Source organism: Streptococcus suis, from assembly GCF_002964575.1.
Lineage (GTDB): Bacteria > Bacillota > Bacilli > Lactobacillales > Streptococcaceae > Streptococcus > Streptococcus suis_R.
This window is the reverse complement of sequence record NZ_POQQ01000076.1, coordinates 1-57,671: the sequence shown is the minus strand read 5'-3', so window position 1 is coordinate 57,671 and position 57,671 is coordinate 1. Positions and strand designations below refer to the sequence as shown.

The window sequence follows — 57,671 nt, the reverse complement described above, 5'->3', positions numbered from 1 at the left end:
TAACTTCGCCCTTAACAAGAAATTAGTCTTTAAGAATAAAGAAAGCGTCACTCGGACAGGTGCTGGCTACTTCACCCTGGCCCTCATCCTCTTCCTATCTGACACAACTCTGCTTTATCTCTTCCACCAAGTCCTCGGTCTAAACATCTACCTTGTCAAACTTGCCGTTGGTCTCTTCCTCTTCCTAGCTTCTTGGTTTATTCAAAAAAACATCATCTTTAAAGAAAGGAAATCATTTTCCCATGAAATTGCTTAAAAAACCCTTTGCCTATGCCTCAATCTTCGGAATGCTCTTAACCAGCGGATTTTCCTATTCTATGTTAAAAACCTTTGTCATTTCCGAAGCGATTTCCACCGTCGCTGCAAGTAGTACGACCACATCAAGCAGTCAAGATACTACCGACACAACTGCCTCATCATCCAACGCTGCTTCAACAGCAACCAATGTGTCTACTACAGATACCAACTATAGGGATGACAATATCCAAATCAACTTAGAAACCATCACAACCAACAATACCACTGTCTATGTAGCAGATATCCAAGTTAGCTCGCCAGAGTATTTAAAAACAGCCTTAGCCCAAAACACTTATGGTACAAACGTAACAGCCAAAACTTCTGAAACGGCTGCTGCAAACAATGCCATTCTAGCGGTTAATGGTGATTACTACGGAGCCAATTCAACTGGTTATGTTATTAAGAATGGCGTTCTCTACCGTGACACAGTCCGTGACAATGCTTCCTATGGTGACTTGGCTATCTACGCAGACGGTTCCTTCAAGGTCATTTATGAAAACGAAGTAACTGCTCAAGAATTGATTGACCAAGGTGTTGTCAACCTCTTAGCCTTCGGACCAACCTTGGTCGAAAATGGTGAGATTGTTGTCGATACATCTACAGAGGTTGGACGTGCCATGGCATCAAACCCACGCTCTGCTATCGGTATCATTGACGAAAACCACTACATTATCGTCGTCGCAGATGGACGTACATCAGAAAGTGAGGGACTCTCACTCTACCAAATGGCTGAAGTCATGAAACAGTATGGTGCACAAACAGCCTATAACCTTGACGGTGGCGGTTCATCTACTCTTTACTTCAACGGTCAAGTTATTAACAATCCAACAACAAACGGAAATACTATCTCAGAAAGGGCGGTGAGTGACATTGTCTACATCGGTTACTAATCAAACATCAGGGCGTACTGCACGCACCTTCATCACCTACTTAGCTACAACAGCCTTCCTCTTCATCTTCAGTCGTATCTATGAAAGTTTAAGTTATGGCGAAGTATCAGTCTTCATGCACTACATGTTCTGCGTGACCCTGATTGGTGGTGGGCTACTCCTTGGCTTGCTCACTATCAAGCCAAACCTATCACGTCTGACCTTCAATCTCTGGAATTCAGGTGTGGCAACCATCACAGCAGGCTTCCTGCTCCGAGGTATTATTAACCTGTCCGGTCGTTCGACCACCTTGGACCAACCCTATTGGTTTGTCGGTGCAGGTTTCCTAATTCTTGCCTTGATAAGCCTCCTCTTTACTGGAAACAAGAAAACACAGGGCCGAGCAAGCGCTCAGTAACAAGAACAAAATCAGAGCAGCCTTTGGACAATCCAGGGCTGCCTTAAATTATTTTTGCAAAATTCAGAAATTTCACATTATTTAACTAATCCTTTTTCATTTCCCTCAGAACTATGGTATAATAAATAAAATAACTTTCAAAAGGATAGGGAGAAGAGAAATGACCGAAAAAGATACACTAAAAAACCTCCGTCACCGTAGTTCTGTCTACGATTCGATGGTCAAATCACCTAACCGTGCCATGCTCCGTGCTACTGGTATGCAGGATGAAAACTTTGAAGCACCCATTGTCGGAGTGATTTCCACTTGGGCTGAAAATACTCCTTGTAACATCCACCTTCACGACTTTGGAAAATTAGCCAAGGAAGGTGTCAAATCTGCTGGTGCTTGGCCAGTCCAATACGGCACCATTACAGTTGCGGATGGTATTGCCATGGGAACTCCTGGCATGCGCTTCTCACTGACTTCTCGTGATATCATTGCTGATTCTATCGAGGCAGCTATGGGAGGGCATAACGTAGATGCCTTTGTCGCTATCGGTGGCTGCGATAAAAACATGCCCGGTTCGATGATTGCCATTGCCAATATGGACATTCCTGCTATCTTTGCCTACGGTGGCACCATTGCCCCTGGTAATTTGGATGGAAAAGACATTGACTTGGTATCGGTCTTTGAAGGGATTGGTAAATGGAATCACGGTGATATGACTGCTGAAGAAGTCCGACGCTTGGAGTGTAATGCCTGCCCTGGTCCTGGTGGTTGTGGCGGTATGTACACTGCCAACACTATGGCCTCTGCTATCGAAGCCCTCGGCATGAGTTTGCCAGGCTCCTCATCACACCCAGCTGAGTCAGCAGAGAAAAAGGCCGACATCGAAGAAGCTGGTCGTGCAGTCGTTCGTATGTTGGAACTCGGTCTGAAACCGTCTGACATCATGACCCGTAAGGCCTTTGAAAATGCCATTACCGTTGTCATGGCGCTTGGTGGCTCCACCAATGCAACCCTGCATTTGCTGGCCATGGCTCATGCTGCCAATGTAGAATTGACCCTGGACGACTTCAACACCTTCCAGGAAAAAGTTCCTCACCTTGCTGACCTGAAACCGTCTGGCCGCTATGTCTTCCAAGACCTCTACAATGTCGGCGGGGTCCAAGCTGTCATGAAATATCTCTACCAAAACGGATTCCTACATGGTGACTGTATGACCTGTACAGGTAAAACGGTCGCTGAAAACTTGGCCGATGCACCAGATTTGACACCAGGTCAGGATGTCATCATGCCACTTGAAAATCCAAAACGAGCTGACGGTCCACTGATCGTTCTCCATGGCAATCTCGCACCTGAAGGCTCAGTTGCCAAGGTTTCAGGTGTAAAAGTCCGTCGCCACGTTGGACCAGCCCGTGTCTTCGATTCAGAAGAGGCTGCTGTTGAAGCAGTTTTGGCTGACGAAATCGTTGATGGCGATGTTGTCGTTGTCCGCTACGTTGGACCAAAAGGTGGACCTGGTATGCCTGAAATGCTCTCCCTTTCGTCCATCTTAGTCGGTAAGGGACAGGGCGAATCGGTTGCCCTTCTAACAGACGGCCGCTTCTCCGGTGGTACCTATGGCTTGGTCGTAGGACACATCGCACCTGAAGCTCAAGACGGCGGTCCAATCGCCTATCTCCGTGATGGTGATACGGTTATCGTCGACCAAGATACCAAGGAATTGACCATGGAAGTTTCTGAAGAAGAAATCGAACGCCGAAAAGCAGAAACTGTTATCCCACCACTCTACTCTCGTGGTGTTCTCGGAAAATATGCCCACATCGTATCGTCTGCCTCAAAAGGAGCCGTTACCGACTTCTGGAGACCAGAACGTACTGGCAAAAAATAAGGAACTCAATGACCCTGTCCTCGCGGCAGGGTTTTCCAAAAGGAGACAAAAATGAAACTAACTGTCAAACTCTCCCGCTTTCGTGTTAAAGAAGGGAAAACCACTCAAGTTGATGAATGGATGAGCTTCCTCAACGAACACATGGCAGACACCCTTCTCATCTTAGAGGGAGAAAAAATGTATGTCGAAACCATCTTCCGTGAAGTATTGGACGGACGCGAATACCTCTATTGGTACTCCGTTCAAGCTGACGGAGGTATTGAGGTAGAAAATTCTGAATCCTACATCGATAAAAAGCACTTGGAATACTGGGAAGAATGCATCGACCCAAGCTATGGTATGGTAGACCTAACCCCTCAAGTTGTCATGATTCCGAAACCTATCTATGAAACCATGGAAGAATTGGATAGGCAGTACGATAAGACATATAAAAAATGAGTTGCTCCATGCAACTCATTTTCTTTTTATTTTGGACTGATACCTAGCGTAATGCGTCCAAGACGGCTGATCCGGGTCATTTTCCAAGCAGGAGACCAGACGATTTCGACCTGGGCATCCTCAATGCCCTCAATGGTTTTCAAGGCTGCAACCAACTCTCCTGGCATGGTATCCGCGCAAGAACAGCCTGCATCTGTAAAGGTCATGATGACCTTACAAAAACCAGCTTCATCCACATCAATCTCATAGACCAGACCCAGATTATAAATATCCAGCTCAATCTCTGGATCATAAATGGTTTCAAGCACTTGAACCAGCTGGTCTGATAGAGCAGCCGCTCGGTCGTTTAATTTTATATCTTCTCGCATCAATCACACCACTTTCTATTAGAGCCTACCTAGAAAAGTACGCTCAGTTGACTCAACAGTGAAAATAGAACTGCCAGTGTCATTACCAAAATCAAGAGAATATAAAGAATAGGTTTTCGTTTCTTCTCCTTCGTAGGTTCCACGTAACGCGCTCTTTGGATACGCTCATCAATGTCATTCTTGAGTAATTGATTCTCTTTTGCCATTTCTGTTATTCCTCCAACAATGCTTTTCTATAAGCGACAGGAGTCTCTTGCCCCAATCCATTACGCTGACGCTCAATAAAGGCTTCCGGAGACTTGCTAAATTCTTTGATAGCTTCCACCATACGCTTGAATTGGCTGAACAGGACAATATTTTCCGGTAATGTCAGTTGACGATTGTGCGCTGTATTCTCAAAGGCAAAAATTGCATGATTGTACTCAAAGGCCTTCCGAACAATTCCTTCCACTTCACTACCATGGTTAACATCTAGATAAATATCACATTTCTGGAGCAAGTCTTCCAAAACCATTGGGCGAACATTAGGATAAAGGGTTACTTGCTGACGACTTCCGTAATCCATCAAGCGCGAAGACATTTCTGTCAAAGCTGCAACATGAAAATGATAATCTGGTAAGAAGGCTAATAATTCATCAAAATGTTGAATCTGATCCGAATTAGTCACAATCAGAATATCTTTTCCGGCCTTATTTTGTCTTCTTTCTGGGTAAATCATTCCCAGATAAGAAACGACTGACCGATGTTCTTCTGGCAATAAAGGCAACATTTGAGAATAGGTAGCCTTATCTTGCACTATAATGCGCTGTTTTCTAGACTGTTTCCCCAAGGCCACTAGCATATTACCTGGAATGGCATCGTAAATTTTTTCCTGCCAAAACAAAATATCTTCTCCTGGACCTGACAGAGAATAGGTAATAAAGAACGGATAAGAGAGTGAGTTGTAGATAACCTTCTCCGTTGACAAACCTGACAGTTCAATAAAATATCTGAAAAAAGATGGTTTGTCTGTGAAAATATGTGTACCATTCTGCCAATTTAAGAGAATGGAATTTGTCAAAAGATTTTCTACAATAACTTCTTGACCGTCTCTGTTATAGTAAGAGCGGGTATTAGCAATCTGCTGCTCATCGAAAGCAGTTCGAGAGAATAGAATACCGTAACGGTTATAATGATCAGTAAAACGAACCTTCCCATTCCGATCATACCAATCGACTGCTTTCACCAACCGTTTGTAACCGGGCTCGATATAATAGATTTTCCCTCTTAATACATCGTAATCCCAAATTTCCGCTTCCTTACTGTTTCCAGTAATTTCCCAAAAGTTTTGAACAGGAACTTGGTTAAAATACAAGGGACTACCTGATCCGTCGTAATAGCCACAAAAATAGGAGTAGGCCGACATGACCCCCTCAGGTAAAAAACCATCATCCTGAACAACAATCGCTGGATGGTCTATACCTGACACTTTTAATGAATGATGCAAATCTTTTGCATTCGTATCATATCTATCAAAGATATATATCACTGACTAACCTCCTTGATAAAATCCAACCACTTTTCTTCCAGTCGTACCGTCAAAAAGTCCTCTGCTCGTTTGTAAGAGGCTTGATAAAACTCTTCCTTATCAGCCGACTGATAAAAGGCAAGAATCTTTTCAGCAAATACCTTCGCGTAAGAATCCCCATCATCTGGTTGAGAACGAGTGAAGCGGTAGCCGTTCTTACCATCCTCAATAAAGGTCTGGTTTCCATAAGGGACATCCAAACCAATCATAGCCAATCCAGAGCCAATCGCCTCCATCAAAGTCAGACCAAATCCTTCACTTGTAGAAGCCGAAAGGTAAACTTGGTAGTCTTTGTAGATATTTGTCAAATCTTGATGGCCCTTTAAACGAATAAAATCGTTAGCCCTATGTTCATCAATCATTTTTTGAAGAAGCGAGCGTTGACCGCCTTCCCCGTAAATATCAAACTCCAATTCAGGCAGACTTTCACGAGCAAGAAGCACTCCTTTTACTAACCAATCAATATGCTTTTCAGGCGCCAAACGCGAACAGGTCAGCATAGAGAAAGGCTTTCTCTGACCAGCAGGGTATTGAAGACTGTCCAAACTACCGACTGGTAGCGTTACAACTTTCGGAACATAGCCTTGGTATTTTTCAAACTGTTCTTCTAAAACCCTGGTTTGAGCATCTGTTGAGGTAATAAAGGCATCAACCACTCTTCCATTCGTAAATTGATAGTCATAGAAATTGTTCCAAAGGATAGTATCCTCAGTAATCAAGCTATCACTGTAATGCTCTGCATGGACTACGACAGCTACTTTTGCTGCACCTCGATGTCTCAGAACTGCTTGACCAATTCCAGTAGCGCGGTCCACTAGGATAAGGTCTTGACCAGTCAAGTTTAGCTCTTTAAGCATCCGTTCAATGAGTTCTTCCTTCGAGTACAAGAGTGCATCAGGAAAACGAAAGAGACTCTTATCATCTGAACAATTTTCCTCGTAGGCAAAACTGCCATCTTCGTTATAAAATACCCGTCGATAGAGTTTTGGACTGGATTGATTTGGTGCATAGTACTCAGAAAACATCCGCGTGTAGCTATAATAATCTTTACGAAGTAATTTTCCTTGGCTTAAATACTCAACGCGTTGCACTACCGACTGCGAGTCTTTCTTAAAGAAAGCAACCACATGACCAGCATTGTTTGGATAAGCATAGCGGATGGCCGTATCCGATTTTGTTTCCAATTGAGCACCTGGTACTAAGGTTTTTTGAAACTCCTCCAGACTGTATGTCGTCGGTGCAGTTTTCAAGTCTGTGAAAAAACTATATAACCAAATTACTTCACTATCTTCAAATCCGATATTCTCAGTGAAATGGGCAAGGTTTTCATTTTGAAACATATCCGTAAAAATAAACTTAGCGTCTATCCCTAACTTACGGAAGATACTGGCATGATAGGCTTGGGCGTATTCAACGCCACTACTTGCCCAGCCGATACCCTTGTTTATATTATAAATCGTCATATTACATCCTTTTACACATAATAAACAGATCGTTTGCCATTTGGCATGGTTTCAATACTACTCAAAAGAATATTTCTTACGATCTGCTCCTGAACCTCCTTGGTCATATTGCCATAGGCATTCAAGGCTTCCTTATAATACTCATACATGTTATTGCGCTGAGCAAGGGCTCGAGAATGAACAATCCCTTTCAACTGTTGTAAACTATCTACCTCTTCAACCCAACATTCATCAATCGCCTTCAAAATAGAAATACGGTAAAACTCCGACAATTCTTCCTCATTATCAAAAATATCCTTCTTGACCTGTAGTTCTTTGTCAACGAGATTGAGTAAGAAACGACTCACTTGCTTATGGTCATGAACATTGAAATTAGAAGGAAAGGATTTGAAAGAATAGGTAATGTTATCTAAAATAAACCGTCGAACTTGATGGGTTGTACAATCTGGCGTCTCTGCGATAAACCGTTTCACAACCTTTTCAAAAATCTTACGAATCTTCTCTTCATAACCGCCACCTTCCTGCATCAGGCGATTACGCAAATCATAAATCATATTCCGCTGAACACGCATACTCTCATCAAACTGAACTGTCGAATGACGCGATTGAATAGCCACATCCTCTGAACGAGTCTGGGCTGTTTTAATCATATTACGGAAACGTCCGCTTCGCAAAGGCTTACCATAGCCTCTTCTCTCAGGATTATTGTGCTTGCGCAAAAAGCGTTTAGCCCACTCTGGTCCAAAATTGACCAACAATTCATCTTCTAGGGAAACAAAAAATTGAGACATCCCTGGCTCACCTTGTCGACCTGCACGACCTCTTAGCTGACCATCCATTCGGCTATTGGCCATCCGTTCTGTACCAATAACAGCTAGACCGCCTAATTCTGCTACACCCTCACCTAACTTAATATCCGTACCACGACCAGCCAAAACAGTTGCACAAGTCACCGCACCATAACGACCAGCTTCCTTGATAATCAAGGCTTCTTTCGCCACATTATTAGCAGTCAAAGTGTTGTGGGCAATCCCTTCTTGCAAGAGCAATTGTGAATAAATCTTCGTTACATCAACCGACCCTGAAATCAACAAAATTGGTCGTCCTTGTTCATGTAATTCCTTGACCAAGGCCATTGTAGCCACAATCTTTTCAGGTAAGGTAGCATAAACCTTATCTGGATGGTCAATTCGCTGAATAGGCAGATTGGTAGGGATTGAAATAACCGGAACCTTGTAAGTACGGATGAGTTCATCTTCCGCATCACGACCTGTACCAGTCATACCTGATAGGGTCGGAAACATATTAAACAAGCTTTGGTAGGTGACAGACCCCATCGCACGATTTTCAGTGGTCTTGGTCACACCTTCTTTCGCTTCAATAGCTTGATGGATACCCGACTGCAGACGAGTCCCTTCTAAAATACGTCCCGAACGGTTATCCAAGAGCTTGACTTCATCATCATGAACGATGTAATCATAATCTTTGCGATAGATATAGTGAGCTCGTAGTGCCAAGTTAATCTGGCGATTTAACTCCCAAGACTGACGATCATATAGGTCCTCAACACCAAAATAACGCTCAGCTTCAGTCATCCCCTGTTCCGTCAAATACACTTCTCGCTTATCAAAGTCAAAGTAAAATTCTTCGGTTTCTTTCAATCCTAAGACAAACTGATTGCAGGCATCAAATAAATTAGACTGGACACGAGGTGTGCCTGAAATGATCAATGGCGTCTGAGCAATATCCAACAAGACTGCATCTGCCTCATCCACAATAACAAAATTGAAGTCACGCATAAACTTGTGATGAACGGAAGCAGCCAAGTTTTCTGCCAAATAATCAAATCCTAAACCAGAACCAGTTGTATAGGTAATGTCCGCTGCATAAACTGCACGCTTTTCCTCGATGCTCGGATCGTAGCCTTCCTCAAAAACACCAATACCGACAGAGAGCCCCAGGAATTGATAAACCTCTCCCATCTCCTCTGCATCACGCTTGGCTAAGTAATCATTTGTCGTCACAAGGATGGCTCCTTTTCCTGACAATCCATTCAAGTACAAAGGCATAGTCGCTGTAAGAGTCTTCCCCTCACCAGTCTTCATCTCAGCGATGCTGCCTTGATGAAGAGCAATGGCCCCCATTACCTGAACATCATAAGGAAACTTCCCTAAAATACGGAAACAAGCCTCCCTACATACAGCAAAGGCTTCCACCATTAAGTCGTTCAAGGTCTCTCCGTCTGACAGACGTTGTTTAAAAATAGTTGTTTGTTCTTGCAATTCTATATCCGTCATCTCTGCATAGCGAGATCGCAACTGATTGATTTTCTTCATCTGTCGCTTAATAGCTGCCAACCTCACCGCATTCAGAATTGTTGAAGTGGATATTGTTTTCATTGAACTCCTTCATCATCTACAATTTGGATTATATTTCTTACTAAATCAAGTTCAGGGGGAAGAGTGCTCGTCTTATACAGGTGCTTGCTTTTCACCGATAAATGAATGGTAGTACTGTTTTCTACCCCATAAAGTGCAAGAGAATGGAAGGTCAGCTGATGACAACCCGCCCCCACTAACTTTATCATATAGGTGTAGGCATCTTTCGGATAGGTAAAGGAATGATCATCATTCCTCAAAATATCCGTTCCAATCACTTCCTCTTGCCGATTGAAGTATTGTATTTGTAAATAACAAGTATTCTCCGGAACCGAACTAAAATCCTTCTCCACACGATAACGTGCTCCCGGAACTAGGATTGGTAAACTCGGTGACACACGTTGGGATTGGTAATTTGTCTTAGAACGCCAAGTCTTGATCGCTTTTCCAGCAGCAAAATAGGAATTTTCAAAGAAGACACTAGAACCTGAATACTTGATTGTTGAACCGTAAAGATAATTGGAATGACTAGTCATGTCTCCCCAATAGATTCTATCTATCAACTGATTTTCCAAACCTAACTCCTTCCAAAATCATGGGACAATATACGGTTGTACTGGGTCAAGAACCACTTGTTAATAGAAAAACTATTGTCATTGTGGCGCCCCTCATACCCCTTTGTGAAAATATGGACCTCATCTTCCGCCAAAAAGTCAATTAAGCGGATGGTCGCTAAGGGATCATAGTCATCTTGCTCCATATAAGCAATCGCATAGCGTGTATCTTTCAAATCAGCTAGTGCAATCTTCTCCCAGAAACGAAGGTTAAATTCCTTAATCGATTCCTTAGAAGAATGACCAACAACATTTCGGAGCATGTCTATACTCGTCTCAAATTCATCTGGACGTCTCAACTTTAAATTCGTCACTACGTCACCTAAGTCTGTGAAAGGTTTCCCTACAATAACAGCGTGAGGTTCCAAGACAGCAGAATAATAAAGCCCTCCATAAGCCCCCATGGACAAGCCTGATAAGATCAAATCTTGCTTAGAAAAACCAAGGTAATCCAAAGTTGTTCTAATTTTTTCTACAATCTGCTCCTCTAACTCTTTGGTTCCAGAATAGAAGCACCCTCCCTCAAGCCTTGGATCTGCCAAAAGCAGGAAAGGACAACCTAGATTTTTCATCATGTAGAAGCCCTCAAAACCTTCCGCAGAACGATAACCAGAGAAATAAACATTCAGTGGTGGCTTCAAGTCACCTGGATAGAAATAGGAAAAAATTTCCTGCCTTCTACTATCTACCATCCTTTTTCCACCTAAAATGAAGCGTCCAAGTCCGCTCCGTGAGAAACGCCAGTGACAAGGACCGAATTTTACCTTGCCTTTTCCCTTAACATAGAATGAAATTGTATAGTAACCTGCATCGTCTAAGTCCGGCAATTGAACAGGCTCGGCAAATTCCTGCTCCTCAAGATATCGACGATCCATGACATCTGAGATACTTCCTTTTCGAATAGTCGAAATCTCTAAACGAAGAGAGATATTCGCTTGTTTTTCATACTCAGGCCAAATCTCAATCAGTTTCTCGGCCGCCATGATATTATAACGGAAAGTGAAGAGTTGGGTAAAATCTTGACCAAAGTCCCCTTCAAACTCGACACCGACATTCCCGTCATATTCCATTCTTCCTGTAAATTGAGGATGGATATCAATATCTGCCACTTTCAACTTCTCACCATATTGTCCATTAAACAAATTCTTAACCAAGAACAAGGCTTTATCTCCCGCTTGGGCCATTTGAGGCAACATCTGTGGACACATGGAACGAACAAGTCCATCTCCTTGCTGGTCTGTAATTTCTACACCTTGATCAAGAAAGATAGAGTAGGGATCTAGCCACTGTTTAAAGACCTCAAGAGTTGCTTCAGAAACAGATTCGCTAACAACCAAAGCAGCCAATTGAAAGGGTTTCTTCGGTTTTGGCAATTCACTGGCCTCATCCCAGATCAAGCCTTGAACTTGCCAATCTTCTAGAAGAAATTCTATCGAGGACTGGTCAGTGAAAAACCATTCGACATCCGCAGGCAATTCGACAGCATCCGCCCAATTTTGCTTTCCAACTTGTACAATTCTAACTTTTGCCATCAGTTCTCAAAAAATTCCTTCCATTGTTTTATCAAGTTCCCACCAGTGTAGTCTGTCATCAACTCAACAGACTTAACCAAGGAACGATTCCAATTCGCCAGACCATCACAGAAATACTGAACGGCTGCTTCTAAATCTCCAGCATGCTTCAGCACCCAACCATTTTCCTTATGTTCAACATAAGCTGTCTGAACACGGTTAATCTGCGGTACCCCAGCACTAATGGCCGCAATCTGCGTATAGAGGTCTGGTTGTGGTGACAAGTCCAAGACCAGACGGGCAGTATCCAGCTGCTGAATAATCTGATTTTCATTTGTTAAACACCCAAACTGAATCGATTTCAGAACGAAATCATCTTCTCCTTCATCAATTTGGTTTTCGCCCATCAATGACTTAGCAGTGAAAAAACGATTGACATCCCGTGCTTCATAAATATGACTAACAATTTGATTTTCCAAGTATTGTAATGGGTAATCCTTTTGATAGGTCACAAAGTGCAAATGAATGGTCGGATATTTCTCCATGATATCTAGTAAGATTGGAAAAAGCTTAGGCATATCCTCTACACCATCGACCAAGCAATACAGAATGATCTCCCGTAAGAGCTGACTCTGTCCCAGACGCAAGCGGGTATCAAAGGGAGTAATTCTATGCAAAGAGACATCTGTTAAACCTTGATAAGCGATAAATTGCAAGATTTCTTCTTCCTTTGAACTCGTATCAACCAAAATATGTTTAGAAAAGAGTAGGATAGACGAAAGCAATTCCTTATCTTCCATATCAAACCGCTGACCGAAGAAGGAGAACATCTTATGATGAAGAGGAAAAACATTCAAGAACATAGAAGCATGCTGCTGGTCAGCTGTAATGACTAGAACATCCTTCTCTTTAACATGCATTTTTTTGAAAACTTCCAATCTTTCTAACATCAACGCTTCCCATGATTGATAGAAGGAATGTGCCATAGGCTTATCAGAAACGGGATTAATCTCTAACAGATAATCTTTTTCTGCGAACCATTCACGGACTTGCCAAACTCCATTGGTATTTAAATAGTCTTGATAATAAGGCTGATTATCTCTGAAATAAATTAAACTAGACAAAAAACCTCTATCATCAAAAACGTACTTTTTATCAAACAAGTCACCTTGAAAGAATTGAATATGGAGTAAGTTTCCATTCTCTGCAAAATGGATTTCAGCCAATTTTCCTGCATCACTTTGTGCAATGACTGCAAATGGCGAATAAATAAATTGGACGCCTTCTGGCCAGTTCAAATCCTTGAAATGAATGGCTACCTGGTTGGAAACAGCAATGTTTTGAATATCATCAAAGAAAGACCAATAGGATACACGATGCAGACCATGCTTATGGAAAAAATAGTGTAGTTGCGGCTGGTAACCCAATAAAATCAAGCCTGCCTTTTCATCAGCATGATCAAACATTTTGACCTGGTTTACAGTATCATCAAAACTCATTTGTTCAAATGTTCTATACCAAACAGGTGTCTCTGCGCTCCACTTTCTCTCCTTACTATACCAAGACGGTACAAAATAATACATGATTTCTCCTTTTAAATGATATGGTCATATTTTTTCCAAGACTGAATAATATCAACCTGTTCAACAATCGTCAACATCAAAGTCGTAATAATATAGATATTGTTCACCATCATGCCCAGACCAGTATCTGCTTTAAAGTACCAAGTCAAAAGAAGTGGCAAGCCACCCATGAAACAGGTATAAATCGCACCGATAAAGGCCAATCGATTTAGCTTTATTGTCAAAAATACCTGCGTGGCTTTTCCTGGACGAACGCCTTCAATATAGTCACCGTTCTTTTGCATGTTTTCCGCCACATCCGTCGGATCCATGTTAAAATATGCGAACCCATAAGAGAGTAAAAAGAGAATGACATTATACAAAAGAATCCCCGCTAATGATGCGATTGATAACTGATTTTCAACTCCTCTCAGCACTTCTAGTTGCGGAAAAAGAGCCATCAACCCCTGTAAAAGCAAAACTGGCAGAGTCATCAAGGTCATTCCGTACATAAAAGGCATTCCTCCTGCAGGAGTCAATCGAATTGGAATATAGGACGATTTGAGCAAATCACTATTAATCATAATCCTTCTGATTGGGATACGGTATTCCGCCTTGTAAATGTAGATAGTCAACCAAACTAAAGACAAAGCTATAAGAGACAGTCCCACCAAGACTAACGGATGAGAGAACTTCGCTGTATCAAGAGCAGTAATACTCATGATAAAACTGAGTACCATCCCCGTCACAATGATTGCTGATGAACCACCCAAGCCCTTCTCATTATTGAGATTTCCAAGCCACATTAATACGAAAGAACCAGCAAGCAAAATCAAAATCGTTGCTAGCTGACGATAAGGTGAGGCGGTGAATTCCGATTGGACTGCAATAAAACCAAAGGACTGAATCAAGCCAACTAAAAGCATAATAAACATCTGACTGATATGATTTTGAACCTGAGTGAAGCCATCATTTACCTTCAAGACAGTCGCAAAGCGCCATAAAATCATACTGGTCATCCACGGACTCAAGCCAAGTGAAAACAAATTGAGTCTAGAAAATTCCCCACCAGTAACCAAGGCAAAACTATTCAAGGTTTGCGCCAAAGCCGACTGATGCTGACTCAGGTTTTGAGGATAGGTCGACAATGGTATGTACTTACCTAACATATAAATAAAGAGAACAAGCACAGTCCAAAGAATACGTTGCGTAAGACTGGAAAACAATATTTTTTTCATGAAACTCCGATATTTTTTCTTTCTATTTTATCATAATACATGATAAATAGCACTTACTATCTATTATAACCGTCGCTTGGCGGGATATGTCACTTCAACAATTTACGAAAAAGCGAATCCAAACAACCCCGTTGGTTGAAACTGGAGTGGGAGTGAGAAAGAACTCTATTTTTCAAAAATGAGTTCGTCTTCTCACCCCCGCATAGTTGATTAGGTCAGATTTGGAGTGTGAAACACGAACAAATCTGCCAATCAACCACTGCGCTGAGATGTTGACACGAACTATGAGAAGCGAGGCTGGACTTTTTGCCCAGCCTCGGTTCGATGACAACAAGAAGAAATGTCGGCTGAGAGTCTTAAAATGCATGATTCTAAAATTGTTTGAATAGACTGAACCTTGGGAAAACTCCTTTTTGATTTTCATTGAGTATTAGCCTATCATTTTATTGAAAATCATGACCACCCGTCAAACGGGTGGTTTGAACAAGGGCTATAAGCCCACATCACCAGCCAGCGCCTAAAGACGCTGGCTTTCACTTTGTTCAAGCCTCACTGCTTTTGACTCGTCACTAGCCTCTTAAAGAGGCATTCGTACTACTTGCCATTATCCCTAAAGGGATCTTCATACTCTTTTACACTCAATTTATCAAGTGCTATATCATGCTTTTCCTGCTCTTGTATATATTTCTTAATTGTGGCTTCATTAAGTCCAACTGTACTTACATAATAGCCCTCTGCCCAGAAATGGCGATTGCCAAATTTATATTTGAGATTGGCGTGTTTATCAAACATCATAAGAGCACTCTTACCTTTTAAATAACCCATAAAGCTTGATACACTTAATCTCGAAGGAATACTGACTAACATATGAACATGATCCGGCATCAGATGTCCTTCGATAATTTCTACGCCTTTATAACTACACAAACGTCGGAATATTTCTCCCAAGCTACTTCGATATTGATTATAGATGATTTTTCGTCTATACTTAGGTGTGAAGACAATGTGGTACTTACACAACCACTTTGTATGTGATAAACTATGTGCCTTTTGTGCCATACTTTTCTCCTCTCGCTTTACAATAGGCTTGAACACCTTTATTGTATCGCGTTTGGAGTTTTTTTGGTATAACCTTCGTCGCACACCCGCATAGCGGGTGGTTTATTTGTCACGCACCTTACGGAGCGTGACGGACTAAAAGTCACATAAATAAAAGACCCTATCCAATAATAAATATTGGAATAGGATCCTTAACTTAATGCCGTTGCCTATAGGACCACTTTTTCAAAAAGTCGATACTTTTCTTATCTATTTCATCTTATATAGTGGAGGCAAATACCTTTTACTACTAAAACTAATTAGTCTTCCTTGCGACGACGTTTACCTGCAAGAGCAAGTGCTGCAACAAGCATACCGACACCAAGAACTGCTGCTGATGATGAAGCTTCACCTGTATTTGGCAATTGAGCTGCACCAGCCTTAGCAGGAGTTGCTGGAGCTGATGGTTTAGCAGGCGCTGAAGGAGCCTGTGGGTTTGGTGCAGCAGGGTTGCTTACCTTGCGGTAGATGTGAGTTGTGTTACCGTTTGGATCTGTTACAGTCTTACCTGTGAACTCATAGCCTGGGATTGACTTGTTAGGTGTTGTACCATCTTCTTGCGGTGCAATTGGGTTACCATTTTCGTCAACGTGGTTTGTCACAACCTTAGTTACCTTGCGGTAGATGTGAGTTGTGTTACCATCTGGATCTGTTACAGTCTTACCTGTGAACTCGTATCCTGGGATTGACTTGTTAGGTGTTGTACCATCTTCTTGCGGTGCAATTGGGTTACCATTTTCGTCAACGTGGTTTGTCACAACCTTAGTTACCTTGCGGTAGATGTGAGTTGTGTTACCATCTGGATCTGTTACAGTCTTACCTGTGAACTCGTATCCTGGGATTGACTTGTTAGGTGTTGTTCCTTCTTCTTGCGGTGCAATTGGGTTACCATTTTCGTCAACGTGGTTTGTCACAACCTTAGTTACCTTGCGGTAGATGTGAGTTGTGTTACCGTTTGGATCTGTTACAGTCTTACCTGTGAACTCATATCCTGGGATTGACTTGTTAGGCGTTGTACCATCTTCTTGCGGTGCAATCGGGTTACCATTTTCGTCAACGTGATTTGTCACAACCTTAGTTACCTTGCGGTAGATGTGAGTTGTGTTACCGTTTGGATCTGTTACAGTCTTACCTGTGAACTCATATCCTGGGATTGACTTGTTAGGTGTTGTTCCTTCTTCTTGCGGTGCAATTGGGTTACCATTTTCGTCAACGTGATTTGTCACAACCTTAGTTACCTTGCGGTAGATGTGAGTTGTGTTACCGTTTGGATCTGTTACAGTCTTACCTGTGAACTCGTAGCCTGGGATTGACTTGTTAGGTCTTGTACCTTCTTCTTGCAGTGCAATTGGAAGACCTGTTTCTTCGTCAACGTGGTTGGTTACAACTTTCTTAGTAGGTGTTTCTACTTTACGGTAAACGTAAGTTACTTCAGTAGTCTTACCACCTACAACAGTACCAGTTTCAGGACCATCAACACGGACAAGCTCATAAGTTGTACCATCTTCTGTAGTGATAGTGTTTGGCTTGTTATCAGTTGTGTCATAAGACTTACCTGCTGGAGCGTTTGTTTCATCGTTTACAGGTCTCTTAATAGGCGTACCGTCTTCCGTCACATAGTTCACTACAACATTACCAGTTTGAACGTAAGGGATTGGTGTATCCTTACCTGACTCATCTGGAGTTGGTGGTACATAACCCTTGCTTGGATCTGTTGGATCAACTGGTTTCAATGGCTCATTTGTCTTAGGATCAACTGGTGTGAAGCCTGGTACATGTGGGATTGATGGAACATTACCGTCTGGGTAAGGTGTCGTTGGATCGATTGGCTTATCTGGGTCCTTTGGATCGAATGGATAAGGGATTACTGGGTTAACTGGAGTTGGATTCTCTGGTGTAGCAGGAATTTCAGGGATCCAGTTAGCGACTTTCTTATACACATAAGTGATTTCAGTTGTCTTACCACCTTCAACAGAACCTGTTTCAGGACCAATTGTCTTAGATGGGATCAAGACATAACGTGAACCATCTTCACCAGTAATCTCAGTTGGTTTGTTATCAGTTGTGTTGTAATCAGAACCTGGTTTAGCGTTTGTTTCATCGTTTACAGGTGTCTTAATAGGCGTACCGTCTTCAGTCACATAGTTAACAACAACATTACCAGCTTTTTCATAAACATAGGTAACTTCTGTTGTACCCTCTGTAACTTTTCCAGTTTCAGGAGCTGAACCAGCTTTCACTTCATCCTTCGGCAAGATATAGTAAACTTCACCAGTTGTATCGTCAATGATTTTCTCTGGTTTGTTATCAGTTGTATCATATGCCGTACCAGTATCTGTTACTTTTGTATCTGTAACATCTTTAGCGATTGGGTTGCCTTCTTTATCTTCATAATGAACAACAACATCACCTTGTACCAACTCGTACACATAGGTTACTTCTGTTGTACCTGGTGTAACAGTACCTGTTTCATTTGAAGGAACTGCAGATGGAACAAGTTTGTAGATTTTACCGTCTGCTGTTGTGATTGTGTTTGGACGGAGGTCAGTTGTATCGTACTTAGTACCTGTAGATGTTTCTGGAGTGTCTTCTACTGTGCTTGCTGTTTCTTTACCAGCATCAGTTACACCTGAAATTGGGTTACCATTTTCATCCACATAGTTAACAATAACGTTACCTTTCACTTCTTTGTAGACGTAAGTTACTTCTGTTGTCTTACCAGCTTCAACCTTACCAGCCTCAGTTCCTTTTGTAGATGCTGGTACTAACTCGTAAACTTTCCCGTCTGCTGTTGTGATGGTGGTTGGTTTCAAGTCTTTTGTATCGTACTCCGTGCCAGGCTTACCATCCACAGTATCATTAACCGTACTTGCTGTTGGTGCACCTGTGTTGGTTGTACCTGATAGTGGGTTACCATTTTCATCTACATAGTTCACAACGACGTTACCAGCTTTTTCATAGACGTAAGTAACTTCCGTTGTACCTTCTACAACCTTACCAGTTTCTTTGGCTGCATCTTCAGGTTTGATTTCTTTGTAGTAGTAAACATCGCCAGTAGCATCTTCAATGATTTTCTTTGGTACACGGTCAGCAGTAGAGTACTCTGTACCTACAAGAGCTTCGTTTGTATCAATAACAGGAGAGGCAATCACTTTACCGTCTGTGTTTACATAGTTAACGACAACATCGCCATACTTAGGATTTTCTTTGTAGTAAACTACTTCGTTGATGTCTGCGTCAGTTGCAGTTACAGTCTTATCCTTGACTGTTTCTGTCATTGGCGCATCAGCACCTTCAAGAGTAGTACTGCTTGCTGTATAACCTGGAACTTGTGGAAGGACATTACCTTTAAGAGTATCTGTCGTATCAGCTACCCACTCACCGTAAGTCACTTCACCAGTTACAAGGTTGACTTGAGCTGGACGAGTGAAGGTTACAGTTTCAGTCTTAACAAGTGGTGTACCTTCTGTAGAGTCTTTTGGCAAGACATTACCTGCAGCATCTACACGAACTGGTGTACCATCTTCATACTTGTACTCAACTGTACGGGTTACTTCTTGAGTTGTTTCCAAGTTTTCAACAGTTGCTGGCCATACTGGTGAGTTTGGATCTGTTGGATCTACTGGGTCACCTGGTACAGCACCTTTAGGAACCTCAACGACACGTGGCTTAATAACAACAAGGAATTCTTGCTTAACAGCTGTATCGTAGTCGTAGTCTTGACCTGCGTCTGCTGTGAAGTTGTCAGATACAAGCTCATAACCAAGTTTTTTGTACTTGTTAATGGTAGCTTCTGTTGAGTAAGTGATGTCTGTACCTGGGTTACCTGTCAAAGTACCTGAATCTTCTAAGAAGTCTGCCGCACCTTGAACTTGGTAGCGGATGATCGCTTCTTGGATAACTGGTTTATAAACATGAGTCGTTTCTGTCATATTTACACCAGCATATCTTAATGTAACTGGCAATGTAATACCTAGCATAGTATCTGGTGTGTCACCAGGACGACGGTCACGTCCAAAGTGGAGTTGGAGATAGTTCACTCCTCCGCTACCATTATTTGTAATACCTAGATGCGATAATCCTGAAGCTTCATTTCTAAAGCGAATATCTATCCACTCATTATTTCCAAGTGTAGAAAGGTTCAACTGACTAGCATCTGTCAACTCTCTGAGAGTTCCACCAGCCTGAGTTGTAACTTTGTAAGTGCCGATAAGCCCAGGATCCAACATAAATTCTGTATTGGATTGTCCAATCCCCATCTTAGAAGTCGTTATTATCTTAATGAAACCATCTTCTGAAGTGGTTGAATAATCATGGGTACCTGTGTAGTTTGGATCAGCAATCCAAATTTCTTTAACAACAGCTTTTTCACCAGCAACAGGACGAACAATGGTCTTGTATTGGAAATACGGTCCGCCATCAGCCCAATTTAAAGGATAGCCTTGACGAACTTGCTCTACATAAGGTGCACCCGCAACAGGAGATACTTCTACAGTACTCGTCGTAGTTTTAACAAATTCATAACCAGAAAATTCACGAACACCTGATGGAGTATTTGTTAAACCAGGCATTGTTACCATTGTATACGTGCCTAGTGTCTCTCCATTCTCAGTAACATACGAAGTCGTATTTGTAATAAGTTTTGGGATTAAACTATTTGGAGAAATAGTATTCTTATCAAATGTTACAAGAAGCGTACCAAATGCTGAATCCGAAATAGAATCAGCAGAATATGAAGCTATGATTGGAATATTCGCTGATTGAGCTTGAAAATGAGTAAATTCTGCAGTTTGCGTCGGACTCATTATATGAGTCTCTAGAACATTACCATTTTTATCTACTAATTCAACTAAAATTTCATCAGAGGCATCTTTTGCAACTGATGCTCTTAAATAAGCACCATCAGTTGATTTTCCTCCATATCCACGAGGTACACCAACCGTATTGTCATACCATACCGTACCATTACCACCTAATGGGAAAAACTTAAATGTAGTATAGCCTGCAGTTTCAGTCGGTTTTAATGTCCCTGAAGTGGTTGATGTTACAGCTGCACCATTTGGATCATCCATTGACGGGCCTACGGTTGGACCAGCAAGTACCTGAACACCTGTTCCTTTTCCACCAAGACTTGCACCAGTTACAACAGCAAGCGATACTTGGATATCTTCAGTTCCCAAGAATTTACGCAATTCCAAGGCCAAGGCTTCTACGTTTGAACGAACCGCATTGATTTGTGCATTAACAGTTTCAAGAGTTGCTACTGAGTCTTTCAAGACTTTAGTTGCTTCACTCGCAGCTAATTTTGTTGCGTTAGCGGCTGTTTTCAAAGCAGAATTATCGCTATCAGATGTAGCAACAAGGCGGTCAGCTTCGTTTGACAAAACTTGTGCTTCTGAGATATTTTGCTCAAGAACAACTTTTGCTTCTTCAGCAGTTGCAGGTGTTGTCGCTGCTGGTGCTGCTGGTGCAGTAGCTGTAGTAGTTGCTGCTGGAGCCTCAGTTGTCGTTGAAGCTACTTCTGCTTTCTTAACAACTTTGATCGTAACAAGGTTTTCAGCACCCTCTGTTATTTCATGTGAACTTATTTCTTCCTGACCTTCGGCCAAAATATAACCTTCTGGTAGTTCTGCTGTTACGTCAACAGTTGTTTTAGCAGTACTATCAGTTGTTTTAACTGTTGCTGACTTCACAACTGCCTCAACAAGAGTACCATCTTCAAGAAGGTACTGAACGATATAGTTGATAGTTGCTGTACGTTCTGTAGCGGCTACCTCTGTTGTTGTAGCTGCTGGTGCTGCTGTTTCAGTAGCTGTAGTAGTTGTTGCCTCAACACTTGTAGCTGGCGCAACTTCTGAGCTAGCCTGTGTTGAAGATGTCGCTGTTGTAGAAGCTAACGCTTCTGATGAAGCAGCTGTTTCTTCCGCTTTTACTGCTTGTCCGCCTGCACCGAGTGCCAAGGACATACCAAGCAAGACGCTAGCTGCTCCAAAATGGTATTTACGAATCGAGAAATGTTGTCTCATTCCATACCAGTTAAATGTTTTTTTCTTTGCCTTACGCATCGAAACCTCCCTATAAATGTTATTTTTTATAGACAGAAAAGAAAACGCGTGTTCAAAACGTACTCTTAATGATGTCCTTTTAGTCTTGTTCTAAATTACTTAATTTCCTTTTTAACCAGCGATGGTTTATCTAGGGTGAACTTTCTGCATTGAAGACTGAACCCAAGCAGTTATAAGCCCTTACATTTGAAGCCAAGCAAATTAGAACAAGACTAACAGAATCGTACCCTGTCCAGTTAGTCTTCTGATAGACTACGTCGCTAGCATATCATAAATATATACAAAATATCAAGTATTTTATTTAGATTCGCTCTATTTTTGTCATTTTAATAATTTTAATAATTTTTAACCTGTTCTTTTCCTACTTCCTTTTTTTAGTCTCTGACCCTGGACTACAAGGTCCACAATAAGTCTGTCTAACAGTTTATCATTTTTCACGTTTTTTTCAAGTATTTTGCATATATTTTTATTTATTTTCATCAGAAGATAGGCGAAATCGACCAATAATAAGAATTTTCGTTTTTTACCCCCCCCCCAGACTATTTTATCGGTATAATCCGAACATTTATCCGAACTTTTTTTGAATTTTTTATCCAGAACGATACGTTTACAAGAACGTTATAGATTGGTGCTAAAATTTTGCTCAGCCCCAAACAGTCCTTGGAATCCTGTATAATATGCATGTTTGTTCATAAAATGTCAATTTTATCCATAAGAAAAAATGAATGCTAATTTGGTTTTCAGAAAAAAACTCCAACCTTCAAGTTTCCTTGAGGTTGGAGTTTTTTGCTTTATAGATTAGTCTGCAACTCGGTTGGAGCCTAGGGCTTCAAAGACAGCATTAACCAAGAGTTTCTTAGTAAAGTATCCCTTACGCACCAGAGGACTGTAGTTTCGGACCTGCTTCACTAATTTTTGGTAGGTCGCTTCATCCATCGCTAGAATTTTTTCAATTGCTTCGTCCAGACTTTCAACGACTAGGCCCAACCCGTGTCGCTCAATTAGGTCTTGGTTGGCAATACCCTTTTGGACAATGACTGGTATGCCCGCAGCTATAAAGGCTCCTAGTTTATAGGGACAGTAAATCTTCTGATAGCCTTTGTCATGATCGTCCATCCATACCAAGCCAAAGCCACCTCTGGACATTTCGATGAGTAGCTGTTGGTCAGGGCGGTAGTTGAGCCTGTTCACCTGCTCCGGATAATCCAGCAATTCATTGGTATAGACATTGAGCTTGACAGGGTAATCCCACTCCTTGATGAAACCAAAGCGTTTTGGCGAACCAGGGAAATGGATCAGGTGCTGGAAGGTTGCTGGGAGTTGAGGAGAATCGGTTGGATGATCCCACATGCCTTGTACAATCGTTTTTTCGACCGTCAACCCTTCTTCTCTGAGCAAGTCAAGCATCTCCTGGCTCGGCGCAATAATGACATCTGCTTTATTATAGTAGTCAATGACCCGCTGCATTAAATAATAATTACTTTCAAACATGAGCGGAACTACGTCATGAATGAAGATGACCAGTTTGACTTGATAGGCTTTGATTTTGGCTATCAGGCGGTCATCAAATTCGGTGGCATTCCAAGTCGGGGTCTGAAAAATGACCACATCCCCATGGCTCAAACCCGCTATGATTCCATCCATCCGTCTGCTCAATTCAGCAGGATTGTCCACGGACATGTCATAGGAGTATATCCCCATTTCACGATAACCCAAGCTTACTGCAATATCGGTCACCATATTTTGTCCGATTTGGGCGGTAGATGATGCCGCATGTCCGTTTAGATTCGTAATATATACTCTCACTCATTCCCTCTTTCTCTGATTCTTACTGTTGATTTGCTTAGACGCTTCCTTATTAGATGGTTCTTACGGCTCCTGATGGGCTGTTGAGCTCAAAGACATACTTGTGCCCCTGGGTCAAACTATGATAGAAGCCTTTTCCTTCATAGATCTGGAAAATTTGCATGGTCTTGCGGCTTTCTTCATCCTTATAGACATGTTGGACATAGGGATTATCTGCAAAAACCTTTTCCAAGAGTTCTTGGCTAGCTGGTCTGGCCTTACCTTCAATCCGAATGACTTGAATCAGGTAGTCTTCCTCCGATAAGGCTGTGACGGCTAGGCGCTCATCTCCCATCAATTGGTGGTAAAAATGAGTTTCTGATCCTGTCATAAAGAATACTCCTTCTTCCGTAGCAGCCGTGATATGAATCGGTCTGGCATGAGGAGCTCCCGTCTGATCAACTGTCGCAAAGATTCCAACCTTCATTCCCTCTAGAATTTCCATAATCTGTTTAAATTCCATAATGCGCCTCCTAGGCATATTTCTCTCTTGATTATAGCAAATTCCACAGTGAAAGTTAAGAAAAAGCTTTTCTATTTTATCAAACTGGAAATCTGCAGGTATTAAAAAAAGATTGAAGAAAATTTCCTCCAATCTCAATCTTAATAGGTTGCCAGGCTTTTTTCAAGATGCACCTGTCCGACAGCATAGAGGGTACAAATAACCCAATAAATGAGAGCTACGCAGATATAGACTGTCATGTAGTCAGATTTAGCTCCGCCGACGATCTTGGCCTTATTGAAAATCTCTGGCACTGTAATCATGGCTGTCAACGAGGTACTTTTGACCATATCCAAGAGAACATTGCTAAGGGGCGGAAGGGCAATGCGGAAAGCTTGGGGAATGATGATTTTCCGATAAATCACATTGGTCCGCAAACCCAGGGAACGTGCCGCCTCCCATTGTCCCCTGTCAATAGCTGAAAGGGAAGCCCGAATAATCTCAGAAATATAGGCGCTGGACATAGAAGTGAATGCAATAATGGAAGCCGAAATAGCATCTAACTGCAGACCCATGAAGGGCAAGCCAAAATAGATGAAAAAGAGGAGAACCATAAGAGGAATGCCCCTCATGAGAGAAATATGTGTCATGGCGAGCCAGCGCAGCGGCGCTAACTTGGACATGCGAAGTAGGGCAACAAAGAAGCCAAGGAAGGTCCCTAGAGCAAATCCGACTAAGGACAAGGATAAGGTATAGGGGAGTCCTTCTAAAATAAGAGGAATTGCTTCTGCAGCTAAGTTCGGATCAAATATAGCATCCCAATTGATGTTCATTTTTTCGCCTTTCTACTCAATTGAAAGAAAAGATTGCTCTGCAATCTTTTCCTCATAGTTTAATCAACTTCTACTACTGGCAATTCATCTGCACCTTCGACAGGTTTTGTTAAATCTTGACCAGCATAGTGTTTTTCAGAGATGGCTTTCAAGCTACCATCTTCCTTCATTTCTTTGATTACTTTGTCAAGTTCTTGTTTCAAGCTGTCATCTTCTTTGCTCATTACAATCACAGATTCATTTGGATTGTATTTTACGTCACCCATTTTTACTTTAATATCAGGGAATTTTGCAGTAATCACTTTAACAGCGATAACCTGTGTATAGTAGTCATTAGGGATAAAGTCTGTACGTCCAGTTGAAACATCACGGAGATAGACATCGTTTGTAACGTTATCATAAATAACTGGTTCTGCCCCTTGCTTTTCAGCAATTTTCATAAAGGTAGTCCCAGCACCACCACCCGCTTTTTTACCTTTCCAGTCTGAAAGATCTGCTGCAGTGATATTTGAAGAGCCGTCCTCACGGACAATCATACCGCTAACAGAATATTTGTAGGCTTCTGATAAGTTATATTTTTCTTTACGATCAGCTGTTGGTTGCAAGTTGTTTACAGATACATCAACCTTTCCTGAATCAACTGATGTCAAGGCTTCTGCTACCCCAACTTCTTGAAACTCAATTTTCACACCCAATCGCTTACCGATTTCATTCATCATGTCGACTTCATATCCGACCAATTCTTTATTATCGTTGTAGTATGAAGTTGGAAAGAGGGTTCCTGGCGTAGCAACTTTCAAGACTCCAGCTTCCTTGATTTTTTCCCACTGGGTTTGGCTTGCTGAGGAAGAGCTTTCCGTGGTTGTGCTATTATTGCTTGAGCAAGCTGCAAGCGTAACGGATGAAACAAGAAGGGCTGTTGCCAACAATTTTTTCAACATAAGGTCTAATCTCCTTTAGAAGTTTGAACTTCTCTTATTCTTTTTCTTGGTGTTAACCCACCAACTTTTACAGGGTAACATTTTGCAAACCTTTTGGCAAATAATTGAACCGAAAAATGGAGACATTATTTGTGAAGCAGACCTGCTTGCTCCAACTGGTCTGCCAATTGTAAGAGCAAATCCTCTCGCCCCTTGGCTGCTGTGAATTGAACGCCGATTGGCAGGCCTTGTGGAGTCTGATAAGTTGGCAAGCTGATAGCCGGTTGGCCGGTGATGTTTGCCTGTTGGGTAAAGGGTGTCCAGGCTAGACTTTCTGCAAACATCTCCCAAATTAAGCTCTGTTGCTCTGCCATTGTCAACTCCTGTGTGTACAACAAGCGGTCCAGCATCTCTTGCGAGTGAGTGAACTGGTCTAGCTTGGGAGCTACATCCGATACGGTCGGCGTCAGAAGGAGATCATAGTGTTGATGGAAATCCGCCATGATGGCACTGTAGCGGTCCCAATCCTGCAAGACCTTAGAATAGAGCTTAGCCGGAACAGTCTGCCCACTCTGGTAAATGGCCCAAGTCATCAGTTCCATATCATCAACCGTCATGGACCGACCCAGCCCCGCTTCAATCTCGTCAAACATCTGGGCTGTTTCAACACTGTTCATCAGGTAATAGGCCTGCATGACTTCTATCCCGTCCAAAATAGGGCTTGTTAGCTCGATAATCTGGTGTCCCAGTGCTTCTAAGTGTGGCAGAAGGGATAGAACAGCCTGTTTGGCATCAGCGGAAACCGGACTGCCAATCGGCGATTCCAGACTGTAGGCAATTTTCATAGCTTTATGCTGTGGTGCAAAGAGACTCTGCTCAGAGAGGAGAGCCAGTGGAAAAGGAGCCTCTACCTGATAGGCTTGCAAATGATAGAGCAGACGCTGGGTATCTCGAACCGACTTGGTCAGTGCGAAGTTGCTGGAAGCTCCTTGCCAGCCACGATAGGAAGTTGGGCCAACAGGAATGCGGCCCCGACTAGGCTTGAGACCGATCAAACCATTGAAGGAGGCGGGAATACGGATAGAGCCGCCACCATCTGAAGCTGCCGCTAAGGGTATCATGCCAGAAGCCACCGCAGCTGCTGCTCCTCCACTGGATCCACCTGCGTTGCGGCTCAAATCTAGGGGTAGCTTGACCGGCCCATGTAGGCTGGAGTCTGATATGTTCTTAAAACCAAACTCTGGCGTATTGGTCCGACCCAAGATGATAAAACCCAGATCCTTGAAAGCCTGTACCAATTTGTCTGTATGGCCTGCTCGATAATTTTGGAACAAACGGGAGCCTGCCGTTGATATTTGACCTGCTTCATTTTGCCCCAAATCTTTCAACAAAAGAGGAACACCACCAAAGGGCTTATCTTGAAAGTTCCCTCTTTCTGCTTCTTGCAGGGCTTGTTCGTATTGCTTGCTGACGACTGCATTGAGGGTGGGATTGAGATTTTCTATTCTGTCAATGGTTTCTTGTACCAATTCCTTGGCAGAAACCTGTTTTTGATTGACAGCCTGAGCCATGGCTGTCGCATCTTTCCATTCCATAGGCTTCTCCTTGTATTTTTTTATTAGCTTATCATGAAAGTAAAAAATCAGCAAGCCACGCTTACTGATTTTGAGTATTCCGATAAAAGCAAATTACAGCTCTTCAAAAGCATCTTTTACCTTGTCAAAGAAGCCTTTTTTATGGGGTTTGATATCAATGTTTCCTGCTGCTGCAAATTCTTTAAGAGCTGCACGTTGACGGTCGTTCAGACCTGTAGGGGTAACAATATTGACCGTCACATACTGATCACCGATAGCCCCGCCACGAACACTTGGAGCTCCTTTGCCTTTCAGACGGAAGGTCTTACCTGTCTGTGTTCCTTCAGGGATCACCATATCCACATCACCGTGAACGGTTGGCACATGGACTGTATCACCCAAGGCTGCCTGAACAAAGTTGAGGTCTAATTTATAATAAATTGTTGTCCCCTCACGCTCAAACTTATCTGAAGCCTGGACTTGAATGACCACATAGAGATCTCCGTAAGGACCACCATTAAAACCTGCTTCCCCCTGACCTGCCAGACGGATTTTCTGACCAGTTTCCACACCTGCTGGCACCTTCACTGTTACTGTATGGGCTTGTTTCTCATGACCGGTTCCGCGACAAGTTGTACATGGATCCTTAATTTGTTTACCACGACCATGACAGACATCACAGGTCATTTGACGGCGCATGGTACCAAGTGGTGTTTGCGTGTCCACATTGATAATCCCTGAACCGTGACAGCGTCCACAAGTTACTGGGCTAGTACCAGGTTTAGAACCTGAACCCGTACAAGTCCGACAAGTAGCTTCACGGTGATAAGAAACTTCTTTCTCTGCGCCGAAAATTGCCTCTTCAAACTTGAGGTTGACACGGTATTGGAGGTCATCCCCTTGACGAGGAGCATTAGGATTGCGGGTCGCACCGCCACCACCAAAGAAGCTTGAGAAGATGTCTTCAAAGCCACCGAAACCAGCTCCATCGAAACCACCAAAACCACCAGCTCCGCCGCCGAAGCCTCCATTGGCACCCGCAGGACCAAATTGGTCATAGGCAGATCGTTTTTGAGGGTCGCTCAGAGTCTCATAAGCCTCTTGGACCTCCTTGTATTTATCCTCCGCACCCGGATCCTTGTTAATATCTGGATGGTATTTCTTTGAAAGCTTCCGATAAGCCTTCTTAATCTCGTCTGGCGAAGCATTCTTGGAAACCCCCAGACGATCGTAAAATTCTGTGTTGTTCATATAAGATACTAAGGGCGTAAAGCGGACACAGCCAAAATAGGAGTTTTGACGTAGGACCTCACCGTCCTAGGAAAAACTATCTTTTTGGCACAGTCCGTAGCCCGTGTTCGATTACGAACACTTTCCTTTCTATCATGGTTTTGGAAAAGTGAAAATAGGAAACTGACGCAGTGTGTAAAACACACTAGGAAGTTTATCTTTTTCACTAGGTTTTTAGCCTGTGTTCGATTAACCGAACTTGTATTCCTTTCTTTGAAATATTGAAAGTAGCCCGTGTTGGATTACGAACACTTTCCTTTCTGTAAAATTAGTTAGGATCTTTCTCAAATGTTGCTTTGAACTCTTCAAATTCCTCGTCAGACAATTCGAAAATAAAGTCTTCCGCAGAGTAATCATCATTTTCTTTGAAGTACATAGTCGCATCTTCAACCAATCTTAGACTGGTGAGAACCTGACGCGAAAAGGCATTGACTGTAAAGCCAGTTCCTGTAATGATATTGCCATCTTCACAGACTGGTAAGGGACGAAAATTTTCTCCAGGTAGAAAGTCAAAATAGTCCATGAAATTTTGCCAAATACCACCTGTATATAAGGTATTCTCCAATAATCCAGCCTTAGCAAGCAGGATCGGAGCAGAGGAAATCGCTGCAATTTTGATTGGTTTACCATCTAAGCCAGCCAGAAATCGAATGAGGTGCTCATCTCTCAAAGCCGGAGTGAAGTCAATCGTCCCTGGACAAAGAATACAATCATATTCCTCTATATTTATCTCTTCTAAGATTTTGTTAGCATGACAAGGTAGACCGTCCTCCGAATAAATCGTTTCCGTAGTGGAAGCAATAAAATCAATCTTTCTCCCAAAATTCAACACCAATGTGCTAGTCAAAGGAGCTATCTCATAGAGAGAAAAATTAGGATAGAGCAAACAAGCAACTTTTTTCATGAAAAGCCTCCTCATCAGTTATTTACCCAAAAACAGAGGCTGGGTTGCAACCTCTGTGATTGGAATCTTGATTTACTAATGATTTATTTTCTCGGGGAGATGAGAACTGAGTTCGAGCTAAGAACTTCGGAAAAAAGATAACTTTCCATGTCCTAGATACTCAAAGAAATTCAAGACTAGGCTAGGCAACTGGACGAAGATTGAACTGGAGTTCATCGAGGAGAGTTAACGAAGCCTAGTGAAGAATTTCGAAGAGTACTACTTCTCAGTAAACTCGCCGTCTACCACATCATCGCCTGCGTTGTTAGCTGTTTGGGCACCTTCTTGGCCTGCGGCTGCTTGTTGTGCTGCTGCGGCTTGCTCGTAGAGTTTCACTGCAAGAGCTTGGGCTTTTTCGTTGAGGTTTTCCAGTTTAGCCTTCATGTCGTCCAAGTTATTGGCTTCTTGGGCTGCTTTCAACTCATCAAGAGCTGCTTGAGCTTGGTCACGTTCTGCGTCGAAGCCTTTGCCTTCAGTTTCTTTAAGAGTTTTCTCAGTCGCAAAGATAGCTTGGTCAACATCGTTACGAAGGTCCACTTCTTCCTTACGTTTCTTGTCTGCTTCAGCGTTTGCTTCTGCATCTTTCATCATGCGGTCGATTTCTTCATCTGTCAAACCTGAGTTAGACTGGATAACGATTGTTTGCTCTTTTTGCGTACCAAGGTCTTTGGCTTTTACAGAAACGATACCGTTCTTGTCAATGTCAAATGTTACTTCGATTTGTGGAATACCACGAGGCGCTGCAGGGATGTCAGTCAATTGGAAACGACCAAGAGTCTTGTTGTCTGCTGCCATTGGACGCTCACCTTGAAGCACGTGGATGTCAACAGCTGGCTGGTTGTCTGCCGCAGTTGAGAAGACTTGTGATTTAGAAGTTGGGATCGTTGTGTTGCGGTCGATGAGTTTTGTGAATACGCCACCCATTGTTTCGATACCAAGTGACAATGGTGTTACGTCAAGAAGAACGACGTCTTTAACATCACCAGTGATGACACCACCTTGGATTGCCGCACCCATAGCAACAACTTCATCAGGGTTCACAGATTTGTTTGGCTCTTTGCCAGTTTCAGCTTTTACAGCTTCTACAACGGCTGGGATACGAGTTGAACCGCCGACAAGGATGACTTCGTCAATTTCTGACAAGCTAAGACCTGCATCTGAAAGAGCTTGACGAACAGGAATTTTTGTACGTTCTACAAGATCGTAAGTCAATTCGTCAAATTTTGCACGAGTCAATGTCATTTCCAAGTGAAGCGGACCTGCTGCACCTGCAGTGATGAACGGCAAGCTAATTTGAGTTGATGTTACACCCGAAAGGTCTTTCTTCGCTTTTTCAGCCGCATCTTTCAAACGTTGAAGGGCCATCTTGTCAGCTGACAAGTCGATGCCATTTTCTTTCTTGAATTCTGCTACCATGTGGTCGATAATCTTTTGGTCAAAGTCGTCACCACCGAGCTTGTTATCACCTGCTGTTGCAAGTACATCAAAGACACCGTCACCAAGCTCAAGGATTGACACGTCAAAAGTACCACCACCAAGGTCGAATACCAAGATTTTTTCATCTTTGTCAGTCTTGTCCAAACCGTAAGCAAGGGCTGCTGCAGTTGGCTCGTTGACGATACGTTCTACTTCAAGACCAGCGATTTTACCAGCGTCTTTGGTTGCTTGACGTTGAGCATCGTTGAAGTAAGCAGGAACAGTGATAACGGCTTTAGTTACTTTTTCACCAAGGTACTCTTCAGCGTAGCCTTTCAAGTATTGAAGGATCATTGCTGAGATTTCTTGTGGTGTATATTCTTTACCGTTTGCTGAAACTTTTTCAGAAGTTCCCATTTTTGATTTGATAGAGATGATGGTATCTGGGTTAGTCACTGCTTGGCGTTTTGCCGCGTCACCAACGATGATTTCACCATTTTTGAAAGACACAACAGACGGAGTTGTGCGGTTTCCTTCTGGGTTTGCGATGATTTTTGATTCAGTTCCTTCAAGAACTGCAACTGCTGAGTTTGTTGTACCTAAGTCAATACCGATAATTTTAGACATGTGTGTTACCTCTTATTTTAGTTTTCTTTTATTCATTCATAGTTTACCGTCATTGCAGACGAGGTTTTTTTCATAGTTTTCGAGTAACTCTTGTCGCTTTAGCGACCTTAGAGTTACCGACACAAAGTTTGCCCTAGAGCTAGGAGCCTCGCGACGAAGCGATTGGGTGCAAACTACTGTGCATGACATCTCGGTCAAGTTTTCTTTTTTGGGAAAATAGCAGAGCGACTACTCTGATACGACTACCATAGCCGGTCTCAACAGACGTTCATGCAGCTTGTAGCCTTTTTGGAAGACTTGTGCAATGTGTTCTGCTGGGCAGTCGTCTGTGGCTGGAACTGTTTGAATGGCCATGTGAAGATTTGGGTCAAAGACATCGGTTGCGACTTCCTCCACCCCTTCTTCTTTAAGGGCTTGAATCAAGCTTTCCTGTACCATTTCCAAGCCTTTTTTGACATCTTCTGTCAAGCCTTCGACTTGAAGGGCACGTTCCAAGTTATCCAAACTCGGCAAGATTTTCTTGGCCAAGTCTTGCGAACGGTAACGCTGAATGGTTTGGCGTTCTTCGTTGGCACGGCGTTGGATATTTTGCATTTCAGCGTGGGCACGGAGGTACTTGTTTTCAAATTCCTCTGCCCGCTCATTTGCCAAATCCAATTCTGATTTTTCTGGCGTGTCCACAACTTCTTCTGTTGCTTCAACCTCTTCTACGATTTCTTCGTTTTTGATTTCTTCTGACAAAGCATTCTCCTTTAATTGACTTCATAATGATTACTACTTAAATATCGGTAGTAATCGGTTAATTTCATAAATAGGACGCGGCTGATGATGTTGATCAAACTCATCTGCCTACGGTAGTCCATGTCAACAGGACCAAGCAAGCTCATCTGGGCCATGCCCCGATAGGGGATTGGAAAGCGATGATGAATGACCGTCACATCCGCTAGGGCTGGATCACGATGTTCCGCCACAGAAATGCTGGTCTGCTGGTTTGGCGCCAAGCCTTGCCGCAACTCTGGGGCTAATAGCTGTGGGCTATCCAAGAGTTGATAGGTGGCCAGATTGCCATAGGTCAGCGAAGCAACCTTTCCGCTAATAAAGACTGATTCTTGGAAGAGATTGGCAAAGATGTAGTCCATCAGATCCAAGACATTGTCCGTCGTGGTAAAGTAACGCTGCACCACTTGGGGAATCTCCGTCCGCAGCTTGTAGTGGATTGCCAAGACCGTCTGGTCAACGAAGCGTTCATCCACCAGGCGTTTGAGCACTTCCAAGTCCCTGGTCAAAAAGTTCTTGGGAATGGCAAACTGAACAGTGACAGGTTTGGACTGATCCAAGGTCAAGACTGCCAGAGCATCGTGGCTGCTGAGTTGCACGATGTCAAAGGAAGTCAACTGCTGACTGGTCGGCTCCACATCTAAGATGACCGAAGTGTAGCCTGTCAAATCTGCTAGGACTGTACTAGCCCGCTCCAAGATGTCTTCCAACTTGAAGGCTTCAAAGTCGAAGGCTTTGACCACCTGATAAACATCTTCTTCATTGATGTGTTCCAAGTTAAGCGAGTGGTTGACAAAGTATTGAAAACCAGCCCGACTGGGCATCCGACCACTTGACGTGTGAGCCTTTTCTAGCAAGCCCAACTGCTCTAGCTTAGCCATATCATTGCGAATGGTGGCCGAACTAGAAGCAATCATCTCCTGCAAGGCCTTAGAACCAACTGGCTCATGGTGGCGCGTAAACAATTCAACAATCAGATTTAAAATATCATTTTGACGTTGGGTAATCATCTCCGCTCCTTTCATGAACAGTGTTGATTTTTATATTTTTAGCACTCTATAACGATGAGTGCTAAACTTTATACTCCCATTATACGCCGAAAAAATGGATTGTCAAGAGAAAAAGACAAAAAATTAGCACTCTTTTACCTAGAGTGCTAAAAATCAGTCTGAAGACCTAGAATGGTGGATTGTCAAGAAAAAAATCAGAGAAAACTCCCTGATTTCATTTCTTGATTGTTTTAGAAAATGGTGTTTTATGTGTCGTGATAAAGTTTTCAAGCCGGCTAGCATCATCGCTCTCTGTCGCTACTTCTTCCCTTTCCTCATCCGTGTCCTGTTCTTCATCATCTGAAAAATCGACTTTTCCAAACAGAACTACCTTGCCCTCCGTTTCAGCACTTGCTGAACTGCTATTCGTTGCTAGAAGCCCAACAGTTACAAAACCTAGCATTGCAAGAGTACCTAAAACAAGTAATTTCTTCATCATTATTTCCTCCAAGATAATTAAGAACCTGTATTCACAGTTCAGCACTTCTAGCTAAGGCTAGTTTTTCAGCTACTCATCGTTCATTTTTTTCAAAATACAGTCAGTATTCCCTCAAAAAACTGCTTTGATTAGCGAAAAACTATCTCTTATCTAAAAGCACTTTTCTTGTGAATACAGGTTCTAAACATTGTTTTGTAAAGTTGTAAAACTTACAAGTATCATCTTACAGGAAATAACGAGCCACTTAAAATTCATTACATATCTGTAACTTTCTCAATTTCCTTATTGATCTGGTGGATTAAATCATAGCAATCTAAAAATTTGGCAATATGCAGACATTCCTTCATTATTTCTAGACCATTATCATTTCCATTCATGTAGGACAAGCGTGCTTTTAGGAGCTTAAGCAGCAAGCGATCCCGCATATTCTTTTCCATGATATTGACAGAGTCAAGAATTTTGAGAAAGCGAATAGCAGCAAGCTCCTCTCCCCTATCTAACAAGCTACTAGAAATATTGATGAGTACCTTATAGACATTATCTCTATTTTCTGTGATATCCATATAAAACTTGGTTCGATTGAGAACTTCCATTCCCAGAACTTCTAACATCTTGCTAGGAAGACCTCTGCTACAATTTCCGAAAATCCAGAGTTCGAATTTCCCCCAATCATCTATGGACATTAAATAGTCCGATAGAATAGCTTTTTCGTCCTCAGAAACATCATAATCAGGATCGCACCATTGCTGCTTGAAAATATGAAAGGCTGCGACCATTACCCTATCAAATGGACGACCATCCTTTTCAAATTCTGCTTGATGGTACAAAATTTTATTATCCATATACTGAGCGTTGTGACTATAAACTGCACGGACGAATTCTTCTGAGGAAAACAAATTATCTATCTGAAAATAGGACTGGTAGAGGGTAGAAAATTCGCCCTCTACCACATTCATCCGTCTCAAGCAATGAAAAAAAGTATCTACAGAAAGATTGCTCTTTCCATTTTCAAAGCGTGATAGCTGAGCAGGTGTCACGAAATCCCCAGCCACTTCTTTTAGCGACATATTTTTTGATTGGCGAATGAGTTTAAAAATTTTTCCATAACTCCCCATTATATTCTCCACGCGTTACATTTATGTAACGAAATTCGTTGACTTTTGAATCTAGTATATCATAGATTTATCATTTTTTTATAGAAAGGCAGGTAGTTATGTCATCTCTCTTATCTACCCAAGAATTATCAAAGCAATATGGGAAACAAAAGGCCGTTCATCAGGTTTCTTTAACGATTAATAAAGGAGAAATCTGTGGCTTAGTTGGTGAAAATGGTGCTGGGAAAACAACGCTTCTCAGAATGTTATCGGGCCTCATTTCCCAAACTTCAGGTACCATTACTAGCTCAAAAAATTGTCGTATGGGAGCTTTAATTGAATCCCCTGCTCTACAACCCAATTTATCTGCTATCGATAATCTTCGTTACATGGCTCTGCAATTAAATCTCAAGCAAGCGGATGAAAAAATCTTAGAGACATTAGCAATTGTCGGTTTAGAGGATGTGGATCCTAAGAAAAAATCCAAAGATTTTTCATTGGGAATGCGTCAACGTTTAGCCATTGCCTTAGCTATCCTAGATAGGCCTGATTTTTTAATCCTAGACGAACCGATTAATGGTCTTGACCCTGTTGGAATCAAAGAAATGAGAAGTATTATTTTAAATCTTCGAAATCAATATGGGATGACCATCCTTATCTCCAGTCATATTCTATCAGAGCTTGAGATGGTGGTTGATCGATACATTATTATGCATAAGGGCCTTATTGTCAAAGAATTCTCAAAGCAAGAGCTTGAACAAACCCTAGAAGAACAGCTCTATCTACAAACGAACAACCATCCTAAGACCTTGACTATCCTTGAAGAGCAGGACATCGCTTACAAAATAGACAAGGATTATATCAGTCTGTCATCAGATACGAATGTTATGAGCCTCATTCATCTCTTGATAAACCATGAGATTGAGGTCAAAGAAATTTTTAAACAACAAATGTCATTTGAAGATTATTACTTGACATTGATTCAAGAAGGAGAAGAGCATGATACGTTACTTTAAAGCTGATTTATTTAAGATTCAAAAAGAACAGAGACTAACGATTTCATTGGGAATATTGGCTTTACTGTCCTTTTTATCCGCTTTTTTGTTGCATGGCAACGAAGACTTCACTAGCTCTCTTATTCAATTGCTTTCTCAATTTATCACACTATTTTTTATCGTTCCAGCCAACCTATTTTTGGGAGATGATTTTACTTACCGCACCATCAATAATATTATTATCAAGCAACAAACAAGAAAAAGGGTGTTTTTCTATAAAGTCTTAGCAACCCTTGTGCTAGATCTCGCTTATATCCTTCTAGCCTATTTATTGAGTAGCAGTGTTGGCTTACTTCTAGGTGATCGTGTTGATTTTGCAGTGATAATACAAAGTTTCATTGTTCAAACATCTTTATTTATCTGTATCTCTCTGTTATCCATCCTGATATTTGTCAAGTCCAATAAGGTCAATCAAGCCTATCTTGCCTTTAGTTTAATTAGCCTTCTTTTTGACAATATCTCCAACCTCATTACTAGTAACCTACTCCATATGAAATTACCAACAGATTATTTTCTATTCATTTCCCTCCAACAAGGGGAAAATATTTCAAGGATATCCATGGGTGTTAGCTTTATGGCTACCCTCATCTACCTTTATCTGAGTTACTTTATCTTTAGTAGGAAAGAGTTAAAATGATGTAACTTAGATTTCATATATAAAAAACATGTATGTCACACATCAGAAAAAACGTATGACATACATGTTTTCATTTCACATTTATTCCCCTTGGGCAATCAATTCTGCTCCGCGTTTGCGGTAGGATAGGTCACCAACAGCTTCAATTAAGAGCTTGCCATTTTCGTATTTGAGGACGGTGATTGAGCCGTTATCCAGGAAGACATTGGCACCACGCTCTGGCTCCAACAGATGGGCTAGGGTTGCAATGGTCATACCGTGGCTGACCACAAGGGCATTGCCACCGCCCTGCTTTTCCAAGTCTTGGGCGATAGCCTCAAAGCCTGTCAAGATACGATTGCTCAAAACTTCCCATGATTCCGCCCAGCCAGCGGTGTCTGCTTCTTGAATACCTGCTGCGATTTCCGCAAAGGACATGCCCGTCGCATCAACTGTCCCTTTCAAACGAGGTAGGACACCTTGAAAAAGCTCGGCATCATACATGCCCTCGAAACTACCAAAGCACCATTCACGGATACGCTTGTCTTGGTAATATGGGATTTTTCCTAAAATTCCCAACTCACGCTGGGCGATGGTCATGGTCTGAACGGTCCGCCCCAGGTCACTGGATACAGCTAGTTTAAAATCAAGGCCCGCATCCTTGAGCCCCAAGCCTAGCTCACGAATTCCTTCCTCACCAGCCTTGGTCAGCGGTGTATCACACCAACCCTGCACGCGCCCGATGGTATTAAACATGGTTTTCCCGTGACGAGAAATATATAATCTTACATCTGCCATTCCTTTTTCTCCTTGTCATTTCTTACTATTAGTATAACAAAAAACCGACTGCTTGTCGCAATCGGTTTACGATTTTTAGTTCTTAAAACTATGAATCGGTGCTGGAATCTGTCCGCCACGGTTGATAAAATCCACAGATGAAGCCTGATTGACCTTCATGACAGGAGCTGTTCCCAGAAGGCCGCCAAATTCGATCATGTCCCCTTCTTTTCCAAGTGGAATAATACGGACCGCAGTCGTTTTCTGGTTGATAACCCCAATAGCCGCTTCATCCGCAATCATAGCCGCAATGGTTTCAGCTGGCGTTGTTTCTGGAATGGCAATCATGTCCAAACCAACAGAACAGATAGCCGTCATAGCTTCCAATTTTTCAAGGTTAAGGGAGCCATTTTGCACCGCCGCAATCATGCCCTCGTCCTCCGACACAGGGATGAAGGCACCAGACAGGCCACCGACTTGGTTGCAGGCCATGACTCCACCCTTTTTGACTGCGTCATTGAGCAGAGCAAGGGCAGCAGTCGTTCCGTGCGTCCCAACGGTTTCTAAGCCCATTTCCTCCAAAACCCGTGCCACTGAGTCGCCAACAGCCGGCGTTGGAGCAAGGGACAGGTCCACGATACCGAACTTGACACCCAGGCGTTCGCTGGCCATGTTGCCGACCAGCTGACCGATACGGGTAATCTTGAAGGCCGTCTTCTTGACGGTCTCCGCCACCACATCAAAGCTCTCACCACGCACTTTTTCAAGAGCACGCTTGACCACACCTGGCCCAGATACGCCGACGTTTATGACCACATCCGCCTCACCGACACCGTGGAAGGCACCCGCCATGAAGGGATTATCCTCGACCGCATTGGCAAAGACCACCAGCTTGGCCGCACCCATATCAGAAGCTTCCGCCGTCTCCTTGATGATCCGCCCCATGTCCCGCACAGCTGTCATATTGATACCCGACTTGGTCGAGCCGATATTGACTGACGAGCAGACCTTTGTCGTTTGGGCCAATGCCTGCGGTATAGAGTTGATGAGGATTTCATCTCCTTTTTGGTAGCCCTTTTGAACCAGAGCTGAAAAACCCCCGATAAAATCGATGCCGATCTCATGAGCCGCCTTGTCCAAGGCATGAGCCAGGGGAAGATAATCCGTGGCATCCGTCGCTGCACCAATCAAAGCAATAGGCGTCACCGATACCCGTTTGTTGACAATGGGAATTCCCAGCTCCGCCGCAATCTCATCACCGACCGCTACCAAGTTCTTGGCCTTGGTTACAATTTTTGTATATATTTTCTCCGCTGCCTTATCGATGTCCGAGTCGATACAGTCCAAGAGAGAAATCCCCATGGTAATGGTCCGAATGTCGAAGTGTTGCTCCTCGATCATCTCAATGGTTTCTCTAACCTGTCTAATGTCCATGATTGCTCTCCTTACAAGTTGTGCATGGCATCAAAAATGGCCGCACTTTGAATATTGATTTTCACGTTCAAATTTTGACCAAAGGCATCCAATTCCGCACGAAGTTGCGTGAAATCTTTCTTCTCATCTGATGACACCACCGCCATCATGGTAAAATACTCATCCAAAACAGTTTGGGAAATATCGTCAATATTCAAACCCAATTCCGCAATCTTGGTCGCAACACCCGCAACAATTCCTGACTTGTCCTTACCGACAACTGTAACAATAGCTTTCATCTGAACACCTCTTCAAAATTTTCATTTATTTTATCATAATTATACAAAAAAAGGTAGAAATCTTCTAGTTTCTACCTCTAACGTACGTATTTATTTTACCAATTGCGACCGACGGGCATAGGCTTTCCAGTCAATCCCACGCGCTTCGCACCAGTTTTGGACTTTTGGAGCCAAGACCAAATCTTTCTGACGGAGTTCCGCAATGTTTTTAGCACCCAGCATGGTCATGATTTCAGCCATCTGCCATTGGAAGGTTTTAATAGCCTGCAAGCCATCGTCAAAACGATGCCCCTTACCATCCTTGACATACTGGAGGAAATGATTGGACATACCAACAAGGTCTGCACCGAGGGCCAATGATTTGACAATATCTAGTGGCGTCTTAATACCACCAGATGCAATCAGGCTTGGGCGAACTTCTTCTGGAACAGACATGGCTTCTACCAAGGATGTCACAGTTGACTGACCCCAACCCTCTAAGTAGGTATAATCATTGAAGGTCCGACGGGCATTTTCAATCTTGGCGAAATCCGTCCCCCCAGTACCAGACACATCAATGGTCTTGACACCGACAGAAGCCAGCTGGGCCACTGTTTCACGGCTCATGCCAAAACCAACTTCCTTGACGATGACAGGTACTTCCATCTCTCGCACCAAGGTTTCAATATTCTTCAACCACATAGTAAAGTCACGGTCTCCCTCAGGCATAACAATCTCCTGGGGTGCATTGACGTGGATTTGGATGGCATTGGCCTCCAACAAATCCACCGCCCGTTTGGCGTTCTCAACACTATGATGGGCACCTAGATTGGCAAAAATAATGCCATAAGGATTTTCCCGACGCATAACAGAGAAGGTTTCAGCAACAGACGGATCCTTGATCGCCGCACTAACCGAACCCGAAGCCAGAGCAATCTTGCCAAAATGCCCCATAATTCCCAAGAGGCGATTGATTTCCCGCGTCTTTTTGCTTCCACCGGTCATAGCATTGATGAAGAAAGGAAAGGCAAAGTCCAAACCAGCTACGCTGGTCGAAATATCCACTTCATCCACCTTGGTCTGAGGTAGGGAATGATGGACAAACAAGGTCTCCGTAAAGTCCTTGGCCGGTGTGGCACTGTATTGCTGGTTGGCCAAGCCAACGTGTTGATCCTTGCGGTCTAAACCAAATTCTCCTAGATAAAACATAGGGTTCTCCTTATTCTCTACTTGTGATCTTTAGTTGGAGTGGAAGAATGCCGGCTTCTTGCCAAGCCTTCTCAATCGCTACTTTTTGTTCCGTACTGTCTACCAAGCAAATGCCGCAGTCACCACCGCCTGCACCAGATGATTTGGCCACCGCTCCATAAGTCTGGGCCAGGTCACAGAGTTGGCTCAGTTGAGGCGTTTCAATGACCAAACCCATTCCTCTCGCAAAGTCTTGCAAGAGCTTGCGGTTCTGAGCAATGGCCTGTCTAGCAGCTGTTTGATTGCCTGTTTGACAGGCCGCTATCAACTGCTCCACACAGGTCTTGGAGTCGGCTAGAAACTGGCTATGAATGTGCTCTTTTTCTGCCTGACTTTTTTGACTTTCCATATGGGAAACCAATCGATCTGTCGAAGCCGCCGACCCTGTCCAACCAACCAAGAGGTCTAAGCCTTCTGGTAGCTGGATAGGGCTGATGGACAAACCTTGCCAATCACTTTCCACCAGATCAAGCAGGGACAGCTCTGCCATTTTCCCTAAAAGCCAAGAACGGTCCAGGGAATGATAGGCGATCAAGCCACCAAAACTGGAAGCCGCCAAGTCACCGAAGGACCCCGTCATGCCTAACTTGGTCTGGGCCAGGGCTGCCAGCTTGTAGGTAAGGAGGGCATCTGGTCGGTGACCGTAGTAGGTTAGCAGGGCCTTAACCGTCGCAACCGTCACTGCCCCTGACGAGCCCAAGCCATACTTGGCACCTGAAGTCTGGTCATCCAGGTCAGATTGGACCGCTAGGCTGTAGGTTGCTTGACAAGTATAGCCCTTGGCCGTCAAATATTCCTCAGTCACCTGCATGGCGGTCTCAATCAGAGCATAGGGATGATCTCCTTGGACAAGAAGGGCACCTTCCTTACGCTCCCAGGTCAGATAGAGGTCTGCTTGCTGGCTGGAATGAAGAAGGCCGCGGTCACTTGTTTCTATGGTGACAGTCAAGTATTGGTCCAGGGCCGCAATCACTGCGGGATAGCCTGCCTCTACAACTGCGTATTCCCCTGCTAGAAAGAGTTTTCCAGGTATCTTTACTTGTACTTTCATGCTACAAGCCCTTTTCAAACGCTGCTTGTGAGGCCTGCCACTCGTCTTCGCTGAGGACGTAGGCGGCAGGACCAGGCTTGCTGGTAATGATTTTCTCCCTTGGGAAGACTTTGGCCAATTCAGCTACTAGCTCGTCCATTTGACTTGCTCGGCAGAGGACCTTGACATTCGGTCCTGCATCCATGGTCATGTAGGCTGATAAGCCGCTTTCCTCACGAACCTGACGGACTGCCTCTTGGGCCACTAGGCTATCGGCTGACCAGTAGGTAAAGGGCGGATTGGCAGAAAGCGTCGTTGCGTGCATTTTCATACCGTTGTGTTCCGTAATCTGACCAAGTTTTTCAAAATCACGGCTGGCAATGGCTTCCTTGATGTCCACCAAGTCTTGCTTGGCTGTTTCTACCCAGGCTGTGTAAAATGGTGAGGTGGCAACCGTATGGTCCATTCCCTCTCGACTAGCAATCTTTTTCGGTCCAGTATTGACGGCTAAGACGACCATGGCAATATCCCAATCGGCATCGTCAATGGGATGGGCCATAGAGTCTTCCGAACCCGTTCCCATATCCCACTCGACAAAGCCACCGAATAGGCTGCGGGTGCTTGAGCCAGACCCCCTGCGTGCAAGGGTGGATAGGGTGGCTGGTGACAAATCTATATCCAAGGCAGTTGCGGTTGCAAGCGCAAGTGCTGCGAAGGCTGATGCTGAGCTGGCCAAACCAGCCGCAGTCGGAACAAAATTTAGACTTTCCACTCGGGCAAATGCCCTTTCACCTATATATTCGCAAAACAAATCCAAAAATCGAGAAATTTTTAATATTTCTTTTTCTTTTTGTAACATTCCGTTGAGATAGAACTCATCGGCAGTCAATTTGGGGTCAAAAACGACCTTGGTATCCGTATAAAATGCGTCAAGGGTCAAGGATAGGCTAGAATTCATGGGTAGGAATAATTCCTTATCTCGTTTTCCCCAGTATTTAATCAAGGCAATATTGGTATGGGCACGGGCAATGCCTGTCTGTTTAGTCATTGGTTTCTCCTAAGTACTGTATCCAGGTTTGGCGGGCACCTGCTTGGGCAAGAAGTTGGGCAAGGACTTGGGCATCCTGGGCTGTTCTGGATAGGGCAATCATGCAACCGCCTCGTCCGCCACCGGTTAATTTGGCTCCGAGGGCTCCATTTTCTTGGGCAAGGCTGACGAGCTTATCCAGGCTAGGATCAGACACGCCTAATTTTTGCAGGAGGGCATGGGCTTGGTTCATTCTGCTACCTAGAAGCTCTGCCTGGTCTGTGGCTAAATCTTCCTTGGCCTGTCGGGTCAAGTTACCCAGTTCTTCTACTAGCTTGATAGCCTCTGGCTTTTTCTCCAACAAATCAGCCACGTCTGAAATGGCTTCTAGGGTATTTCCAGTCACTCCAGTATCTGCCACCACCAAATAGGCCTGGAGTTTTAGCTCCAGCGGTTGAATGGGCTGGTGTTTGATAAAAAAGACTGGTGACTTACCGCTGGTGGTTGCCGCATCGACGCCAGAGGGATTGCCGTGAGCAATTTTTTCCGAAGACTGGACGATGTCCCAGAGCTCACTGTCTGTCAGCTCTTTTTCATAATAGGCAAAGAGGGCGCGGGCCACCGCAACTGCCACCGCAGCACTGGAGCCCATGCCTCGCTCGGCAGGAATGGTGGAGCTGATTTCGATGTGAATAGCTGGATCTGTCGGAGCGCCGATACGGTAGAGGGAAAAGCGAATAGCATGCTTGAGGCTTTCCCAGATTTTTGGCATCTTGTGAACCAAACCTTCGTAGAAGTCACAGGCCACACTCAGAGCCTGACCCTGCGCCCTTACCTGAGCGGTAATTTCAACAGCAGAAAAAGGCATAGCAATTGCTGGCTGGCCATAGACAACCGCATGCTCGCCCATCAAAATGATTTTTCCATTTGCTTTTCCTACTACTGACATATTCTTCTCCTTACACAATCACAACTATTATACCATTTTTCATAAGAATAATAGACGAAAACAGCCGACCTCAGTCGACTGTTCTCTGGAGATTATATGATACCTAGCTCTTTGTCGCTTGCGACTTAGAGATAGGGACACCTTTAGGTGAAAAGAAAATTGTTTGCTATTTCTAGCTTGAATATAGTATACAAGAGCTAGCTTAAGCGAAACTAAAAGATTTCTTAGACATTTCTTAATCAATTTTAACTTTTCTTTCTCGCCTATATTGGACATACAAAAATCCTGCACGAAAGGCATTATCGGCTATAGTTGCTATCCAAATAGCCTGTAAACCTAGATGAAATACTCCAATAAGTAGATAGGTAAGACCAATTCGGACTATCCACATACCTAGACTGGTCGCATAAAATGGTAGCTTGGCATTACCCAGACCTTGCCACAAGGCAGTTAAAACAAGAGTAGAAGCCGTAAAGGGAACACCTAACATGGAATAGAGCAAAACTGTCTGGCTGGCCTGAACAACCTGTGGTTCTTTTGAATACAAACCGATTAAAAGTGGACCAGATAAATAGGTTGTAGTAGCTACCAGTAGCATAAAAAGGAGTGAAAGAAAGAAACTCCTTTTCAAGATGTCCTCTACCGCAGACTGAGTCTGCCTATGCTTGGCTGTCAAGATAATGGTTGCCGTGGCAATTCCCATGGCTGGCATATAGTTAAACTGGGTTAGCGTTTCTCCAATGGCGTTACCAGCTACAACTGCTGTACCTAAACCAGTAATCAAAGCGACAACAACCACATCGCCAGCCCGCATCATCAAGCGCTCCCCAGTCGTTGGCAAGGCAAGTCGGATGAGCTCCCTATCCAAAGACCAGGTCCATTTCTCTAAAGGAAAGGCAAGCTTTGCCCACAGCAGAAAACAACCTACCAGCCGTGACAAGACTGTTCCAAGAGCAACTCCAGCCACGCCAGCATGGATCACAAAAACAGCAAAGGCTGAAAAAAGAACATTCAAAAGATTGGACAGAAGACTGATATACATGGGGAATTTGGGTTGACCCAAGGTTCGTAAGATCGCACCTAAACTCATCATCAATCCGAGAAAGAGAATGCCGCCACCAACCAAGATGAGATAAAGACCACCTGCCTTGGCAACTGCAGCTTCAGCTCCCAAACTTGTCAGCAAATTGGGACCCAACAATAGGGCTAACCCACCAAGAACCAGACTAACACAAAGCGTTATTTTCAAGCCCTCGCTAACAATATAGCTCATCTTTTCAGACTTCCCTTGACCCAAAATCTGAGCCAGACGAGCTGAGATGGCCGCGGCTAAAGCGATAAAAATTGCCTGATAAACTGCCAATATATTGTTGGCCAGAGATACTCCCGACAGGGCTACAAGGCCGATACTAGCCACTAAGTAAGAATCCACCATGCCCATCAACATTTGGAGAATATTTTCAGCCATAGCAGGCAAGGCAATCCTAAGTAATTCTTTTGTATGCTTGTTCATCATCCTCATCTTAATTGTTTAACATCTATTATTTTATCACAAACCAAGTCTAAGAGTTCTTCATCATGCGAAATCAACAGAACTAGCTTATTTTTCTCTTTTAAATCAAGCAGGGCCCTGGCGACTGCTTTCATCTGTCGCAGATCCAAACCGCTAGTCGGCTCATCAAAGATAAAAATGTCCTTATCCGCCAATAAGCTAGCTACCATCATCACACGTTGCTGCTCTCCACCTGACAAGCTGACTGGATGCCTATCCAGCAAGTCTTCCAAGCGAAAACGGCTGATCATCTCCTCATCAAGCTGCTTGTCTTTTTGCCCCAGCGTCAATTCCCTGCAGACTGTTTCTGCAAAGAGCTGTAGGCGGACATCCTGCATGACAAGGGCAGTTTTTTCCAGGCGTTGACCTGCCGTGAGTTTTTTCCCATAACAAGCAATGCTAGCCTTTTTATCTTCTGATAGTCCAACCAGATAGTTGGCTAGACTCGTTTTTCCAGACCCATTTGGTCCCACAAGACCAATAACCTGACCCGGTGCCAAACAGAGCTTTTCAACCTGGTAAAGAAGGCTTCCTGACTGGCTGACCGATAGGTTCTCAACAAGCAAGCCTTGCTCATCATCTGTAAACTGACTAGCCCGCTCTGCTATTGCCCGCCCATAAGGCGCCGAATCGTAGCAACGCAGCCCCATGTCCTGACGACAGGCATCTGTTCGGCTGAGAAAGTCCGCAGCCAAATAGTCCGTCACCAACTGTCCGTCTTGAAAATAGAGGTAGCGATCAGCCAAGTAACTGAGATAGGACAAGCGGTGTTCCGCAATAATAATGGTTTTTCCCTGTTTTTTCAAGAGCTGCAAGACTTCTTGAACTCTTACCACACCTTGCTGATCCAAATTAGCTGTCGGCTCATCCAGAACTAGAAGATCTGTTCCCTGCATGGCTGCAACAGCCAAAGCCAGAACCTGTTGCTGTCCACCAGATAGGCTGGAAATCTTTCGTTCATACAGGGGCTCTAAGTCAAACAAGTTATTGACCCAAACCAAACGCTGAGCTATTTCTTCCTTAGATAAGCCTTGGTTTTCACAGGGAAATACCAGTTCCTGCAAGACTTGATTTTGGAAGAATTGAGTAGAAGGTTGCTGAAAAACAGAAGCAACCTGATAGGACAAATCTTCTAAACTCATCCCTCTCAACTCCTTGTCACCTAGATAGACCTGACCTGAGAGTTGGGCTGGATAATATTCTGGAACCAGGCCATTCAAAACTTTGAGAAAACTTGATTTTCCTGAACCGCTCTGACCACAAAGAACGACACATTGGCCGGTTGGGATGGTTAAATCTGAAATAGCAAGGGCTGGTTTGTCAGATCCGGGATAGTGCAATTCCAACCCTCTTACCGTCACAGCTGGACCAGAAGAAGAAAACTGACACAACATAAACAAAGACTCCAATCTAGCAGGCTCCAAGACGACTGCAGGTATTCTGTGGGTTTACCAGACAAGGCCAAGCCCTTGGTCAAACTGGCTACAGTTAATTCCTGAGCCGTTCGCAAGAGGGACATCATAAGGGGAACCAAGAAACATTCCAGGTACTGAAGCGGTCTACAAATCACGTCCCTCTTCCGCAGGAAAATCCCCCTCACCTGTAATGAAGCGCGAATGGTTCTAGCATCCTCCTTGATAGCTGGAAGGAAACGAAACATGACTCCTAGCGTCAAAAGAAATACCTCTGGCAAGCGCCATTTGCGCAGACCATGGACAAGTTCGTAACTGCTGGTGGTCATCAGCAAAAAATGCCCTGCTAAAAGTGGTGGCCATGTATAAGTCAGAACGACCAAGACATGTGCCAGCCAGGCTGGCAAGAAGGAAATATAGGACAGGAGCCAAAAACCAGTATAGAACAAGACCCCAATGACAGCCATTTTTTTCTTCTGAGAAAACCAGAAAAGCAGGCTAAATCCCAAGACTAGCACTGCATTTTCAAGAATAGTCAGTCGCAAACCATAGGTAATACTAGCAAAGATGACTAGAATGATTTTGGTACGGGCATCTAATTTCATGATAGAAAACCTGATTGTTTGAAATAGCGCTTGACCATGTATTGTCCAAAAAGGCCACTTACAAGAGCAGTTAGAATAATAGTAGTTGACAACCAGATTACATTCCCTGGAGTAAAGTCCAGCATCACTCGGGCCACATACTCTGCTGATTTACCACGGGCCAATAGACCGGCTTCATAGGCATCTCGCATAAACCACATAAGCAGAATCGGTCCTAAATTTCCAAAAGAGAAAACAATATAACTAAGAAGATTGACCCATTTTTGCTTATAGTGACCAGCTTTTGCGATCAGTTCAGCTAGTAAGCCAAAGGTCAGGCTAGGCAGAAAGGCAGCTGTCATATAGCCTGATAGGAAAAAGAAGCAGGCCATGACTGCACCGACCAGACTAATAGAACCTGGCTTCCCAACCTTGGCAATCAAGAGCATATAGACTGGACCAGCTAAAAGAGCTGCTCCAGCTGGTGCATACATCATATTACCTGACCGATCAAAAACCAAGCTCAATAAGGTTCCTAGACCAACACAAACAAAGTAGAGGGCTGAAAAAGCCCCTGTTACCATCAGATCTTTTACTTGTAATTTCTTCATTTATTATTCCTTTACTAATTGTCCGTCTTCCAAGCGGAAAATGGTATCCGCACAAGCCATGGTCGAGCTTCTATGGGAAATCAAGAAGACCACGCCCTGACAATGCTCTTTAACCAGCCGGATAAAGCAGGCTTCATTGAGCGAGTCTAGGTGACTAGTCGGCTCATCAAAGATATAGCAATCCGCATTTTTGAGCAGGGCCCGCATGAGTTCCAAGCGTTGCCCTTCTCCTGCTGAAAAGTCACTGGCTTCCACAAGCGTATCCAAGCCCTCTCAATGTTGGTAAAATCCATTCTCCCAGCTACATTGATAAGGCGTTTTCTTTTTACAAAAAATGGTTACTTGCTACTGTGCCACTAGTGACTTCTTTTCCAAGTGCTCTTATCTAGTATATCATTCCTTAAATTATCTGTAAATTTTACTCTACATTTAAAAAGAAAACAAACTACTCAAGATAAGTAGTTTGTTAGGAATCATCAATGGATTAAATACCCAAATAACGTTCCACCTCAGCCTGCATATCCGCAGCTGCAACAACGGTTTTGTGGCGAACAGGTGCTGTTTCCAATCCGTCCACAGCTGGCGGCAGGGCTACACCTGAAATCTCATGCAATTTTGCAAGGGCTTCAAAGTCAGACAAACCTGACTGGCCTGTCACAGCCTCAACCGCAACCACCGGGAACTTGTAAGGACTTGCTGTGGAAGCAATCACTGTCGGAGTCTGATCTCCCGTCTTCTCCACATACTGTTTATAGACAGCTGAGGCAACAGCCGTATGTGGATCTTCAATGTAGTCTGACTCCTCATAGACTCGCTTGATTTCCGCAGCAGTTTCTTCTTCTGTCGCAAAGGCGGCAGCAAAGAGAGAGAGGATTTCCGCGTCAGCCCCTTGAATGTCGTACTGACCAGCTGTGTTCAAGGCTTCCATGAGGTCAGCTGTTTTTCCAGCGTCATTGCCAAAGAGATGGAAAATCAAGCGTTCCAAGTTTGAGGACACCAAGATGTCCATGGACGGACTAGTGGTCACGCGGAAGGTACGGTTCTTGTCGTAAACACCTGTTGAGAAGAAGTCGGTCAAGACGTTGTTGTCGTTGGAAGCACAGATGAGCTTGCCAACTGGAAGACCGATTTGTTTGGCGTAGTATGCCGCCAAGATATTTCCGAAATTCCCTGTCGGAACGGTGAAGTTGACCTTGTCACCCGCCGCAATCTCGCCAGTTTTAACCAGCTGTGCGTAGGCATAGACATAGTACACAATCTGTGGCACCAAGCGGCCGATGTTCATAGAGTTAGCAGATGAAAACTGGAGTTTCTTAGCTGCCAATTTGGCACGAAGAGCCTCATCGTTGAACATGTGTTTGACATTTGTCTGGGCGTCGTCAAAGTTACCGTCAATAGCCACCACATGCGTGTTAGCTCCTGTCTGCGTGGTCATCTGCAATTCTTGGACCTTAGACACCCCGTCGCGTGGATAGAAGACGATGATTTGCGTGCCAGGAACATCCGCAAAACCAGCCATGGCTGCCTTGCCTGTATCGCCTGAAGTCGCTGTCAAGATGACAATCTCATTTTCCAAACCATGCTTTTTCGCCGCAGTTGTCATCAAGTAAGGCAGGATAGACAGTGCCATATCCTTAAAGGCAATGGTTGAGCCTCGGAAGAGTTCCAAGTTGTACTGACCTTTTAGCTTAACCACTGGGGCAATAACTGGCGTGTCAAACTTGCTGTCATAGGCATTGTTGATACAGTAGTCCAGTTCGTCTGCCGTAAAATCATCCAAGAAAGCTGACAAAATCAGCTTGGCAACCTCTTGATAAGAAGCGTCTTTGAGAACAGAAAAGTCCAAGTCAACTGTTGGAATGGAAATCGGTGTAAACAAACCACCATCAGTCGCCAAGCCCTGCAAAATAGCCTGACTAGCCGATACGGTATTTTTAGCATCGCGTGTTGATTGATAAACTAGTGTCATAGTATCCCTCGTAAAAAATCTATTTTTTCTATTCTACCATAAATTGACAGAAAATTGGGAAGATAAGACAAAAAACCGAATATCTGTCCGGCTTTGGGCTCTTACCTTCAAAATATCAAAACACCAGCCTACTGCACGTAAACTGGTGTTTGAGAAAGTTTTGGAGGCTAGTCCAATTGTTTATATAAGGATTATTAAGAAATGATTTGTGCAACAACACTTACATGTTCATTTTGAAATCAATTTTTCCTAAGAGTGCCTAGGCGGCGAAGGCGACGCTAAATCATCAAGGGATGATTTTCTAAATGCGACGAGGCGAATTACCGAAATAATTCTAGTCCTAAGTCTTTCTAGGCAGATTGCCGAAACTACCCAAACCATCAAGGAATGATTTGTATTTGAAAAACCCAACACTATCATATTTGAAATCAGTTTTTCCTAAGAGAGTCTAGGCGGCGAAGGCGACGGTTGAACTCAAGTTCACCTAGCCAAGCCAACGCAGAGGCTCGACGGAAAAATTATTTCAAACGGCCTGGACGTTCTTTGTAACCGTAGTACGCATCCTCAATGATTTCTTGCATGTGGTCAACCATTGCTAGACGTGGGTTAGCTGGTGTACATTGGTCTTCGTAGGCAAGGAGAGCCAATTCACGAGAGTGTTCTTTGAGTTCTTTCTCATCGATACCTTGAGCTTTCAAGTTCATTTGGATACCGATACGCTCACCGAGGTCATAAACAGCTTGTGCGTAAGCAGCAACTGCTTCTTCTGGTGTTGAGCATGGAAGACCTAGCATACGAGCGATGTCTTGGTATTTCTCATCCGCTTTGTAGTAGTTGTACTTAGGCCATGTAGCTGTCTTAGCTGGACGAGTACCGTTGTAGCGGATAACGTATGGAAGCAAGATAGCGTTTGTACGACCGTGAACTGTGTGGAAACGTCCACCAATCTTGTGGGCCATTGAGTGTGAAATACCCAAGAAGGCGTTGGCGAAGGCCATACCTGCAATAGTTGAAGCATTATGCATTTTCTCACGTGAGTAGAAGTCAGCATTCTTCACTGAGCTTTCAAGGTTTTCAAAGACAAGTTTAATAGCTTGAAGAGCAAGACCGTCTGTGAAGTCGTTGGCTACTGTTGATACATATGCTTCTGTAGCGTGAGTCAATACGTCCATACCAGTATCCGCTGTAACGTGTGCAGGTACTGTCAATACGAGTGCTGGGTCAACGATTGCCACAGTTGGTGTCAATGAGTAGTCAGCAATTGGGTACTTGCGGTTGTTTGCCTTATCAGAGATTACAGCAAATGGAGTGACTTCTGAACCTGTACCAGATGTTGTTGGGATCGCGATAAACTTAGATTTCTTACCAAGTTCTGGGAACTTGAAGGCACGTTTACGGATGTCCATGAATTTTTGAACAAGGTCATGGAAGTCAACTGTTGGTTGCTCGTAGAAGAGCCACATAACTTTGGCAGCATCCATTGGTGAACCACCACCGAGGGCGATGATTGTATCTGGTTTGAAGGTACGCATCAATTCTGTACCCTTGTAAACTGTTGTGATGTCTGGATCTGGTTCAACGTCTGAGAAGATTTGGTAAACCACTTTATTACGACGAAGATCCAATTGTTCAATAATACGATCCAAGAAACCAAGTTCTACCATGGCATGGTCCGTAACGATCATCACACGTTCAACGTCACGACATTTTTGGAGGTATTGGATAGAATCACGTTCGAAGTATGTTTTAGAAGGAACTTTAAACCATTGCATATTATTTCTACGTCTTCCTACTTTCTTGATGTTGAGCAAGTTCATCGCACTTACGTTATCACTGATTGAGTTACGTCCATAAGAACCACAACCAAGTGTCAATGATGGCAAGAAGGCATTGTAAACATCACCGATACCACCGAAAGTAGATGGAGAGTTCCAAATAACACGGATCGCACGTACGATTGTACCAAATTCTTTGGCCAATTCAGCATCTTCTGTATGGATAGCTGCTGAGTGACCTAGACCGTGGAATTCAACCATTTGGCGAGCTGCTTCCAGACCTTCTTCACGTCCTTCAACTTTCAGGACAGCGATAACTGGTGACAATTTCTCACGAGTCAATGGCTCTTTTTCACCGATTTCAGCAACTTCAGCTGCCAAGATGTTGGTACCCTCTGGAACTGAGAAACCAGCTTGTTCAGCAATCCATGCAGCTGGACGACCTACGATGTCCGCATTCAATTTGCCTTCTGCACAGTTCTTGCTGTTGGCTTTTACACCGAAGCAGTACTCTTCGAGAAGGGCTTTTTCTTTCTTGTTAACAAAGTAAGTTTTGTAAGATTTGAATTCAGCTACAAATTCGTCATACACTTCCTTATCAATGATCACTGCTTGCTCTGACGCGCAGACCATACCATTATCAAATGACTTAGACATCACGATGTCATGTGCAGCTTGACGGATGTTTGCAGATTTTTCAACATAGGCAGGAACGTTACCAGCACCTACACCAAGAGCAGGTTTCCCACAAGAGTAAGCCGCACGCACCATGGCGTTACCACCCGTTGCAAGGATTGTCGCAATTCCGTCATGCTTCATCAATTCAGAAGTTGCTTCCATAGATGGTTTTGTTACCCACTGGATACAGTTTTCTGGAGCACCAGCTGCCACAGCTGCTTCATAGACAACACGCGCTGCATGAGCTGAAGATTCTTGAGCAGATGGGTGGAAGGCAAAGACGATAGGGTTACGTGTTTTCAATGCAATCAAAGACTTAAAGATTGCAGTTGAAGTTGGGTTTGTTGTTGGCGTGATACCACAGATAACACCAACTGGCTCGGCAATCAAGGTCAAGCCGGTAACATCATCTTCTTCGATGACACCAACTGTTTTTGTATGGCGCATGTTGTTAACAACGTGCTCACAGGCAAACAAGTTTTTAGTCGCCTTATCTTCGAATACACCACGTTTGGTTTCTTCAAAAGCGTGCATTGCCAGTTCACCGTGCTTGTCAAGAGCAGCTACCGAAGCCTTAGCTACGATGTAGTCTACCTCTTCTTGACCAAGTTTGCGGAACTCATCAAGAGCAACCAAACCTTTTTGAACAAGCTCATCAACGTGCTTGCGAGCTTCTGCTAATTTTTCTTCTGGTGATACAACTTTTTTATCAGCCATTGTGTTCCTCCAAATTTTCTTGTTAACTTTTGTTAACTTTTTCACAATGTTATTCTACAATATTTCTATTTATTTGTAAAGAGAATTTGTTAATTTTTTCACATTTTTTCTGTTTTATTTTTGAAAACGCTTACTTTACTTATGTTTTCCGATATTTTTCTGACTATTTTCAGTAAACTACCAAAAACTCCCCTTGTCAACTCATCACTGAGCGAAAATCAACACAAACTTCTCCTTAGCTTCTATTTTAACAAGAAAACGCTTGCAAGTAAATGGTTTTTATGGAAAAATTTCAGGAATTCTCTGATTGTTTTCAAAAGTAGATACAAGCCCCTTTCTCTTGATATACTTGCATTATCTTAGTTTTTGTGATATTATTAACAAGAAAATAAACTATATTAACACATCAAAATGATGTGCAATCATACATAGGAGGTCTGCCATGAAAGCAGTTGTTGTTAATCCAGAATCTACTGGTGTTGTCGTTGTTGAAAAAGAACTTCGTCCACTTGAAACTGGCGAAGCTCTGGTTCAGATTGAGTACTGCGGTGTCTGCCATACGGACTTACACGTTGCTCAAGGTGACTTTGGTAAGGTTCCTGGTCGTGTTCTTGGTCACGAAGGTATCGGTATTGTGACTGAAATTGCTCCTGACGTAACCAGCTTAAAAGTCGGCGATCGTGTCAGCGTTGCTTGGTTCTTCCAAGGCTGCGGCACGTGTGAATACTGTACAACTGGTCGTGAAACCCTCTGCCGTACAGTAAAAAATGCTGGCTACTCAGTTGACGGTGGTATGGCTGAGCAATGTATCGTAACAGCTGACTATGCAGTAAAAGTACCAGAAGGTCTGGACCCTGCTCAAGCAAGCTCCATCACCTGTGCTGGCGTAACCTGCTACAAGGCTATCAAAGAAGCGCACCTAGAACCAGGTCAATGGATTGTCATCTACGGTGCTGGTGGACTGGGCAACCTTGCGGTCCAATACGCTAAGAAAGTCTTTAATGCCCACGTTATTGCTGTCGATATTAACAATGACAAGCTAGAATTAGCCAAGGAAGTCGGTGCAGATGTCATCATCAATGGTCTTGAAGTGGAAGATGTGCCTGGCTACATCAAGGAAGTAACGGGTGGTGGTGCCCACTCAACTGTCGTAACGGCTGTTTCTAAGGTTGCCTTCAACCAGGCTATTGACAGCGTTCGTGCAGGTGGCTATGTCGTGGCTGTCGGACTTCCATCTGAATACATGGACCTCAGCATTGTGAAGACTGTGCTAGATGGTATCAAGGTAGTCGGCTCTCTGGTTGGTACTCGTAAAGACCTAGAAGAAGCCTTCCACTTCGGTGCTATGGGCTTGGTTGTTCCTGTCGTTCAAAAACGTCCTGTGGACGATGCCGAAGCAGTCTTTGATGAAATGGCCGCTGGTACTATTCAAGGTCGTATGGTCCTTGATTTCTGCCACCATCACTAATTTGTTCTCCACTAAAGCTAGAAGCGACTAAATAGTCGCTTCTCTTTTTTTACTTTATATAGTCATTGGAAGAGCTTTGATACATCGTCACTTTCGGCTTGCCCTACTCTACGAAAGAGAGGCTGGGCTCAACCAGCCTCGCTTCTCAGAGTTCGTGTCAACATCTCAGCGCAGTGGTTTATTGGCTTTAACAGTCCAGTGGACTGTTAAAGGTTGGAGATAAGATTTGCAAAGCAAATCTCAGCAATTCGTGTTTCACACTCCAAATCTGACCTCTACTACTGATGCGAACAAAGTTCGCTTCATTTCCAACCTAGAACAGTCTCTAGGCTGTCCTAGCTGCCTGCACCACAGTTCCTTGTCTGAAAGCTCTTCATTCGACCATAAAAAAGTAGCAGCCCAGGCTACTACTTCTCTAATTCTTCCAAAATACTTGCAAAATCTGTTTTGAGTGTTTCCAAATTTGTTTCGACCCGGCTTCTTGTCTGGTTATTTTTCACCACGACTTGTCCGCTTTCCAGCTCGCTTCCACCAAGTGTAATAATGGTCTTAGCTCCAAAGACATCTGCTGACTTAAACTGGGCCTTGAGCTTGCGGTCAAGGTAATCTCGCTCTGCTCGGAAACCTTGCTTGCGGATGGCTTGAACCAACTCAAGCGCTCCGCCATTGGCCTCCTGACCTAAAACAGCAATGTAGACATCTAACTGGGTGTCGAGAGGAAGTTCAATGCCTTGCTTTTCAAGGACGAGGATGAGGCGTTCAATCCCCATACCAAAGCCGAAGGCTGGTGTTTCTGGTCCACCGAAATAGGACACCAAACCGTCGTAACGACCCCCGGCACAGATGGTCAGGTCATTGCCACCAACCTCTGTCATAAACTCAAAAATAGTGTGGTTATAGTAGTCCAGACCACGTACCATGTTGGTGTCGATGGTGTAAGCAATCCCCAAGCTGTCCAGCATGGACTTGACTGCCTCGAAGTGAGCTGTACTTTCCTCATCCAAGTAATCCAAGATGGACGGTGCATTTTCCACCGCAACCTTGTCTTCTTTTTCCTTAGAATCCAACACACGCAAAGGATTTTCTTCTAAACGGCGCTGGCTGTCCTTAGATAGCTGGTCCTTGAATGGTGTCAGGTAGTCAATCAAGGCCTGACGGTAGGCTGCACGGCTCTCTAGGTTACCCAGACTATTGAGATGGAGGCGGATATTCTGAATCCCCAGCTCCTCAAAGAAGTGGTAGGCCATGGCAATAGTTTCCACATCTGTCGCTGGGTTGCTAGAACCGAAGCACTCGACACCAATCTGGTGGAACTGACGGAGACGACCTGCCTGCGGACGCTCATAGCGGAACATTGGGCCCATGTAGTAGAACTTAGCTGGCTTTTGCACTTCTGGAGCAAAGAGCTTGTTTTCTACATAAGAACGAACAACGGGCGCCGTCCCTTCTGGACGGAGGGTAATGTGGCGGTCCCCCTTGTCATAGAAATCATACATCTCCTTGGTCACAATATCCGTGGTGTCACCAACCGAACGGCTGATGACCTCATAATGCTCGAAGATCGGAGTGCGAATCTCAGCGTAATTGTACTGTTTGAAAATGTTGCGGGTGAAGTTTTCCACATACTGCCACTTGGCCGTATCCTGCGGTAGTAAATCCTGGGTCCCTTTGGGTTTTTGTAATTTCATAGGCCTTCTCATTTCTCTAAAACTTTTCCTTATTTTATCATATTTTGGGCATTTTTGGAAATGGCAGAGCAGACAAAAAGCCGTGTCTACTGACACAGCCTTGTTTAAAAAGCTATTTCTTGTCTACAATCTGGAAATTCAAGTCGGCCACTTCAATCTCAACCTCAAGTTTTTCTTCTGAGTTGAGATTGAGGAGGTTTTCTAAGGCTGTTTCTGCAAAGGCCGCTACTTTTTCCTGGCGTTCCGCATCATTCAATACTTCCTCACTTGTCTTATAAATGGCTTCTTGGGATTTATCATTTAGAAATTCCTGGGCCTTTTGTCCAGATGTGAAGACATCGACCGCCTTGTCTAGCAGACCATTGCTATTATTGCTGATCTTGATTTCTCCATGTTGCTGAGAATCAACTTCAACAAGCACAGGTTTCTTGAAGGTCAAGGTATTATTTTGAATCTGAACATCTGACTGACCAATGCCCTCCAAGACCAGCTTGAACTCCGTCTGCACAGGAATATCAACAGACATTTCACGTCCTACAAAGAGCTTGGTAATCGGTTCTGTCCAGTCTGGCCATTCTATTAACTGATTGTTTTCAAAGGTCTGGTTGGCAGTTGTATCCACCTCAGCTCCTGCTACAACCAGCTTGCTTTCCGCTTCAAACTTCTTGATGACAAATTCATACTGAACCTTGTGGGTCCCTTGAAACCAGGCAAAAATACTATTCCTAAGCCAAAAGATACCTAGACCTAAAACCAGCAATAAGACCAAAAGGCTAGCCAACTTTTTCGCGAAAAACTTCCCAACTGTTTTCATACAGTTCTCCTTCATATTTGAATTATCGGAACTTGTCCTACAACCATTATATAATATATATGCTGTCAAGTATTTTTTGCATTTTTTTGACTATTTTAGCAAAGTTAGGTAAATTCTGCTCGCTAGAAGCATTTGAGGCAAAAATTTTTAAAAAAAATCTGTCAAGTAACTTTACTTTACAAAAAACTTTTGTTATACTGTTAAAGTTGACGAAAGTCATACGCACTATTTTAGATTGAAAAAGGGCTGTGCCCTTATATTTAACGGAGGAAGAAAGAAATGGCAGTACCTGCACGTCGCACTTCAAAAGCGAAGAAAAACAAACGTCGTACTCACTATAAAGTAGCAGCTCCAACTGTGAAATTTGATGAAACTACTGGAGATTACTCACGTTCTCACCGTGTATCTTTGAAAGGATACTACAAAGGACGTAAAATCGCTAAGGCTGCTTCAGCTGAATAATAGAAGGGAGATACCATGCGCGTAAATATTACACTTGAACACAAAGAATCTGGTGAGCGTTTGTACCTTACTTCAAAAAACAAACGTAACACTCCAGACCGTCTTCAATTGAAAAAATACTCACCAAAATTGCGTAAGCACGTAATTTTTACTGAGGTGAAATAGGGATTCACTACACGTCAATAGACGGTAGAAACCTTGATTTTAAGCGATTTTTGATTTTTTGAAACTCATTATATCGCACTACAAATCAATAAAAACTCTACCTTTTTTAGATAAATATATCATCTGGATATTGAAGTTAAGCCCTGCTATCATTTCGATGGCAGGGCTTTTTAATATTTGGTACACTAACTTCTTATCTATATTTTGGTGGATTTTAAGTTGACATCTACAAAGTTTAATGTTAGAATACATTCAAAAATATATTTGAATGAGGTGTTTTATGATTCAAAATGTTGTTACTTCAATAATCCTGTATTCTGGGACAGCCGTAGACTTACTTATTATCCTAATGTTATTTTTTGCCAAAAGAAA

48 protein-coding genes and 4 pseudogenes (1 of these 52 running past the window's edge) are annotated in these 57,671 nt (G+C 43.4%); 11 read left to right on the top strand and 41 right to left on the bottom strand.

The genetic code is table 11. The features are described 5' to 3' along the window. The 5 genes from C1E58_RS09930 to C1E58_RS09910 form a co-directional block, all read left to right on the top strand. Positions 1–256: the 3' portion of a bifunctional glycosyltransferase family 2/GtrA family protein gene (locus tag C1E58_RS09930; RefSeq protein WP_105210247.1), read on the top strand. The gene continues 797 nt to the left of window position 1, outside the view; only the last 256 of its 1,053 coding nucleotides appear in the window; its start codon lies beyond the left edge, outside the window; its stop codon occupies positions 254–256. After that, a complete protein-coding gene (locus tag C1E58_RS09925; protein WP_105210226.1) occupies positions 243–1,187 on the top strand; it encodes a phosphodiester glycosidase family protein in 945 nt (314 codons plus the stop codon). The genes C1E58_RS09930 and C1E58_RS09925 overlap by 14 nt, the downstream gene beginning before the upstream one ends. Beyond that, the gene (locus C1E58_RS09920) at positions 1,162–1,584 is read left to right on the top strand and encodes a hypothetical protein (RefSeq protein ID WP_105210225.1); all 423 of its coding nucleotides are present in this window, start codon (positions 1,162–1,164) and stop codon (positions 1,582–1,584) included. The genes C1E58_RS09925 and C1E58_RS09920 overlap by 26 nt, the downstream gene beginning before the upstream one ends. Before the next feature lie 160 nt (positions 1,585–1,744). Continuing rightward, complete coding sequence (ilvD, locus tag C1E58_RS09915) at positions 1,745–3,460, top strand: dihydroxy-acid dehydratase (RefSeq protein ID WP_105114424.1); 1,716 nt, start codon at positions 1,745–1,747, stop codon at positions 3,458–3,460. A 51-nt stretch (positions 3,461–3,511) separates the two neighbouring features. Continuing rightward, entirely contained in the window at positions 3,512–3,898 is a 387-nt protein-coding gene (locus C1E58_RS09910) for a DUF6176 family protein (RefSeq protein WP_105210224.1), read from the top strand. 26 nt (positions 3,899–3,924) lie between these two features. Here the strand turns inward: C1E58_RS09910 and C1E58_RS09905 are convergent, their stop codons facing one another. The 24 genes and pseudogenes from C1E58_RS09905 to C1E58_RS09790 all read right to left on the bottom strand — a co-directional run bounded on the left by C1E58_RS09905 (position 3,925) and on the right by C1E58_RS09790 (position 35,032). Then, complete coding sequence (locus C1E58_RS09905; protein ID WP_105210223.1) at positions 3,925–4,266, bottom strand: metal-sulfur cluster assembly factor; 342 nt, start codon at positions 4,264–4,266, stop codon at positions 3,925–3,927. Positions 4,267–4,295: 29 nt separating this feature from the next. Next, a complete protein-coding gene (locus C1E58_RS12120) occupies positions 4,296–4,472 on the bottom strand; it encodes a hypothetical protein (RefSeq protein ID WP_161951304.1) in 177 nt (58 codons plus the stop codon). 5 nt (positions 4,473–4,477) lie between these two features. After that, positions 4,478–5,794: an accessory Sec system glycosylation chaperone GtfB gene (gene gtfB, locus C1E58_RS09900; RefSeq protein WP_105210222.1), complete on the bottom strand. Its 1,317-nt coding sequence runs from the start codon at positions 5,792–5,794 to the stop codon at positions 4,478–4,480. After that, positions 5,791–7,296: an accessory Sec system glycosyltransferase GtfA gene (gtfA, locus tag C1E58_RS09895; RefSeq protein WP_105210221.1), complete on the bottom strand. Its 1,506-nt coding sequence runs from the start codon at positions 7,294–7,296 to the stop codon at positions 5,791–5,793. Before gtfA ends, gtfB begins: the two co-directional genes overlap by 4 nt. An 11-nt stretch (positions 7,297–7,307) precedes the next feature. After that, entirely contained in the window at positions 7,308–9,695 is a 2,388-nt protein-coding gene (gene secA2 / locus C1E58_RS09890; protein ID WP_105210220.1) for an accessory Sec system translocase SecA2, read from the bottom strand. Then, positions 9,692–10,249 carry an accessory Sec system protein Asp3 gene (gene asp3, locus C1E58_RS09885; RefSeq protein ID WP_105210219.1) on the bottom strand — a complete coding sequence of 186 codons (558 nt, stop codon included), beginning with the start codon at positions 10,247–10,249 and terminating at the stop codon, positions 9,692–9,694. The genes secA2 and asp3 overlap by 4 nt, the downstream gene beginning before the upstream one ends. Before the next feature lie 2 nt (positions 10,250–10,251). Then, on the bottom strand, positions 10,252–11,820 hold the full coding sequence (gene asp2 / locus C1E58_RS09880; RefSeq protein WP_105210218.1) for an accessory Sec system protein Asp2: 1,569 nt from the start codon (positions 11,818–11,820) through the stop codon (positions 10,252–10,254). Continuing rightward, the gene (gene asp1 / locus C1E58_RS09875) at positions 11,820–13,382 is read right to left on the bottom strand and encodes an accessory Sec system protein Asp1 (RefSeq protein ID WP_105210217.1); all 1,563 of its coding nucleotides are present in this window, start codon (positions 13,380–13,382) and stop codon (positions 11,820–11,822) included. The genes asp2 and asp1 overlap by 1 nt, the downstream gene beginning before the upstream one ends. 11 nt (positions 13,383–13,393) lie before the next feature. Beyond that, on the bottom strand, positions 13,394–14,599 hold the full coding sequence (gene secY2, locus C1E58_RS09870) for an accessory Sec system protein translocase subunit SecY2 (RefSeq protein ID WP_105210216.1): 1,206 nt from the start codon (positions 14,597–14,599) through the stop codon (positions 13,394–13,396). 594 nt (positions 14,600–15,193) lie between these two features. Next, on the bottom strand, positions 15,194–15,658 hold the full coding sequence (tnpA, locus tag C1E58_RS09855) for an IS200/IS605-like element ISSsu4 family transposase (protein WP_105210215.1): 465 nt from the start codon (positions 15,656–15,658) through the stop codon (positions 15,194–15,196). Between the two features lie 299 nt (positions 15,659–15,957). After that, positions 15,958–18,162 (bottom strand): annotated as a pseudogene (locus C1E58_RS12640) (MucBP domain-containing protein); the annotation flags it as partial. Positions 18,163–18,309: 147 nt separating this feature from the next. Next, positions 18,310–21,723: pseudogene (locus C1E58_RS12635) on the bottom strand (mucin-binding protein); the annotation flags it as partial. Positions 21,724–22,560: 837 nt separating this feature from the next. After that, complete coding sequence (locus tag C1E58_RS09845) at positions 22,561–23,568, bottom strand: sugar transferase (protein WP_193441745.1); 1,008 nt, start codon at positions 23,566–23,568, stop codon at positions 22,561–22,563. 52 nt (positions 23,569–23,620) lie between these two features. Then, positions 23,621–24,070, bottom strand: a complete 450-nt coding sequence (locus C1E58_RS09840) for a pyridoxamine 5'-phosphate oxidase family protein (protein ID WP_105210213.1) — start codon at positions 24,068–24,070, stop codon at positions 23,621–23,623. A gap of 140 nt (positions 24,071–24,210) precedes the next feature. Continuing rightward, entirely contained in the window at positions 24,211–24,882 is a 672-nt protein-coding gene (locus C1E58_RS09835) for an amino acid ABC transporter permease (protein ID WP_105210212.1), read from the bottom strand. Between the two features lie 59 nt (positions 24,883–24,941). Then, positions 24,942–25,823, bottom strand: coding sequence for a transporter substrate-binding domain-containing protein (locus tag C1E58_RS09830; RefSeq protein WP_105210211.1), 882 nt, complete (start codon positions 25,821–25,823; stop codon positions 24,942–24,944). Between the two features lie 125 nt (positions 25,824–25,948). Continuing rightward, positions 25,949–27,397: an amidase gene (locus C1E58_RS09825; protein WP_105210210.1), complete on the bottom strand. Its 1,449-nt coding sequence runs from the start codon at positions 27,395–27,397 to the stop codon at positions 25,949–25,951. Between the two features lie 93 nt (positions 27,398–27,490). Then, positions 27,491–28,627 (bottom strand): molecular chaperone DnaJ, encoded by a 1,137-nt coding sequence (gene dnaJ / locus C1E58_RS09820; protein ID WP_105210209.1) that lies wholly within the window; start codon positions 28,625–28,627, stop codon positions 27,491–27,493. Positions 28,628–28,934: 307 nt separating this feature from the next. Next, entirely contained in the window at positions 28,935–29,570 is a 636-nt protein-coding gene (locus C1E58_RS09815; protein WP_105210208.1) for a DJ-1/PfpI family protein, read from the bottom strand. A 258-nt stretch (positions 29,571–29,828) separates the two neighbouring features. Next, a complete protein-coding gene (gene dnaK, locus C1E58_RS09810; protein WP_024417547.1) occupies positions 29,829–31,652 on the bottom strand; it encodes a molecular chaperone DnaK in 1,824 nt (607 codons plus the stop codon). 228 nt (positions 31,653–31,880) lie between these two features. Continuing rightward, the gene (gene grpE / locus C1E58_RS09805) at positions 31,881–32,393 is read right to left on the bottom strand and encodes a nucleotide exchange factor GrpE (protein ID WP_105210207.1); all 513 of its coding nucleotides are present in this window, start codon (positions 32,391–32,393) and stop codon (positions 31,881–31,883) included. A gap of 11 nt (positions 32,394–32,404) precedes the next feature. Next, complete coding sequence (gene hrcA, locus C1E58_RS09800) at positions 32,405–33,439, bottom strand: heat-inducible transcriptional repressor HrcA (protein ID WP_105210206.1); 1,035 nt, start codon at positions 33,437–33,439, stop codon at positions 32,405–32,407. Between the two features lie 214 nt (positions 33,440–33,653). After that, positions 33,654–33,917, bottom strand: coding sequence for a hypothetical protein (locus C1E58_RS09795; RefSeq protein WP_105210205.1), 264 nt, complete (start codon positions 33,915–33,917; stop codon positions 33,654–33,656). Between the two features lie 254 nt (positions 33,918–34,171). Beyond that, the gene (locus C1E58_RS09790; protein WP_105210204.1) at positions 34,172–35,032 is read right to left on the bottom strand and encodes an Rgg/GadR/MutR family transcriptional regulator; all 861 of its coding nucleotides are present in this window, start codon (positions 35,030–35,032) and stop codon (positions 34,172–34,174) included. A gap of 98 nt (positions 35,033–35,130) precedes the next feature. On the opposite strand from C1E58_RS09790, the gene C1E58_RS09785 reads away from it, so the two are divergent. Both C1E58_RS09785 and C1E58_RS09780 read left to right on the top strand, forming a co-directional pair. Next, complete coding sequence (locus tag C1E58_RS09785) at positions 35,131–36,027, top strand: ATP-binding cassette domain-containing protein (RefSeq protein WP_105210203.1); 897 nt, start codon at positions 35,131–35,133, stop codon at positions 36,025–36,027. Further along, the gene (locus C1E58_RS09780) at positions 36,011–36,703 is read left to right on the top strand and encodes an ABC transporter permease (protein ID WP_105210202.1); all 693 of its coding nucleotides are present in this window, start codon (positions 36,011–36,013) and stop codon (positions 36,701–36,703) included. The genes C1E58_RS09785 and C1E58_RS09780 overlap by 17 nt, the downstream gene beginning before the upstream one ends. Before the next feature lie 81 nt (positions 36,704–36,784). Here C1E58_RS09780 and C1E58_RS09775 read toward each other — a convergent pair whose 3' ends face one another. From C1E58_RS09775 to adhE, 14 genes and pseudogenes are all read right to left on the bottom strand, one after another. Next, positions 36,785–37,480, bottom strand: a complete 696-nt coding sequence (locus C1E58_RS09775; protein ID WP_029187631.1) for a histidine phosphatase family protein — start codon at positions 37,478–37,480, stop codon at positions 36,785–36,787. Between the two features lie 75 nt (positions 37,481–37,555). Then, the gene (locus C1E58_RS09770) at positions 37,556–38,893 is read right to left on the bottom strand and encodes a PFL family protein (protein WP_105116985.1); all 1,338 of its coding nucleotides are present in this window, start codon (positions 38,891–38,893) and stop codon (positions 37,556–37,558) included. An 11-nt stretch (positions 38,894–38,904) separates the two neighbouring features. After that, positions 38,905–39,171, bottom strand: a complete 267-nt coding sequence (locus tag C1E58_RS09765) for an ACT domain-containing protein (protein ID WP_024382312.1) — start codon at positions 39,169–39,171, stop codon at positions 38,905–38,907. A 90-nt stretch (positions 39,172–39,261) separates the two neighbouring features. Further along, the gene (fni, locus tag C1E58_RS09760; protein WP_105210201.1) at positions 39,262–40,359 is read right to left on the bottom strand and encodes a type 2 isopentenyl-diphosphate Delta-isomerase; all 1,098 of its coding nucleotides are present in this window, start codon (positions 40,357–40,359) and stop codon (positions 39,262–39,264) included. A 10-nt stretch (positions 40,360–40,369) separates the two neighbouring features. After that, on the bottom strand, positions 40,370–41,449 hold the full coding sequence (locus C1E58_RS09755) for a phosphomevalonate kinase (protein ID WP_105210200.1): 1,080 nt from the start codon (positions 41,447–41,449) through the stop codon (positions 40,370–40,372). Position 41,450: 1 nt separating this feature from the next. Continuing rightward, positions 41,451–42,476 (bottom strand): diphosphomevalonate decarboxylase, encoded by a 1,026-nt coding sequence (mvaD, locus tag C1E58_RS09750; protein WP_105210199.1) that lies wholly within the window; start codon positions 42,474–42,476, stop codon positions 41,451–41,453. After that, entirely contained in the window at positions 42,469–43,404 is a 936-nt protein-coding gene (gene mvk, locus C1E58_RS09745) for a mevalonate kinase (protein ID WP_105210198.1), read from the bottom strand. The genes mvaD and mvk overlap by 8 nt, the downstream gene beginning before the upstream one ends. Positions 43,405–43,639: 235 nt before the next feature. Beyond that, entirely contained in the window at positions 43,640–44,917 is a 1,278-nt protein-coding gene (locus C1E58_RS09740) for an MATE family efflux transporter (RefSeq protein WP_105210197.1), read from the bottom strand. Positions 44,918–44,922: 5 nt separating this feature from the next. After that, positions 44,923–46,350 carry an ABC transporter ATP-binding protein gene (locus C1E58_RS09735; RefSeq protein WP_105210196.1) on the bottom strand — a complete coding sequence of 476 codons (1,428 nt, stop codon included), beginning with the start codon at positions 46,348–46,350 and terminating at the stop codon, positions 44,923–44,925. Beyond that, positions 46,314–46,973 (bottom strand): energy-coupling factor transporter transmembrane component T, encoded by a 660-nt coding sequence (locus tag C1E58_RS09730; RefSeq protein WP_105210195.1) that lies wholly within the window; start codon positions 46,971–46,973, stop codon positions 46,314–46,316. Before C1E58_RS09730 ends, C1E58_RS09735 begins: the two co-directional genes overlap by 37 nt. Continuing rightward, entirely contained in the window at positions 46,970–47,563 is a 594-nt protein-coding gene (locus C1E58_RS09725; RefSeq protein WP_105210194.1) for an MptD family putative ECF transporter S component, read from the bottom strand. The genes C1E58_RS09730 and C1E58_RS09725 overlap by 4 nt, the downstream gene beginning before the upstream one ends. A gap of 3 nt (positions 47,564–47,566) precedes the next feature. Continuing rightward, a pseudogene (locus tag C1E58_RS09720) lies at positions 47,567–47,836 on the bottom strand (ATP-binding cassette domain-containing protein); the annotation flags it as partial. A 211-nt stretch (positions 47,837–48,047) separates the two neighbouring features. Continuing rightward, positions 48,048–49,532 (bottom strand): threonine synthase, encoded by a 1,485-nt coding sequence (gene thrC / locus C1E58_RS09715; protein ID WP_105210193.1) that lies wholly within the window; start codon positions 49,530–49,532, stop codon positions 48,048–48,050. Positions 49,533–50,050: 518 nt separating this feature from the next. Then, positions 50,051–52,702 carry a bifunctional acetaldehyde-CoA/alcohol dehydrogenase gene (adhE, locus tag C1E58_RS09710; RefSeq protein WP_105210192.1) on the bottom strand — a complete coding sequence of 884 codons (2,652 nt, stop codon included), beginning with the start codon at positions 52,700–52,702 and terminating at the stop codon, positions 50,051–50,053. A 442-nt stretch (positions 52,703–53,144) separates the two neighbouring features. Here adhE and adhP point away from each other — a divergent pair, with 442 nt between their 5' ends. Beyond that, complete coding sequence (gene adhP, locus C1E58_RS09705; protein WP_105114385.1) at positions 53,145–54,170, top strand: alcohol dehydrogenase AdhP; 1,026 nt, start codon at positions 53,145–53,147, stop codon at positions 54,168–54,170. A gap of 407 nt (positions 54,171–54,577) precedes the next feature. Here the strand turns inward: adhP and hisS are convergent, their stop codons facing one another. Next, positions 54,578–55,858: a histidine--tRNA ligase gene (gene hisS, locus C1E58_RS09695; protein WP_105210191.1), complete on the bottom strand. Its 1,281-nt coding sequence runs from the start codon at positions 55,856–55,858 to the stop codon at positions 54,578–54,580. 112 nt (positions 55,859–55,970) lie between these two features. Beyond that, the gene (locus tag C1E58_RS09690; protein WP_105210190.1) at positions 55,971–56,672 is read right to left on the bottom strand and encodes a hypothetical protein; all 702 of its coding nucleotides are present in this window, start codon (positions 56,670–56,672) and stop codon (positions 55,971–55,973) included. A 279-nt stretch (positions 56,673–56,951) separates the two neighbouring features. Here C1E58_RS09690 and rpmF point away from each other — a divergent pair, with 279 nt between their 5' ends. After that, positions 56,952–57,134, top strand: coding sequence for a 50S ribosomal protein L32 (gene rpmF / locus C1E58_RS09685; RefSeq protein WP_002937589.1), 183 nt, complete (start codon positions 56,952–56,954; stop codon positions 57,132–57,134). A gap of 15 nt (positions 57,135–57,149) precedes the next feature. Continuing rightward, a complete protein-coding gene (gene rpmG, locus C1E58_RS09680) occupies positions 57,150–57,299 on the top strand; it encodes a 50S ribosomal protein L33 (RefSeq protein ID WP_002262412.1) in 150 nt (49 codons plus the stop codon). 78 nt (positions 57,300–57,377) lie between these two features. Here rpmG and C1E58_RS12440 read toward each other — a convergent pair whose 3' ends face one another. After that, entirely contained in the window at positions 57,378–57,551 is a 174-nt protein-coding gene (locus tag C1E58_RS12440) for a FanG protein (protein ID WP_078374329.1), read from the bottom strand. 28 nt (positions 57,552–57,579) lie between these two features. Between C1E58_RS12440 and C1E58_RS09670 the strand changes: the two are divergent. Further along, positions 57,580–57,671: pseudogene (locus C1E58_RS09670) on the top strand (cadmium transporter); the annotation flags it as partial.

What these genes read in the sequence shown, in the direction of transcription:
- C1E58_RS09840 (WP_105210213.1), bottom strand. Translation starts at nt 24,070, where the DNA reads ATGGAATTTAAACAGATTATGGAAATTCTAGAGGGAATGAAGGTTGGA.
- gtfA (WP_105210221.1), bottom strand. Translation starts at nt 7,296, where the DNA reads ATGACGATTTATAATATAAACAAGGGTATCGGCTGGGCAAGTAGTGGC.
- C1E58_RS09815 (WP_105210208.1), bottom strand. Translation starts at nt 29,570, where the DNA reads ATGAAAAAAGTTGCTTGTTTGCTCTATCCTAATTTTTCTCTCTATGAG.
- C1E58_RS09910 (WP_105210224.1), top strand. Translation starts at nt 3,512, where the DNA reads ATGAAACTAACTGTCAAACTCTCCCGCTTTCGTGTTAAAGAAGGGAAA.
- secA2 (WP_105210220.1), bottom strand. Translation starts at nt 9,695, where the DNA reads ATGAAAACAATATCCACTTCAACAATTCTGAATGCGGTGAGGTTGGCA.
- C1E58_RS09905 (WP_105210223.1), bottom strand. Translation starts at nt 4,266, where the DNA reads ATGCGAGAAGATATAAAATTAAACGACCGAGCGGCTGCTCTATCAGAC.
- adhE (WP_105210192.1), bottom strand. Translation starts at nt 52,702, where the DNA reads ATGGCTGATAAAAAAGTTGTATCACCAGAAGAAAAATTAGCAGAAGCT.
- C1E58_RS09795 (WP_105210205.1), bottom strand. Translation starts at nt 33,917, where the DNA reads ATGATGAAGAAATTACTTGTTTTAGGTACTCTTGCAATGCTAGGTTTT.
- C1E58_RS09785 (WP_105210203.1), top strand. Translation starts at nt 35,131, where the DNA reads ATGTCATCTCTCTTATCTACCCAAGAATTATCAAAGCAATATGGGAAA.
- C1E58_RS09730 (WP_105210195.1), bottom strand. Translation starts at nt 46,973, where the DNA reads ATGAAATTAGATGCCCGTACCAAAATCATTCTAGTCATCTTTGCTAGT.
- C1E58_RS09775 (WP_029187631.1), bottom strand. Translation starts at nt 37,480, where the DNA reads ATGGCAGATGTAAGATTATATATTTCTCGTCACGGGAAAACCATGTTT.
- C1E58_RS12120 (WP_161951304.1), bottom strand. Translation starts at nt 4,472, where the DNA reads ATGGCAAAAGAGAATCAATTACTCAAGAATGACATTGATGAGCGTATC.
- C1E58_RS09755 (WP_105210200.1), bottom strand. Translation starts at nt 41,449, where the DNA reads ATGAAAGTACAAGTAAAGATACCTGGAAAACTCTTTCTAGCAGGGGAA.
- C1E58_RS09835 (WP_105210212.1), bottom strand. Translation starts at nt 24,882, where the DNA reads ATGAACATCAATTGGGATGCTATATTTGATCCGAACTTAGCTGCAGAA.
- C1E58_RS09925 (WP_105210226.1), top strand. Translation starts at nt 243, where the DNA reads ATGAAATTGCTTAAAAAACCCTTTGCCTATGCCTCAATCTTCGGAATG.
- C1E58_RS09780 (WP_105210202.1), top strand. Translation starts at nt 36,011, where the DNA reads ATGATACGTTACTTTAAAGCTGATTTATTTAAGATTCAAAAAGAACAG.
- tnpA (WP_105210215.1), bottom strand. Translation starts at nt 15,658, where the DNA reads ATGGCACAAAAGGCACATAGTTTATCACATACAAAGTGGTTGTGTAAG.
- C1E58_RS09790 (WP_105210204.1), bottom strand. Translation starts at nt 35,032, where the DNA reads ATGGGGAGTTATGGAAAAATTTTTAAACTCATTCGCCAATCAAAAAAT.
- C1E58_RS09740 (WP_105210197.1), bottom strand. Translation starts at nt 44,917, where the DNA reads ATGAACAAGCATACAAAAGAATTACTTAGGATTGCCTTGCCTGCTATG.
- C1E58_RS09725 (WP_105210194.1), bottom strand. Translation starts at nt 47,563, where the DNA reads ATGAAGAAATTACAAGTAAAAGATCTGATGGTAACAGGGGCTTTTTCA.
- hisS (WP_105210191.1), bottom strand. Translation starts at nt 55,858, where the DNA reads ATGAAATTACAAAAACCCAAAGGGACCCAGGATTTACTACCGCAGGAT.
- dnaK (WP_024417547.1), bottom strand. Translation starts at nt 31,652, where the DNA reads ATGTCTAAAATTATCGGTATTGACTTAGGTACAACAAACTCAGCAGTT.
- thrC (WP_105210193.1), bottom strand. Translation starts at nt 49,532, where the DNA reads ATGACACTAGTTTATCAATCAACACGCGATGCTAAAAATACCGTATCG.
- C1E58_RS09830 (WP_105210211.1), bottom strand. Translation starts at nt 25,823, where the DNA reads ATGTTGAAAAAATTGTTGGCAACAGCCCTTCTTGTTTCATCCGTTACG.
- rpmF (WP_002937589.1), top strand. Translation starts at nt 56,952, where the DNA reads ATGGCAGTACCTGCACGTCGCACTTCAAAAGCGAAGAAAAACAAACGT.
- C1E58_RS09765 (WP_024382312.1), bottom strand. Translation starts at nt 39,171, where the DNA reads ATGAAAGCTATTGTTACAGTTGTCGGTAAGGACAAGTCAGGAATTGTT.
- mvk (WP_105210198.1), bottom strand. Translation starts at nt 43,404, where the DNA reads ATGTCAGTAGTAGGAAAAGCAAATGGAAAAATCATTTTGATGGGCGAG.
- rpmG (WP_002262412.1), top strand. Translation starts at nt 57,150, where the DNA reads ATGCGCGTAAATATTACACTTGAACACAAAGAATCTGGTGAGCGTTTG.
- hrcA (WP_105210206.1), bottom strand. Translation starts at nt 33,439, where the DNA reads ATGATTACCCAACGTCAAAATGATATTTTAAATCTGATTGTTGAATTG.
- mvaD (WP_105210199.1), bottom strand. Translation starts at nt 42,476, where the DNA reads ATGACTAAACAGACAGGCATTGCCCGTGCCCATACCAATATTGCCTTG.
- ilvD (WP_105114424.1), top strand. Translation starts at nt 1,745, where the DNA reads ATGACCGAAAAAGATACACTAAAAAACCTCCGTCACCGTAGTTCTGTC.
- C1E58_RS12440 (WP_078374329.1), bottom strand. Translation starts at nt 57,551, where the DNA reads ATGTATTCTAACATTAAACTTTGTAGATGTCAACTTAAAATCCACCAA.
- C1E58_RS09735 (WP_105210196.1), bottom strand. Translation starts at nt 46,350, where the DNA reads ATGTTGTGTCAGTTTTCTTCTTCTGGTCCAGCTGTGACGGTAAGAGGG.
- adhP (WP_105114385.1), top strand. Translation starts at nt 53,145, where the DNA reads ATGAAAGCAGTTGTTGTTAATCCAGAATCTACTGGTGTTGTCGTTGTT.
- dnaJ (WP_105210209.1), bottom strand. Translation starts at nt 28,627, where the DNA reads ATGAACAACACAGAATTTTACGATCGTCTGGGGGTTTCCAAGAATGCT.
- fni (WP_105210201.1), bottom strand. Translation starts at nt 40,359, where the DNA reads ATGTTTTATCTAGGAGAATTTGGTTTAGACCGCAAGGATCAACACGTT.
- asp1 (WP_105210217.1), bottom strand. Translation starts at nt 13,382, where the DNA reads ATGTATTATTTTGTACCGTCTTGGTATAGTAAGGAGAGAAAGTGGAGC.
- secY2 (WP_105210216.1), bottom strand. Translation starts at nt 14,599, where the DNA reads ATGAAAAAAATATTGTTTTCCAGTCTTACGCAACGTATTCTTTGGACT.
- C1E58_RS09825 (WP_105210210.1), bottom strand. Translation starts at nt 27,397, where the DNA reads ATGGAATGGAAAGATGCGACAGCCATGGCTCAGGCTGTCAATCAAAAA.
- C1E58_RS09770 (WP_105116985.1), bottom strand. Translation starts at nt 38,893, where the DNA reads ATGGACATTAGACAGGTTAGAGAAACCATTGAGATGATCGAGGAGCAA.
- C1E58_RS09690 (WP_105210190.1), bottom strand. Translation starts at nt 56,672, where the DNA reads ATGAAAACAGTTGGGAAGTTTTTCGCGAAAAAGTTGGCTAGCCTTTTG.
- asp2 (WP_105210218.1), bottom strand. Translation starts at nt 11,820, where the DNA reads ATGGCAAAAGTTAGAATTGTACAAGTTGGAAAGCAAAATTGGGCGGAT.